The sequence below is a fragment of the Halomonas sp. C10-5 genome (assembly GCF_057169305.1).
Genome location: NZ_CP175665.1, coordinates 2,087,301 through 2,141,118, shown reverse-complemented (window position 1 = coordinate 2,141,118; position 53,818 = coordinate 2,087,301). Strand labels below are relative to the sequence as shown.

The 53,818-nt window shown below is 66.7% G+C and carries 55 protein-coding genes and 2 tRNA genes (2 of these 57 only partly in view); 36 read left to right on the top strand and 21 right to left on the bottom strand.

Annotated elements, in window-relative coordinates:
- From ACJ7IV_RS09990 to dcd, 5 genes are all read left to right on the top strand, one after another.
- On the top strand, positions 1-302 hold the end of the coding sequence (locus ACJ7IV_RS09990; RefSeq protein ID WP_483864257.1) for a spermine/spermidine synthase domain-containing protein. The gene continues 373 nt to the left of window position 1, outside the view; 302 of the gene's 675 nt are visible here — the last part of the coding sequence; its start codon lies beyond the left edge, outside the window; the stop codon is at positions 300-302.
- 75 nt (positions 303-377) lie between these two features.
- A complete protein-coding gene (locus tag ACJ7IV_RS09985; RefSeq protein ID WP_282040479.1) occupies positions 378-1,109 on the top strand; it encodes an RNA pseudouridine synthase in 732 nt (243 codons plus the stop codon).
- A 145-nt stretch (positions 1,110-1,254) separates the two neighbouring features.
- Positions 1,255-2,373 carry a coiled-coil domain-containing protein gene (locus ACJ7IV_RS09980; protein WP_483864256.1) on the top strand — a complete coding sequence of 373 codons (1,119 nt, stop codon included), beginning with the start codon at positions 1,255-1,257 and terminating at the stop codon, positions 2,371-2,373.
- 157 nt (positions 2,374-2,530) lie between these two features.
- The gene (gene apbC / locus ACJ7IV_RS09975) at positions 2,531-3,331 is read left to right on the top strand and encodes an iron-sulfur cluster carrier protein ApbC (RefSeq protein ID WP_483866573.1); all 801 of its coding nucleotides are present in this window, start codon (positions 2,531-2,533) and stop codon (positions 3,329-3,331) included.
- Between the two features lie 99 nt (positions 3,332-3,430).
- Positions 3,431-3,997, top strand: a complete 567-nt coding sequence (dcd, locus tag ACJ7IV_RS09970) for a dCTP deaminase (RefSeq protein WP_132042428.1) — start codon at positions 3,431-3,433, stop codon at positions 3,995-3,997.
- A 108-nt stretch (positions 3,998-4,105) separates the two neighbouring features.
- Here dcd and purN read toward each other — a convergent pair whose 3' ends face one another.
- Positions 4,106-4,843, bottom strand: a complete 738-nt coding sequence (gene purN / locus ACJ7IV_RS09965; RefSeq protein WP_483864255.1) for a phosphoribosylglycinamide formyltransferase — start codon at positions 4,841-4,843, stop codon at positions 4,106-4,108.
- The gene (gene purM, locus ACJ7IV_RS09960; protein WP_483864254.1) at positions 4,840-5,904 is read right to left on the bottom strand and encodes a phosphoribosylformylglycinamidine cyclo-ligase; all 1,065 of its coding nucleotides are present in this window, start codon (positions 5,902-5,904) and stop codon (positions 4,840-4,842) included. The genes purN and purM overlap by 4 nt, the downstream gene beginning before the upstream one ends.
- A 125-nt stretch (positions 5,905-6,029) precedes the next feature.
- On the opposite strand from purM, the gene ACJ7IV_RS09955 reads away from it, so the two are divergent.
- The gene (locus ACJ7IV_RS09955) at positions 6,030-7,106 is read left to right on the top strand and encodes an AI-2E family transporter (protein WP_483864253.1); all 1,077 of its coding nucleotides are present in this window, start codon (positions 6,030-6,032) and stop codon (positions 7,104-7,106) included.
- Positions 7,103-7,804 (top strand): DnaA regulatory inactivator Hda, encoded by a 702-nt coding sequence (gene hda / locus ACJ7IV_RS09950; protein WP_161432338.1) that lies wholly within the window; start codon positions 7,103-7,105, stop codon positions 7,802-7,804. Before ACJ7IV_RS09955 ends, hda begins: the two co-directional genes overlap by 4 nt.
- A 3-nt stretch (positions 7,805-7,807) precedes the next feature.
- Here the strand turns inward: hda and ehuB are convergent, their stop codons facing one another.
- From ehuB to ACJ7IV_RS09935, 3 genes are all read right to left on the bottom strand, one after another.
- On the bottom strand, positions 7,808-8,680 hold the full coding sequence (ehuB, locus tag ACJ7IV_RS09945; RefSeq protein WP_161432337.1) for an ectoine/hydroxyectoine ABC transporter substrate-binding protein EhuB: 873 nt from the start codon (positions 8,678-8,680) through the stop codon (positions 7,808-7,810).
- Positions 8,681-8,828: 148 nt separating this feature from the next.
- Positions 8,829-9,380: a carboxypeptidase-like regulatory domain-containing protein gene (locus ACJ7IV_RS09940; RefSeq protein WP_483864252.1), complete on the bottom strand. Its 552-nt coding sequence runs from the start codon at positions 9,378-9,380 to the stop codon at positions 8,829-8,831.
- 174 nt (positions 9,381-9,554) lie between these two features.
- Positions 9,555-9,932, bottom strand: a complete 378-nt coding sequence (locus ACJ7IV_RS09935) for a phasin family protein (protein WP_483866572.1) — start codon at positions 9,930-9,932, stop codon at positions 9,555-9,557.
- A gap of 204 nt (positions 9,933-10,136) precedes the next feature.
- On the opposite strand from ACJ7IV_RS09935, the gene ACJ7IV_RS09930 reads away from it, so the two are divergent.
- The gene (locus ACJ7IV_RS09930; RefSeq protein WP_483864251.1) at positions 10,137-11,516 is read left to right on the top strand and encodes a class II fumarate hydratase; all 1,380 of its coding nucleotides are present in this window, start codon (positions 10,137-10,139) and stop codon (positions 11,514-11,516) included.
- A gap of 3 nt (positions 11,517-11,519) precedes the next feature.
- Here ACJ7IV_RS09930 and ACJ7IV_RS09925 read toward each other — a convergent pair whose 3' ends face one another.
- From ACJ7IV_RS09925 to phnD, 5 genes are all read right to left on the bottom strand, one after another.
- Complete coding sequence (locus ACJ7IV_RS09925; protein WP_483864250.1) at positions 11,520-12,584, bottom strand: endonuclease/exonuclease/phosphatase family protein; 1,065 nt, start codon at positions 12,582-12,584, stop codon at positions 11,520-11,522.
- 76 nt (positions 12,585-12,660) lie between these two features.
- A complete protein-coding gene (phnE, locus tag ACJ7IV_RS09920) occupies positions 12,661-13,470 on the bottom strand; it encodes a phosphonate ABC transporter, permease protein PhnE (RefSeq protein WP_232910908.1) in 810 nt (269 codons plus the stop codon).
- The gene (gene phnE / locus ACJ7IV_RS09915; RefSeq protein ID WP_483864249.1) at positions 13,464-14,279 is read right to left on the bottom strand and encodes a phosphonate ABC transporter, permease protein PhnE; all 816 of its coding nucleotides are present in this window, start codon (positions 14,277-14,279) and stop codon (positions 13,464-13,466) included. The genes phnE (ACJ7IV_RS09920) and phnE (ACJ7IV_RS09915) overlap by 7 nt, the downstream gene beginning before the upstream one ends.
- Positions 14,266-15,081: a phosphonate ABC transporter ATP-binding protein gene (phnC, locus tag ACJ7IV_RS09910; protein WP_483864248.1), complete on the bottom strand. Its 816-nt coding sequence runs from the start codon at positions 15,079-15,081 to the stop codon at positions 14,266-14,268. Before phnC ends, phnE (ACJ7IV_RS09915) begins: the two co-directional genes overlap by 14 nt.
- 77 nt (positions 15,082-15,158) lie before the next feature.
- A complete protein-coding gene (gene phnD / locus ACJ7IV_RS09905) occupies positions 15,159-16,127 on the bottom strand; it encodes a phosphate/phosphite/phosphonate ABC transporter substrate-binding protein (protein ID WP_483864247.1) in 969 nt (322 codons plus the stop codon).
- 111 nt (positions 16,128-16,238) lie between these two features.
- Here phnD and ACJ7IV_RS09900 point away from each other — a divergent pair, with 111 nt between their 5' ends.
- Positions 16,239-16,835 (top strand): histidine phosphatase family protein, encoded by a 597-nt coding sequence (locus ACJ7IV_RS09900; protein ID WP_483864246.1) that lies wholly within the window; start codon positions 16,239-16,241, stop codon positions 16,833-16,835.
- Here ACJ7IV_RS09900 and glpD read toward each other — a convergent pair.
- On the bottom strand, positions 16,813-18,324 hold the full coding sequence (gene glpD / locus ACJ7IV_RS09895; RefSeq protein ID WP_483864245.1) for a glycerol-3-phosphate dehydrogenase: 1,512 nt from the start codon (positions 18,322-18,324) through the stop codon (positions 16,813-16,815). The two genes, ACJ7IV_RS09900 and glpD, sit on opposite strands and share 23 nt — an antisense overlap.
- A 148-nt stretch (positions 18,325-18,472) precedes the next feature.
- On the bottom strand, positions 18,473-19,231 hold the full coding sequence (locus tag ACJ7IV_RS09890; protein ID WP_483864244.1) for a DeoR/GlpR family transcriptional regulator: 759 nt from the start codon (positions 19,229-19,231) through the stop codon (positions 18,473-18,475).
- Positions 19,232-19,442: 211 nt separating this feature from the next.
- Between ACJ7IV_RS09890 and glpK the strand changes: the two genes are divergently transcribed.
- From glpK to ACJ7IV_RS09875, 3 genes are all read left to right on the top strand, one after another.
- Positions 19,443-20,927 (top strand): glycerol kinase GlpK, encoded by a 1,485-nt coding sequence (gene glpK / locus ACJ7IV_RS09885; protein WP_483864243.1) that lies wholly within the window; start codon positions 19,443-19,445, stop codon positions 20,925-20,927.
- Positions 20,928-21,051: 124 nt separating this feature from the next.
- A tRNA-Val gene (locus ACJ7IV_RS09880) sits at positions 21,052-21,128 on the top strand.
- A 25-nt stretch (positions 21,129-21,153) separates the two neighbouring features.
- Positions 21,154-21,230 (top strand) — tRNA-Val (locus ACJ7IV_RS09875).
- Between the two features lie 71 nt (positions 21,231-21,301).
- Here the strand turns inward: ACJ7IV_RS09875 and ACJ7IV_RS09870 are convergent.
- From ACJ7IV_RS09870 to ACJ7IV_RS09855, 4 genes are all read right to left on the bottom strand, one after another.
- Complete coding sequence (locus ACJ7IV_RS09870) at positions 21,302-21,760, bottom strand: GAF domain-containing protein (RefSeq protein WP_483864242.1); 459 nt, start codon at positions 21,758-21,760, stop codon at positions 21,302-21,304.
- Between the two features lie 203 nt (positions 21,761-21,963).
- Positions 21,964-22,752, bottom strand: coding sequence for a MetQ/NlpA family ABC transporter substrate-binding protein (locus ACJ7IV_RS09865; RefSeq protein WP_483864241.1), 789 nt, complete (start codon positions 22,750-22,752; stop codon positions 21,964-21,966).
- An 88-nt stretch (positions 22,753-22,840) separates the two neighbouring features.
- Positions 22,841-23,494 carry a methionine ABC transporter permease gene (locus ACJ7IV_RS09860; RefSeq protein WP_161432327.1) on the bottom strand — a complete coding sequence of 218 codons (654 nt, stop codon included), beginning with the start codon at positions 23,492-23,494 and terminating at the stop codon, positions 22,841-22,843.
- Positions 23,475-24,536, bottom strand: coding sequence for a methionine ABC transporter ATP-binding protein (locus ACJ7IV_RS09855; RefSeq protein ID WP_483864240.1), 1,062 nt, complete (start codon positions 24,534-24,536; stop codon positions 23,475-23,477). Before ACJ7IV_RS09855 ends, ACJ7IV_RS09860 begins: the two co-directional genes overlap by 20 nt.
- Positions 24,537-24,922: 386 nt before the next feature.
- On the opposite strand from ACJ7IV_RS09855, the gene ACJ7IV_RS09850 reads away from it, so the two are divergent.
- From ACJ7IV_RS09850 to ACJ7IV_RS09820, 7 genes are all read left to right on the top strand, one after another.
- Positions 24,923-25,552: a riboflavin synthase subunit alpha gene (locus tag ACJ7IV_RS09850; protein WP_483864239.1), complete on the top strand. Its 630-nt coding sequence runs from the start codon at positions 24,923-24,925 to the stop codon at positions 25,550-25,552.
- A 147-nt stretch (positions 25,553-25,699) separates the two neighbouring features.
- On the top strand, positions 25,700-27,004 hold the full coding sequence (locus ACJ7IV_RS09845) for an NCS2 family permease (RefSeq protein WP_161432324.1): 1,305 nt from the start codon (positions 25,700-25,702) through the stop codon (positions 27,002-27,004).
- Positions 27,005-27,026: 22 nt separating this feature from the next.
- Positions 27,027-27,572: an adenine phosphoribosyltransferase gene (locus tag ACJ7IV_RS09840; RefSeq protein WP_282042374.1), complete on the top strand. Its 546-nt coding sequence runs from the start codon at positions 27,027-27,029 to the stop codon at positions 27,570-27,572.
- Positions 27,573-27,576: 4 nt separating this feature from the next.
- Entirely contained in the window at positions 27,577-28,056 is a 480-nt protein-coding gene (gpt, locus tag ACJ7IV_RS09835; protein WP_232910894.1) for a xanthine phosphoribosyltransferase, read from the top strand.
- 16 nt (positions 28,057-28,072) lie between these two features.
- The gene (gene ung, locus ACJ7IV_RS09830; RefSeq protein ID WP_483864238.1) at positions 28,073-28,762 is read left to right on the top strand and encodes a uracil-DNA glycosylase; all 690 of its coding nucleotides are present in this window, start codon (positions 28,073-28,075) and stop codon (positions 28,760-28,762) included.
- A 107-nt stretch (positions 28,763-28,869) separates the two neighbouring features.
- Positions 28,870-29,499 (top strand): uracil phosphoribosyltransferase, encoded by a 630-nt coding sequence (gene upp / locus ACJ7IV_RS09825; RefSeq protein WP_483864237.1) that lies wholly within the window; start codon positions 28,870-28,872, stop codon positions 29,497-29,499.
- A 68-nt stretch (positions 29,500-29,567) separates the two neighbouring features.
- Positions 29,568-30,812, top strand: coding sequence for a uracil-xanthine permease family protein (locus ACJ7IV_RS09820; protein WP_483864236.1), 1,245 nt, complete (start codon positions 29,568-29,570; stop codon positions 30,810-30,812).
- Positions 30,813-30,969: 157 nt separating this feature from the next.
- On the opposite strand, the gene ACJ7IV_RS09815 is transcribed toward ACJ7IV_RS09820, so the two are convergent.
- Both ACJ7IV_RS09815 and ACJ7IV_RS09810 read right to left on the bottom strand, forming a co-directional pair.
- The gene (locus ACJ7IV_RS09815; RefSeq protein ID WP_483864235.1) at positions 30,970-31,869 is read right to left on the bottom strand and encodes a carbon-nitrogen hydrolase; all 900 of its coding nucleotides are present in this window, start codon (positions 31,867-31,869) and stop codon (positions 30,970-30,972) included.
- A gap of 244 nt (positions 31,870-32,113) precedes the next feature.
- Entirely contained in the window at positions 32,114-33,157 is a 1,044-nt protein-coding gene (locus ACJ7IV_RS09810) for an agmatine deiminase family protein (protein ID WP_483864234.1), read from the bottom strand.
- A 156-nt stretch (positions 33,158-33,313) separates the two neighbouring features.
- Here ACJ7IV_RS09810 and ACJ7IV_RS09805 point away from each other — a divergent pair, with 156 nt between their 5' ends.
- From ACJ7IV_RS09805 to ACJ7IV_RS09790, 4 genes are all read left to right on the top strand, one after another.
- The gene (locus tag ACJ7IV_RS09805; protein WP_483864233.1) at positions 33,314-34,138 is read left to right on the top strand and encodes a hypothetical protein; all 825 of its coding nucleotides are present in this window, start codon (positions 33,314-33,316) and stop codon (positions 34,136-34,138) included.
- Entirely contained in the window at positions 34,135-36,441 is a 2,307-nt protein-coding gene (locus ACJ7IV_RS09800; protein ID WP_483864232.1) for an EAL domain-containing protein, read from the top strand. The genes ACJ7IV_RS09805 and ACJ7IV_RS09800 overlap by 4 nt, the downstream gene beginning before the upstream one ends.
- 91 nt (positions 36,442-36,532) lie before the next feature.
- Positions 36,533-37,774 carry a lipoprotein-releasing ABC transporter permease subunit gene (locus tag ACJ7IV_RS09795; protein WP_483864231.1) on the top strand — a complete coding sequence of 414 codons (1,242 nt, stop codon included), beginning with the start codon at positions 36,533-36,535 and terminating at the stop codon, positions 37,772-37,774.
- A 37-nt stretch (positions 37,775-37,811) separates the two neighbouring features.
- A complete protein-coding gene (locus tag ACJ7IV_RS09790) occupies positions 37,812-38,525 on the top strand; it encodes an ABC transporter ATP-binding protein (RefSeq protein ID WP_483864230.1) in 714 nt (237 codons plus the stop codon).
- A 95-nt stretch (positions 38,526-38,620) separates the two neighbouring features.
- Here the strand turns inward: ACJ7IV_RS09790 and ACJ7IV_RS09785 are convergent, their stop codons facing one another.
- On the bottom strand, positions 38,621-39,160 hold the full coding sequence (locus tag ACJ7IV_RS09785; RefSeq protein WP_483864229.1) for a DUF2062 domain-containing protein: 540 nt from the start codon (positions 39,158-39,160) through the stop codon (positions 38,621-38,623).
- 111 nt (positions 39,161-39,271) lie between these two features.
- Between ACJ7IV_RS09785 and ACJ7IV_RS09780 the strand changes: the two genes are divergently transcribed.
- From ACJ7IV_RS09780 to murB, 9 genes are all read left to right on the top strand, one after another.
- The gene (locus ACJ7IV_RS09780; protein WP_483864228.1) at positions 39,272-39,505 is read left to right on the top strand and encodes a hypothetical protein; all 234 of its coding nucleotides are present in this window, start codon (positions 39,272-39,274) and stop codon (positions 39,503-39,505) included.
- Positions 39,506-39,634: 129 nt separating this feature from the next.
- Positions 39,635-40,333 (top strand): MotA/TolQ/ExbB proton channel family protein, encoded by a 699-nt coding sequence (locus ACJ7IV_RS09775; RefSeq protein WP_205743528.1) that lies wholly within the window; start codon positions 39,635-39,637, stop codon positions 40,331-40,333.
- Complete coding sequence (locus tag ACJ7IV_RS09770; protein ID WP_483864227.1) at positions 40,330-40,767, top strand: ExbD/TolR family protein; 438 nt, start codon at positions 40,330-40,332, stop codon at positions 40,765-40,767. The genes ACJ7IV_RS09775 and ACJ7IV_RS09770 overlap by 4 nt, the downstream gene beginning before the upstream one ends.
- Entirely contained in the window at positions 40,764-42,536 is a 1,773-nt protein-coding gene (gene msbA / locus ACJ7IV_RS09765) for a lipid A export permease/ATP-binding protein MsbA (RefSeq protein WP_483864226.1), read from the top strand. Before ACJ7IV_RS09770 ends, msbA begins: the two co-directional genes overlap by 4 nt.
- Positions 42,537-42,612: 76 nt before the next feature.
- Positions 42,613-43,680 (top strand): tetraacyldisaccharide 4'-kinase, encoded by a 1,068-nt coding sequence (gene lpxK / locus ACJ7IV_RS09760; protein WP_483864225.1) that lies wholly within the window; start codon positions 42,613-42,615, stop codon positions 43,678-43,680.
- Positions 43,681-43,690: 10 nt separating this feature from the next.
- Positions 43,691-43,900, top strand: coding sequence for a Trm112 family protein (locus ACJ7IV_RS09755; protein ID WP_213313321.1), 210 nt, complete (start codon positions 43,691-43,693; stop codon positions 43,898-43,900).
- Entirely contained in the window at positions 43,900-44,691 is a 792-nt protein-coding gene (kdsB, locus tag ACJ7IV_RS09750) for a 3-deoxy-manno-octulosonate cytidylyltransferase (protein WP_483864224.1), read from the top strand. The genes ACJ7IV_RS09755 and kdsB overlap by 1 nt, the downstream gene beginning before the upstream one ends.
- On the top strand, positions 44,691-45,167 hold the full coding sequence (locus ACJ7IV_RS09745) for a low molecular weight protein-tyrosine-phosphatase (RefSeq protein WP_483864223.1): 477 nt from the start codon (positions 44,691-44,693) through the stop codon (positions 45,165-45,167). The genes kdsB and ACJ7IV_RS09745 overlap by 1 nt, the downstream gene beginning before the upstream one ends.
- Positions 45,167-46,186 (top strand): UDP-N-acetylmuramate dehydrogenase, encoded by a 1,020-nt coding sequence (gene murB / locus ACJ7IV_RS09740; protein ID WP_483864222.1) that lies wholly within the window; start codon positions 45,167-45,169, stop codon positions 46,184-46,186. The genes ACJ7IV_RS09745 and murB overlap by 1 nt, the downstream gene beginning before the upstream one ends.
- Positions 46,187-46,291: 105 nt before the next feature.
- Here murB and rne read toward each other — a convergent pair whose 3' ends face one another.
- A complete protein-coding gene (gene rne / locus ACJ7IV_RS09735; protein ID WP_483864221.1) occupies positions 46,292-49,549 on the bottom strand; it encodes a ribonuclease E in 3,258 nt (1,085 codons plus the stop codon).
- 564 nt (positions 49,550-50,113) lie between these two features.
- Here rne and ACJ7IV_RS09730 point away from each other — a divergent pair.
- The 3 genes from ACJ7IV_RS09730 to sppA are packed head-to-tail and all read left to right on the top strand — an operon-like array spanning position 50,114 to position 52,825.
- The gene (locus tag ACJ7IV_RS09730; protein ID WP_232910876.1) at positions 50,114-51,061 is read left to right on the top strand and encodes an RluA family pseudouridine synthase; all 948 of its coding nucleotides are present in this window, start codon (positions 50,114-50,116) and stop codon (positions 51,059-51,061) included.
- A 9-nt stretch (positions 51,062-51,070) separates the two neighbouring features.
- Positions 51,071-51,724, top strand: a complete 654-nt coding sequence (locus ACJ7IV_RS09725; protein WP_483864220.1) for an HAD-IA family hydrolase — start codon at positions 51,071-51,073, stop codon at positions 51,722-51,724.
- A 3-nt stretch (positions 51,725-51,727) separates the two neighbouring features.
- Positions 51,728-52,825 (top strand): signal peptide peptidase SppA, encoded by a 1,098-nt coding sequence (gene sppA / locus ACJ7IV_RS09720; RefSeq protein WP_483864219.1) that lies wholly within the window; start codon positions 51,728-51,730, stop codon positions 52,823-52,825.
- 159 nt (positions 52,826-52,984) lie between these two features.
- Here sppA and ACJ7IV_RS09715 read toward each other — a convergent pair whose 3' ends face one another.
- The gene (locus ACJ7IV_RS09715; protein WP_483864218.1) at positions 52,985-53,575 is read right to left on the bottom strand and encodes a Maf family protein; all 591 of its coding nucleotides are present in this window, start codon (positions 53,573-53,575) and stop codon (positions 52,985-52,987) included.
- A gap of 101 nt (positions 53,576-53,676) precedes the next feature.
- Between ACJ7IV_RS09715 and ACJ7IV_RS09710 the strand changes: the two genes are divergently transcribed.
- Positions 53,677-53,818 carry the beginning of a YceD family protein gene (locus tag ACJ7IV_RS09710; protein ID WP_483864217.1) on the top strand. 386 nt of this gene lie beyond the right edge of the window, so the window shows 142 of its 528 coding nt (coding positions 1-142); its start codon is at positions 53,677-53,679; the stop codon falls past the right edge of the window.

The following is a 53,818-nucleotide window of genomic DNA, read 5'->3' as shown; positions in this document are numbered from 1 at the left end:
TGGGTGACGTGGGCGAGCTGCTGCGCCGAGAGCCCGGCGGCTTCGATGCGATCATGCTCGACGTGGACAACGGCCCCGAGGGGCTGACACGGCGCGAGAATGACTGGCTCTATTCGCCCGAGGGACTGGCCACTGCCCAGCAGGCACTGCGTCCCGACGGGGTGCTCGCCGTGTGGTCGGCGGGCCAGGATCCGGCCTTTACCGAGCGCCTGCGGCGGGTCGGCCTGCTGGTCGAGACGGTCACGGTGCGCGCCCAGCGTCCCGGCAAGGGGGCCAGGCACTGCATCTGGCTGGCCTACTGAGATGTCGGCAGCGGTAGCGGTGGGGCAGAGGCCCCAGAGCATGGTGGATCGGAACGCTTCGGCAGAGGAGCAGGAATGAGCAACAACGAAAGTGGCGAACGCCTCTCCAAGCGGCTGGCCCGCGAGCTGCCCTGTTCTCGCCGCGAGGCCGAGCTCTATATTGCCGGGGGCTGGGTGAGCGTCGACGGTCGGATAGTCGAGGAGCCCCAGTTCAAGGTCGTCGACCAGCGAATCGAGCTGATCCCTGGGGCCCGGCCGCTGGAGATTCCGCCGGCGACACTGCTGTTCAACTGCCCAGCCGATATCGGCGTCGCCGAGGGCGAGGACCTGGCCAGGCGCCTGATCCGCAAGGCCAACCACTGGACGGAGGATCCCGCCGGACAGCCGCCGCTCAAGGCACACTTCCGTGGACTGGTCACCCTGCTGCCGCTGGGCCCCGCCGAAGCGGGCCTGCTGGTATTCACCCAGGATCGTGGCGTGGTGCGACGCCTGGAGGAGAAGCGCTCGCGGCTGGAGGAGGAGTGGCTGGTGGAAGTGACCGGTACCCTTGACGAGCAGGGGCTTGCAGCACTGCGCGATGGTTCGGCGGTGCCGGGGCGCCGCCTGGCCCCGGGCAAGGTCAGCTGGCAGAGCGAGACCCGCCTGCGCTTCGCCATGAAGGGCATGGTGCCCGGCCAGCTCGAACCGATGTGCCGTGCCGTGGGGCTCACGGTGGTTGGCCTGCGCCGCCTGCGTGTCGGGGGCGTGTCACTGGGTTCGGTGCCGGCTGGAGAGTGGCGCTACCTGCGACGCGACGAGCGCTTCTGAGTCGCGAGGGGCGGTCCACCGCGTCCCTTTCCCCGCTGGGTATCGCTCTGTATGCTGAACTCGAGTGCCCCACTATTGCTCGGCCCCCGCCGACCGGTCCCGAATCCGGAACCGGCCCCCGGGCCGACTCAACGAGGATGCATCCATGTCGGAAACCCCGCAGACATCACCGTTCAAGGATAACCGCGTGCGCGGCCTCGCCGGCATCGCAGCCGTTGGCGTCGTCTGGGCGATCATCGCCCAGAGCAGTGCCGGTACCCACAAGGAGGCGCGCGAAGCCCTGGAGGCCGAGATGGCCGTGCTGGAGTCGCGTAATCAGACACTGGCCACCCAGCTGGAAGAGCACGACCAGGCCAGCCAGGAGATCGAGGCGCTCGAGTCGCAGATCGCCGAACTCGAGCAGCGCCGACAGACCCTGGAGGCCGACGTCGAGGCACGTGAGGCCGAGGCCAGCGAGCGCCTGGAGGCCATCCAGGCCGAGATCGGCTCTGCCGAGACGCGACTCGAGGAGCTGAAGGGGTCCCGGGAGGCCCTCGAGGCGAATATTGCCACGCTCGAAGAGGAGCAGTCGGGTCTCGAGGCAACCCTGGCGGAGCTGAAGGAGGAGCGCGACACCGTGGAGCAGGCGCTCAGCGATGCCGAGGAGGCGCGCGAATCCGCCGAGGCTGCCCGTCAGGAGGCCGAGGGCCAGCGCCAGAAGGCCGAAGAGGCCCGCCAGGCGGCGCTGGAGGAGCGCCAGGCCGCCGAGGAGGCGCGTCAGCAGGCAGAAGCGGACCTGGAGAACCTGCAGGGGGAGATCGATGCGGCGGGAGAGCGCCATGCGGCACTCCAGGAGGAGGTCGAGGCCAGCCAGGCCGAACGCGACCAGCTCGAGGAGCGCCTCGCGGCCCTGGGCGAGGAGCGCGATGCCCTGACTCAGGAACTCGAATCGCTGCGCGATGAGCGTGACCAGGCGCAGCAGGCAGTCCAGGAGGCACAGGGCCAGCTCGAGGACCTCAAGCTGGCCATCGGCATCGGCCGTGACGAGCAGGCCGCCGTGGAGAGCGAGGTCGAGCGTCGCGAGGCCCAGCTGCGTGGGCTGGAGTCGCAGCTGGCGACGTGGCGCAGCGAACTCGAGTCGCTCGAGGTTGGCAGCAGCCAGGATTCCAGCGGGGATTCTGAGTCGGCAGAGACCGAGACGAACCTCGGTGGTGATGCAGAGGCCGGCGAGGCGGCAGACAGCGAAGCCGAGCCGACGGCCGAAGAGGACGATGATCAGGGCTGAAAGCTTCGTGCCCTGACAGCATGACAGGACGGCGGGCCTCGGGGTCCGCCGTCTTGGTGTGGGAGGTTCGGTCGCCGTCAAGCAAGGCGTATACTGATTTCCAGTGTGCCGGTCTCGCGCCGGCGCGGTGATTCTACAAGCGAAGGAGCAGGACGTGATCGAAGGGGTCAAGCATATCGTCGCCGTGGCATCCGGCAAGGGCGGCGTCGGCAAGTCTACCGTCACCGTGAACCTGGCCCTGGCCATGGCTGCGGAAGGGTACCGGGTAGGCATCCTGGATGCCGACATCCACGGCCCCAGCCAGGCTCAGATGCTCGGTGTGGGGGAGGGCGTGCGTCCCGAGGCGGCCGGCGAGAATCGCATGCGCCCGCTCGAGGCCCATGGCATCCAGGCCATGTCCATGGCCTTCATGGTCGATATCCGCGAGCCCATGGTGTGGCGCGGACCGATGGTAGCCGGGGCCTTCCAGCAGCTGCTGACCCAGACCGTCTGGGATGACCTGGACTACCTGTTCATCGACATGCCGCCGGGCACCGGCGACATTCAGCTGACCCTGGCTCAGAAGGTGCCGGTAGATGGCGCGGTGATCGTCACCACGCCTCAGGACATTGCCCTGCTAGACGCCCGCAAGGGGATCGAGATGTTCCGCAAGGTCAACGTGCCGGTGCTCGGGGTGGTGGAGAACATGTCGCTGCATATCTGCTCGAACTGTGGTCATGCCGAGCCGATCTTCGGCGAGGGTGGCGGGGAGCGCATCGCCCAGGAGTATGAGACTCGGGTGCTGGGTCGCCTGCCGCTGACCCTCTCCATCCGCGAGCAGGTCGACGGTGGCCGGCCCACGGTGGTCGCCGACCCGGAGGGCGAGGTGACCGCCACCTTCCGCGACATGGCGCGCCAGGTTGCCGCGCAGGTGCAGGTCCAGGCCGACGAAGGCCCGAGCATCTCGTTCAGCGAGTGATTCTCAGTGTGTCCGCCGGCGTGACGCCCGGGCCCGGGGTCGCTATCATGGCGGCCCCGGGCCTAGGCCCCTGATTCCAACGCAGCAGGAAAAGGTTCCATGAGCATCAAGTCCGACAACTGGATTCGCCGCATGGCCGAGCAGGAGGGCATGATAGAGCCCTTCGAGGCCGATCAGGTTCGCTATGTGAACGAGCGTCGGGTGATCTCCTACGGGACCTCCAGCTACGGCTACGACGTGCGCTGTGCCGACGAGTTCAAGGTGTTCACCAACATCCACTCGGCGGTGGTGGACCCCAAGGCCTTCGATGACAAGAGCTTCGTCGACGTCAAGGGTGACGTCTGCGTGATTCCGCCCAACTCCTTTGCCCTGGCGCGTACCGTGGAGTACTTCCGCATCCCGCGCAGCGTGCTGACCATCTGCCTGGGCAAGTCCACCTATGCGCGCTGTGGCATCATCGTCAACGTGACGCCGCTGGAGCCGGAGTGGGAAGGGCACGTGACCCTGGAGTTCTCCAACACCACCAACCTGCCGGCCAAGATCTACGCCAACGAGGGCGTGGCCCAGATGCTGTTCCTGGAGTCCGACGAGGTGTGCGCGACCTCCTACAAGGACCGCGGTGGCAAGTACATGGGGCAGCGAGGCGTGACCCTGCCGCGCACCTGAGGGCCTTCGGCCAGGTTCAAGTGACAAGGTGCAAGTGACAAGAAAGCCCCGCCGGCGCTCAGCCTGCGGGGCTTTTCAGTGGCGCTGAACGCCTTGCTACTTGGCCGCTTATCCCTCGAGATCCTCGTCCAGCTCCTCGGCGGCGTCGGCGTGGGACATGCGCATTCCGTGCAGCGGCAGCGGGGTGCCGTCCAGGGTCGCGCCCTCGCCGGTGAACTGCAGGCGACCCTCCAGGCACCACTTCACGGCGATGGGGTAGATGAGGTGCTCGCGAGCATGCACCTTCTGCTTGAGGCTCTCCTCGGTCTCGTCCTCGGCGACCTCGACCACGGCCTGCATCAGGACCGGCCCTCCGTCGAGCTCCTCGGTGACGAAGTGCACGCTGCAGCCGTGCTCGGCGACACCGTCGGCCAGCGCCCGAGCGTGGGTGTTCAGGCCCTGGTAGTCGGGCAGCAGCGAGGGGTGAATATTGATCAGGCGACCCAGGAAGCGCTGCACAAAGCGCGGGGTGAGTATGCGCATGAAGCCGGCGAGTACCACCAGATCCGGCTCGTGGCGCTCGATCACCTTGATCAGGGCGCCGTCGTAGGCGTCGCGACTCTCGTACTCGCGGTGGGGCAGTACCACCGCGTCGATGCCCGCCTCCCTGGCGCGGGTTAGCCCGTAGGCGTCCGGCTCGTTGGAGACGACCGCGACGACCTCGCCGCCCAGGGCGTCGTGGCTCTGGGCGTCGATCAGCGCCTGCAGGTTGCTGCCGTTGCCGGAGATCAGCACCACCACCCGGCGGGCATCGGCAGCCTCGGGGGTGAAGTCCTGCAGGGTATCGCTCTCGTAGTGCTCGCTCATGCCGAAAGGTTCTCCAGGATCACCCGTTCGCCGCCATTCTCGCCGGCGACGATCTCGCCGATACGGTAGACCGCCTCACCCTGGGCCTGCAGGTGGGCGCGGGCCTGGTCGGCCTTCTCGGCCGGGACTACGATGACCATGCCGATGCCGCAATTCAGCACGCGGTACATCTCCTCCTCGGCGACGTTGCCCTGCTCACGCAGCCACTCGAAGACTGTTGGACGCTGCCAGGCGCTGATATCGACCCGGGCGGCGAGGCCCTCGGGCAGCACCCGGGGCAGGTTCTCGGTGAGACCACCGCCGGTGATATGTGAGAGGGCATGCACCGGCACGCCGCTCTCCCTGATCAGTGACAGCAGCGGCTTCACGTAGATGCGCGTCGGCGCCATCAGGGCGTCGCCCAGGGACTCGCCGTCGAGCTCGGTGTCCAGCGCGGCGCCGGAGACCTCGAGGATCTTGCGGATCAGAGAGTAGCCGTTGGAGTGGGGGCCGGAGGAGGCCATGCCCAGCAGTACGTCGCCCTCGGCCACCTTGTGGCCATCGAGTATCTCGGACTTCTCCACGACGCCGACGCAGAAGCCCGCCAGGTCGTAGTCGCTGCCCTCGTACATGCCGGGCATCTCGGCAGTCTCGCCGCCCACCAGGGCGCAGCCGGCCTTTTCGCAGCCGGCGCCGATGCCGTCGACCACGTCCGCGGCGATGTCCACATCGAGCTTGCCCGTGGCATAGTAGTCGAGGAAGAACAGCGGCTCGGCGCCGGCCACCACCAGGTCATTGACGCACATGGCCACCAGGTCGATACCGATGGTGTCGTGGCGACCCAAGTCCATGGCCAGGCGCAGCTTGGTGCCGACGCCATCGGTGCCCGAGACCAGCACCGGCTCTCGGTAGCCGGTGGGCAGTTCGCAGAGGGCGCCGAAGCCGCCCAGTCCGCCCATCACTTCCGGGCGAGTGGTACGCTTGGCGACCCCCTTGATGCGGTCGACCAGGGCATTGCCGGCGTCGATATCGACGCCGGCGTCCTTGTAGCTGAGCGAGGGGCGTGAGGAGGAGTCGGTCATCGGGAGTCCTGTCGGGTGGTCGGCGTGGCGGAGGCCGCCACGCGGTAGGCAAGTCTGGGGCGGAATTGTAGCATCACGGCGAACGGCTGGCAGCCCGTCGGCGGTCGCGGGACAAGGAGGTAGCAATGCGCAGACAGTGGTGGATCGCGGCCGGGGTGGCGGCACTGGCGCTGTGGTTCTTCATCAGCATCGAGCCGGTGCTGATGCCGTTCTTCGTCAGCATGGTGCTGGCCTATCTAGGTGACCCCCTGGCCGACCGCCTGGAGGCATTGGGCCTGTCGCGCCGACTCTCGGTGTCGCTGGTGTTCCTGCTGCTGACGCTGGTCATTGTGGTCTCGCTGCTGCTGGTGGTGCCGGTGTTGGGTCGCCAGCTCGCCCAGCTGGTGGAGTCGCTGCCGGCAGTGCTCGAGTGGGTACAGCAGACGGTGGTACCGAAGGTGCAGTCGTTGACCGGCATGGACCTTTCCACCGATATCGATGCCCTGCGCCAGACGGTGATGGACAACTGGAAGGAGACCGGCACCTTCGCCGCGACCCTGCTCTCCCAGGTGTCGCGCTCGGGCCTGGCTCTGGTCGGCTGGATCGGCAACCTGGCATTGATTCCGGTGGTCACCTTCTACCTGCTGCTCGACTGGGACATCATCGTCGCCAAGGTGCGCGACTGGCTGCCGCGGCGCTGGGAGGATACCGTGATCCGCCTGGCGGGCCAGTGCGACGAGGTGCTCTCGGCGTTCCTGCGCGGCCAGCTGATCGTGATGCTCTGCCTGGGGATCATCTACGCCATCGGCCTCACGCTGCTGGGGGTGCGCTTCGGCCTGCTGATCGGTTTGCTCTCGGGGCTGGCCAGCATCGTGCCCTACCTGGGCGTGATTGTCGGTATCAGCGTGGCCGGCCTGGTGGCCTTCTTCCAGGGGGGGGAGTGGTGGTTGCTGCTGGGGGTGGCGGGCGTGTTCGGCTTCGGTCAGGTGGTGGAGAGCGTGGTGCTGCAACCCAAACTGCTGGGCGACAAGATCGGCCTGCATCCGGTGGCGGTGATCTTCGCGGTACTGGCTGGTGGCAACCTGTTCGGCTTCACCGGGGTTCTGCTGGCGCTGCCGGCGGCGGCGGTGATCATGGTACTCTTGCGCGAGCTCAATACCCGCTACAAGAACAGTGCCTTGTATGACGAGACGCAACGAAGCCACGACGAGGAGTCGCCATGAGCCGTGCGCCCGCGCAGCTGCCACTGGGCGTCGGGCTGCGTGACGATGCCACCTTTGTCAACTTCCATCCTGGCCCTAACGCCACCCTGGTGGGGCGGCTGACTCACCAGCTCGAGCCCGAGGGCGAGCCCTTTCTCTATCTGTGGGGGGCGCCGGGAGTGGGGCGCAGCCACCTGCTTCAGGCCGCCTGCCATGCGGCCTCGGATCGCGACATGCGTGCCCTCTATCTGCCGCTGGAGGAACTCGGCCACTTCCCCCCGCTGATGCTCGAGGATATCGAGCGTCTGGATCTGGTGGCCATCGATGACCTGGATCGGGTGGTGGGACGACCGCGCTGGGAGGAGGCGCTTTTTCACGCCTTCAACCGCCTGCGCGATGCCGGCAAACGGCTGGTGGTAGCCGCCGAGGCGCCACCGCGCCAGCTACCCGTGAAGCTTCCCGACCTCGCCTCGCGCCTGACCTGGGGGGTGACCTTCCACGTTCAGGGCCTGGACGACAGCGGGCGCCTGGCCGCCCTGCAGCTGCGTGCCCGGGGGCGCGGCATGCAGCTCGGCGACGAGGTGGCGCGTTATATCCTGCACCGCGGGCCGCGGCGGCTCGACGAGCTGTTCCGCCTGCTGGAGCAGCTCGATCGTGCCTCGCTCTCCGCCCAGCGCAAGCTGACCATTCCCTTCGTCAAGCTGGCGCTGGGCTGGTAGCGATCACTGGCGGCTGCACAACCATTCAGTATCGAAGCGGAAGGCATTGAGGATGTCATCCTGGGTGAAGCCGTGGCCACTCAGGGTCTCTTCCCAGGCCCCGGTGTTGCGATAGTCGAGCAGCGCCTCGTTGAAGGCGTCGCGTAGCGACTCGGCGCCGGGGGAGAAGGCGAACCCGCCCCAACTGCGTACCAACTCCCCCTCCACTTCGGGGTCGACGAAGTTCTGGGCGACCTCCACCCGGGTATCCTGCTCGGCCAGTTGGCTGACCGTCAGGCCTGTACCGGCATAGGCATCGGCGCTACCGTCGAGAATCGTGTCGATGGCCTGGGCGTTGGTGTCGATCACGACCAGCCGATCCTCCGGTACGCCCATGGTGGCGAGGATGTCGACCTGGGTCGCTCCCGCGAGCACCGCGACACGGATGTCATCGCGTGCGACAAAATGGTCGTAGGCAGTGATCTCGTGGGGGTTGGCGGCCTGTACCAGCAGACCTTCGCCATAGGAGGTGTTGGGCTCCGAGAAGAGGACCCGGTTACAGCGCTCAGGGCGAATGGCCATCTCCGCCGCGGCCATGTCGAACTCTCCGTGCTCGAGCCCCGGGATCAGATCCTCGAAGTCGACGACCTGCCACTCGATCCGCTCGATGCCCAGCCGTTCGAGCAGCGGACGGGCTACATCGGGGCCAGCACCGCGTCCCTCGCCCTCGGCATCCAGATAGCCGTAGGGGACTTCGTCCGCTACCGCCACTCGTATATGGCCGCGTTCGCGTAGCTCCTCGAGGCTGGTGGCGGCGACGGCGCTGGGTAAGGTGAGCAAGCTGGCAAACAGGGCGATGCCCAGGCCGGCGGCGGTTGTGGGGGGTGTCCTCTCCATGTGGATCCTCCTGTGACAGCAAACGAGCCCCGTGGAGCGCACTAGCTGCTTCCAAGCCTAGGAGGCTGTCAGAGATAATGCTAACCGGGTCTGCGTCCGCGGCCTGCCGGTCCACTGCTTTGGGCGATCGCCATGCCGCGGCACACCGTCAGCGGCTGAGGTCGACCTCGAGCTGCTGGCTCTTGCTCAGGCTGACCTGTCGGATCACCACCCTGGGTTCGCCGGTCTGCGGGTCTGGGCCTGCACCCGAGACGTAGAACTCCCCTGCGGGCAGGTTGGAGACACGGAAGTAGCCGTTGCCGTCGGTGCGCGTGGTGTGGGTGTACTCCCGTGCCCTGGGGTCGGCGGGCTCCACGGCAACCCCTGCCAGCGCCTTCTCGGCCGCCTCGGCGGAGTAGCTGGTCACCGGCGCCACCGAGACGCCGGCATTGGGCACCGCACGTCCGCTCAGCGTCAGGCGCCCGCTGACTGCCGCACTGCCGTGTTTCTCGAGCTTGGCGTACTCGGCCTCGGGATAGGCGACCTCTCTCTTGGCGCGTGAGGCAGTGGTGTCGCGCTCCGCTTCACGAGCCTCCTGTTGGGCATCACGCTGGGTCTCACCCCGCTCGATGACCTCGATGCGCTCGGTGGGCGCGGGGGGAACGACTTCGCAGCCGGCGAGCACCAGTGCCGCGAAGACGAGGGGAAAGTAGCGCTTCATGATGACCTCCCTATCCGGTTCAATGTCTGCAGGCGCCCCGTGCCTCGGCCAAGGGTAGCGTAAAGCCAGGCCAAAGGGCATGCCGCTATCAACGAAAACCGCCGCCCTGCAAGGAGCGGCGGTTCGGGGGATCTCCCGGGGGAGCAGGGCGCCGGAGGCGCCCCGAGGTCAAGCTTACTGGGCGGCCTTGGTGGCGGTCGCCTGGGCTTGCTTGACGTTCTCCTCGGTCAGCTTCTGGCTCTGCTGGACGAAGTCCTGCTGCAGGGAGACGACCTTCTCGGCGTCGCCCTTTATGCGCTCGGCGAGGTCCTTGGCGACCTTCTGCTGACCTTCCATGTAGGAACGCAGGCCTTCGGCATCCTTGACGTTCATCAGGGTGCGCAGCTGGGCCAGGCCAGTGTCGGTGTAGGCCTTGGTAGCCTCGAGCTGGGCGTGGGCCAGCTTCTCGCTGTAGTCCACGGCCAAGTTGGCGTAGGCGCGGGCCGGAGCGAAGAACATGGACTCGACCTGCTTGGTGTCGAAAGCCTTTGTGTCGAAGTTGAAGGCGTTCATCATGGTGGAACCTCCTGATTTCACTGAGTGTAGGGGAGCGTCTTGTGCTCTGTTGCGATGCACAATAGCAGAGCGTCTTGTGCAGTGCAACATCGATATCGATCGGCATCTTTCCCAGGCTCGCTCGCGCTTGGTCTTGCCGAATGCCACTCGCGGCACCATGGTGTCGGTGAGAGATACACGGCCAACAAGAGGAGCCAGGCGATGAGTGCGACACGCAGCGAACGCGACAGCATGGGGGCGCTGGAGGTCCCGGCGGATGCCCTCTACGGGGCGCAGACCCAGCGCGCCGTCAACAACTTTCCGGTCTCGGGTCAGGCGATGCCGACGCCCTTCATTCACGCCATCGCTCGCATCAAGCTTGCCGCGGCGCGCGTCAATGCCGAGCTAGGGCTGCTCGACGACGAGCGCGCCGAGGCAATCGCCACCGCCGCCGAGGCGGTGATTCGTGGTGAGCATGATGACCACTTCCCGGTGGACGTTTTCCAGACCGGTTCCGGCACCTCCAGCAACATGAACGTCAACGAGGTGCTGGCGAACCTGGCCAGTCGGGACGGGCTGGAGGTGGGGCCCAATGATCACGTCAACATGGGGCAGTCCAGCAACGACGTGATTCCCACCGCCATCCATGTCGCCGCGGCGCTAGAGGTGACGAATCGCCTGCGCCCGGCCCTGGTGCACCTGCGCGAGACCATCGACAGCCGCGCCGCCGAACTCGACGGCGTGGTCAAGACCGGTCGCACCCATCTGATGGACGCCATGCCGCTGCGCATGAGTCAGGAACTGGGTGGCTGGTCGAGTCAGCTGGGACAGGCCATCGAGCGCCTGGATAGTGCTCTGGTCAGGCTCTGCCGCCTGGCCCAGGGGGGCACGGCGGTGGGTACCGGCATCAATGCCCACCCCGAGTTCGCCGAGCGCATGGCCGCCCGGCTCTCCGAGCAGAGCGGGCTCGCCTTCACTCCCAACGACAGCTTCTTTGCCAGCCTCGCCTCCCAGGATGCGGCGGTGGAGCTCTCAGGACAGCTGCGTGGCCTGGCGTGCGTGATCATGAAGATCGCCAACGACCTGCGCTGGATGAACTCTGGCCCCCTGGCCGGGCTCGGCGAGATCGAGCTGGAGGCCCTGCAACCGGGCAGCTCGATCATGCCGGGCAAGGTCAACCCGGTGATCCCCGAGTCGGCGGCCCAGGCCGCTGCCCAGGTGATCGGGCTCGATACGGCGGTCACGGTGGCCGGGCAGAGTGGCAACTTCCAGCTCAATGTCATGCTGCCGCTGATCGCCCACAATCTGCTGACCTCGATCACCCTGATGAGCAATACCGCCTGGCTGCTCAGCAACCGCGCCATCGCCACCTTCCGGGTGCGTGAGGAGAATCTCGCCGAGCCGTTGTCACGCAACCCCATCCTGGTGACGGCGCTGAACTCGGTGATTGGCTACAACGCCGCGGCGGCCATCGCCAAGCAGGCCTACCAGGCCGGCCGGCCGATCATCGAGGTGGCCGAGGAGCAGACCGAGCTCTCCCGTCAGGAGCTGGAGCGCCTGCTTGACCCGGCGGCGCTGACGCGGGGCGGAATACCGGAATAGCGCTCACTCCTGCTGCTCGCGCTCCTTGCCCTCGTGGACCGTGTTGTGGGCCTCGCGGTGCTCTTCGGCGTCCGCCTCTGGGGTGTCATGCTCGTCGGCTCGGGCGGGCCGGAAGCAGAGTGTGGTCAGGATCGGGAAGTGGTCGGAACCGATGTGTGGCAGGCTTCGCATGGCCTTGAGGGTGAAATGCTCGCTTGTGAAGACATGGTCCAGTGGCCAGCGCAGCAGCGGGTAACTGGCGTGGAAGGTGCTGAACATGCCACGTCCGCGACGCGGGTCGAGCATGCCACTGACACGGCAGAACAGTCGCGTGGTTCGCGACCAGGCCACGTCGTTGAGGTCGCCAGCCACCAGCGTCGGCACCGGGTCCTCGTGGATCGCCTTGCCCACCAGCAGCAGCTCGGCATCGCGCCACAGTGACTCTTCGCTCTCGCCGGGGGCCGGCGGGCGTGGGTGCAGGGCGTGGAGGCGGACCTCGTCGCCGCAAGGCAGGCGAACGCCGGTATGGATCGAGGGAATATCATCCTGGATCAGCCACTCCACCCGAGGCGATATCAGGGGCAGGCGCGAGTAGAGGTGCATGCCGTAGAGGTTGTCCAGCGGAATCCGCACCGCTTCGGGCCACTCCTGGTTCAGGGCGGCATCGAGCTGCTCCTGCCACCAGTCATCCGACTCCAGGGTGAGCACCAGATCGGGGCGGTGTTCGCGGATCTGCGTGATCAGCGCTCGGGCGTTACGGTTGGGGGTGAGGACATTGGCGACAAGCAGTGTCAGGCAGCGCTCATCGAGGCCGGGTCGGGCGGCTTTCACCTGCACCGGCCATAGCGGGGTCCAGGGGAGTATATAGGCGAGCTGGATCGCGATGACCAGCAGGCAGGCCCCCGAGCCGATCCACGACCAGGGGGCTTCGGCTAATACGCAGAGGGGCAGCAGCAGCAGGGCAGCGGTGGCCAGCTGTACTCGAGGGAATTCGGCAACACGAATCCACCACCAGGTAACGCGCAGCCTGGCGACGAGGGTGATGCCGAGCAGCAGCAAGGCAAGCAGGGCAGACGCAATGGAGACCACTAGGCATTTTTCCTTGCGGACGATGGTGCCAGCATACCCCGCTTCGACTCACCTGGCTCGCTCGGGGCGTCATCACCTACAGCGCACGGCGGCGCAGCAGGCCGGTGATCGCCTCGCCGATCAGCACTAGCACGATGATGGCGATCAGGATGGTGGCTACCGTCTGCCAGGCAAAGGTGTCGATGGAGCCCTGCAGGATCACGCCAATACCGCCGGCCCCGACCAGCCCCAGCACCGTTGACTCGCGGATGTTGATGTCCCAGCGCAGGATGACGATGGCGAAGAAGGCCGGCATCACCTGGGGCACGACGGCATAGGCGATGACCTTCGCCTTGGAGGCGCCGGTCGCTTCCATGGCCTCCACCGGGCGACGGTCGATCTCCTCAATGGCCTCGCCCATCAACTTGCCGATGAAGCCCACCGAACGGAACATGATGGCCAGTATCCCGGCCAGCACGCCTGGGCCGAAGATCGCTACGAACAGCAGCGCCCAGATGATGGTGTTCACCGAGCGGCTCGATACCAGGATGAAGCGTCCCAGCCACAGACAGGCGCGGTTAGGCGTGGTGTTCTGGGCGGCGATGTAGGAGACCGGCAGGGCGATGAAGATGGTCAGCATGGTGGCCAGGGTGGCGATATGCACGGTCTCGATCATGGCACTGACGATCTCGCCGAGGCGGCTCGGGTCCGGCGGCCACATGCGGGCGCCCAGGCTCGAGATCTGATTGGGGGCATCCCATACCCAGGGCCAGAAGATGTCGATGTCGCGCACAGCCCAGACGACCAGCATCAGCGTCAACAGCATCACGCCGTAACGGATGAGCTGCTCCCGGGGATTGTGGCGTCGCCAGATGCGATCGGCCAGCAGGTCGGCGTCCTCTACCATATCTTCTTCCTTACCCAGCCGCTCACGCCCTCGCTGACCAGGATCACCGCAATGATCACCAGCAGGATGGCGAATGCGAAGTCATAGTCGTATCGCCCGAACGCGTTCATCAGGGTGCTGCCGATCCCTCCTGCGCCGACGATCCCCACCACCGCGGAGGCGCGCAGGTTGCTGTCGAGCTGGTACATGGAGAGCCCCACTTGGCGCGGCAGGATCTGGGGAAAGACCGCATAGTGGAGGGTGGCCAGATAGCCGGCGCCCGTGGCACGCATGGCCTCGACCTGGCCCCAGTCGATCTCCTCTATCTCCTCGGCGAGCAGCTTGCCGACGAAGCCGATGGAGTAGAGCGTCAGCGTCAGGATGCCCGCCAAGGGACCAAAGCCGACGGCAGCGACGAACAGAATGGCGACGATCACTGGATGGAAGCTGCGCGAGATGATGATCACCGCGCGTCCCAGCAGGTAAATGGGCAGCGGTGCGATGTTGCGCGCAGCCATCACCGCGAACGGAATCGACAGCAGGACCCCGAGCAGGGTGGAGAGGACGGCGATCTGCAGGCTCTCCGTGAAGCCGGTCAGCAGCAGGTCGAAGCGCGAGAAGCTCGGCGGGAAGCCGCCGCCGAAGATCCGCGCGGCGCGTGGCAGCCCTTCGCTGATGCGCTCCCAGTTGAAGGGCAGGGTGCCAAGAGCCCAGACGAGATAGACAGCCACCACTGCCAGCACGCCATAGCGCAGGATGGGGTTGGCGATGAAGGGGGGCTTGCGCCAGGTTCGGGGTGTCGTTCCCCCGCTGGCTTCAGGGCGAGTCATGGCGAATCTCCCGTTCACGCTTTCCGGGGTCGGCCTGAGGGGTGATGGTCTCGTCCTCCGGCGACTCGATGCCGCCGTAGATGGCGTCCAGGGCCGCCTTGTCGAAGTCGACGGGGGCACCATCGAAGATCATGGTGCCGTGGCGCAGCCCAACGATGCGGTCGGTGTAGCTCCTGGCCTGGGCCACGTTGTGGATGTTGATCAGCACCGGCAGGGCCAGCTCGCTGGCCAGGCTCTGCAGCAGTACCATGATCTGCTCGGAGGTGCGCGGGTCCAGCGATGCCGTGGGTTCGTCGGCCAGCAGTACCTCCGGTTCCTGCATCAGGGCGCGCACCACGCCGACCCGCTGGCGTTCGCCACCGGAGAGCTCGTCGGCGCGCTTGTTGGCGTAGTGGGCGATGCCTACCCGCTCCATCAGGGTAAAGGCTCGCTCGATATCCTCCTGGGGATAGCGGCGACTCACCGCCTGGAACAGGCTGACATAGCCAAGCCGGCCGGCCAGCACGTTCTCCATAACGGTGAGGCGATCGATGAGGTTGAAGCCTTGGAACACCATGCCGATCTTGCGCCGGGCGCGGCGAAGCTCTCGGTTGTGCAGGTTGACCAGTTCGGTACCGTTGAGCTTGATCGAGCCCGAGGTGGGCTCCACCAGGCGGTTGATACAGCGCAGCATGGTGCTCTTGCCGGCGCCCGAGGCACCGACGATAGCCACCACGCTGTTGCCGTCGACAGCCAGGTCGAGCCCCTTGAGCACGGGCTCATCCTGACCGTAGCGCTTGACCAGGTTGGAGATCTCTAGCATCGCGGCTTCTCGTTGGACGCGGCGTCGCGACGCCCATACCGGCCACGAGGGCGGCATGGGCGGTCGAGCGGGCGTGGTTACTGAAGGTTGTCGGGAGTGTACTCGACGCCGTTGGCGCTCTGGATGGTGCGGATGACCTTCCAGTGCTCCGCGTAGTTGATGGGGATGAACTTCTCGACGCCCTCGAACTCCTCGCCCAGCTCGGTGCCTTCGAACTCGAAGCTGAAGAAGGCATCCTCGATCTTTTCGACCAGCTCCGGGTGGAGGTTGTGGGCATAGTTGTAAGAGGTGGTCGGGAAGCTGTCGGACTCGTAGAGGAGACGGACGTCGTCGGGGTCGTAGAGGCCGCGCGCCGCCATGCGCTCCACCACTTCGGAGGCTACCGGGGCAGCGTCGTAATCCCGGGCGACCACGCCGAGCATGGACTGGTCATGGCTGCCGGAATAGACCACCTCGTAATCCTCATCCGGCACGATACCGAGCTCGGGGAAGAGGGCGCGCGGTGCCTGGTTGCCGGAGTTGGAGGTGGGCGAGGTGTGGGCGACCCGCTTGCCCTTTAGGTCCGTCACCTCCTCGATGCCGGAGTCGACGTGGGTATAGAGCTGCAGGGTGTATCCGAAGCGGCCGTCGTCCGATCCCATCAAGGCGAAGGGCACGGCCCCGGCCAGGTTGACGGCGAAGGGTGTCGGGCCGGTGGAGAAACCGGCGATATGTAGGCGGCCGCTGCGCATCGCCTCGACCTGGGCCGAATTGGACTGTACGGCGAAGAAACGCACGTCTCGTTCGGTCACCTCTTCGAGGTGGTCGATGAAGGGCTGCCAGATGTCGGAGTAGATGGCCGGGTCTTCCACCGGGGTATAGGCGAAGATCAGGGTGTCGGGGTCGGCCCACTCGGCTTCATCCGCCGGGCGGTCGGCCACCATATCGCCGTTCTCGTCGCAGTAGATGGCGTCCAGGGCGCCGCGTTCACACTCCTGTGCCTGGGCCGTACCGATCATCAGCAGGGCCAGGGGCAGCAGGGCGAAGAGGGTGTGGGGACTGGGCATGGCGTACCTCGCGTTTGTTGTTGTCCTTGGGTATGTTCGGTTATCGACACGCAACGTGCATCGATGATTATTTCCGAATCGCCTCATCAATTTAGGGTTGGTGACAATATCATGTCAAACGGCTTCTCCCTCGCCTCTCAGTCCCTGAAAAACCACTACCTGCTGATGCGTCACGGGCACAGCGAGGCCAACCTAGCGGGCAGGATCGTCAGTACGCCAGCGCGCGGGGTAGGAGGCTGCGGCCTCTCGGCGCGGGGGCGCGACCAGTTGGTCGAGGTGCTGGCAGGGTGGCGCTGGGCGAGGCCGCAGCGCGTGGTGCACTCGGACTTCCTGCGCACCACCGAGACTGCCGAGCGTATCGCTCGCCACTTCGGGCTGGGGCTCGAGGCCGACACGCGCCTGCGGGAACGCCACTTCGGCGACCTGGAGGGGGAGAGGGATGCGCGCTATGCCGAGGTCTGGGCACGGGATTCCCGCGACTCCGCCCACCGCTACGCCGGCGTCGAGTCGGTGGTCGAGGTGGCCGCGCGGATGATGGCGGTGATCGAGGAACTGGAGCGAGCCCATGCCGGCGAGACCCTGCTGCTGGTCAGTCACGGCGACCCGCTGCAGATCCTGCTCACCGCCCTGGAGGGCCGCGACCTGGCCCGGCACCGTGAGCGGGAGCCGCTGGCGCCGGCGAGCATCACGCCACTGAGGAGGCCCTGAGGCCGGTCCGCTCGGCGAGGTAGTCGGCCAAGCGCCGCCGCTCGGCGGCGGTGACGCGTACGTCGAGCTTGGTGCGCCGCCACAGGATGTCCTCGGGAGTGCGCGCCCACTCCCGCGCCACCAGGTAGTCGACCTCGGCGGCGGTGAGGCCGGCGCCCAAGGCCTCGCCAAGGTCCTCCTCCCGGCGCGCGCCTTCGAGGAACTCACGGCACAGGCTGCCGTAGGTGCGCGCGAAGCGCGCCGTCCGTTCCTCGCCCAGCCAAGGGTAGGCGTCCAGCAGTTCGGCGCTCAGGGCGGCCTGGCTCTCGATGTCGCCCCCCGGCAACGGAGTGTGTTCGGTCCAGGCCTGACCCCTGGCGGGGAGGTGTGGAGCGAGACGTGTCAGCGTCGCCTCGGCGAGCTTGCGGTAGGTGGTGATCTTGCCGCCATATACCGAGAGCAGCGGCGCCCCCGAGGTGTCGAGGTCGAGGGTATAGTCCCGCGTCATGGCCGAGGGGTCGGCCGATTCGTCATCGCACAGCGGACGCACGCCGGAGAAGGTGCGGATCACGGCGTCCCGGGAGAGCTGGGTGCGGAAGTGAGCATTGACCACCGACAGCAGGTAGTCGATCTCCTCCGCAGTTGCCTCGACGCGTGACGGGTCGCCCTGATAGCGCCGGTCGGTGGTGCCGATCAGGCTGAAGTCTTCCTCGTAGGGCAGCACGAAGACGATGCGCCGGTCGGTGTTCTGCAGGATATAGGCGCGCTCGTCATGGTTCAGGCGGGGCACGATCAGGTGGCTGCCCTGGATCATGCGCACGGCATAGCGCGAGGGTCGCCGTAACTGCTCACGCACCACGCCCTCGACCCAAGGGCCCGCGGCGTTGACCAGGGTGCATGCCCGGCGTGTGAAGCGTTTGCCGTCACCTTGCCGCTCCAGGGTGAGCTCCCACAGGCCCGCCACCTCCCGGGCGGCGACGCAGCGGGTGCCGACCAGAATCTCGGCACCGGCGTCGTGGGCCTGGCGTGCATTGAGCACCACCAGGCGGGCGTCGTCGACCCAGCAGTCCGAGTATTCGAAGCCTCGGTGGATGTCGTCCAGCAGCGGGGAGCCGGCATCGAAGCGCAGTCCCCGGGAGGCCGGGAGGGCCCGCCGGCCGCCTAGGTGGTCGTAGAGGAAGAGTCCGGTGCGCAGCATCCAGGCCGGACGCAGGTGGGGGCGGTAGGGGAGGATGAAGCGCAGCGGCCAGATGATGTGCGGGGCCTTGGCAAGCAGCACCTCGCGCTCTCGCAGCGCCTCGCGCACCAGTCGGAATTCGTGGTGTTCCAGGTAGCGCAGGCCGCCGTGGATCAGCTTGCTGCTGGCCGAGGAGGTGGCGCCGGCGAGGTCTCCCTGTTCGCACAGGCCCACTGAAAGGCCGCGCCCTGCGGCATCATTGGCAATTCCGGTACCATTTATGCCGCCGCCAATCACGAAGAGGTCGAGTACCTCGTCCGACTTGTCGCTCATGGAATCTCCCGTCCGGAACTAGCTGGACCTCGATGTTATGTTTGAATTCGAAAATATGTGAAATCAAAACGAACATCAAGGAGCGTCGGTGGTTCGTCTGGCGTGCTCCCGAGGGCGCTTGGAGGTAATGAAGAGGAGTCGCGCGGCTTCACGCGATGTGCAAGGTCACATCGTGCTGCTTGAGCAGGCGCAGGATGGCCTCGGGTGGGGCGCAGTCGGTAAACAGGGCGTCAAGCTGGGCCAGGTTGCCTTGGCGGACCGCCGGGTTGCGCTGAAACTTGGAGTGGTCGGTGGCCAGGAAGATCTTGCGGGAATTGCGGATGATAGCCTGGGCGACTCGCACTTCCTGATAATCAAACTCCAGCAGGGAGCCATCCTCGTCGATACCGCTGATGCCGATGATCCCGTAGTCGACCTTGAACTGGTTGATGAAGTCGATGGTCGCCTCGCCGATGATCCCGCCGTCCCGGGAGCGGACCTGGCCGCCGGCGATGATCACGTTGAAGTCTTCCTTGTGCTGGAGAATCGCCGCTACATTGAGGTTGTTGGTGATCACTTCCAGCCCCTGGTGGTCGAGCAGTGCTTTGGCAATCACCTCGTTACTGGTCCCGATATTGATGAACAGTGACGAGTGGTCGGGGATGTGCCGGGCGAGGAGGGCAGCGATGCGCTGCTTGGCCTCGAGGTTGAGGGTCTTGCGGGTCGAGTAGGCGGTGTTGACGGTGCTCGACTCCAGGCCCGCGCCGCCATGGACCCGGCGGATACGCCCCTCGGCGGAGAGGGTGTTGAGGTCGCGGCGAATGGTCTGTGGGGTGACCGTGAAATGCTCTGTGAGCTGCTCGATGCTGGCGTAGCCCTGGCGGCGCACCAGTTCGATGATGGCGTCCTGGCGTTGCTGCTGGTTCATGGGATCTCCTAGGTTCGCCGGATTCTACGACATCGTCACGGTCGCTGCAGGGACTGCTGCGCACCTGAGTCTTCATCCAAAGTCTCAGTGTCTCAGGTGTCTGGGGGTTTGAGCAGTGCGATTGGCTGGAGTAGTCTGGATGATCATAAACGAACATTAGCGTTTGGCTGCGAAACTTGCATGCCGCTAGAGCCACAACAGGATGCTTGCCATGGCTTCATACCTCCTGGCCATCGATCAGGGCACCACCAGTTCCCGCGCCATCCTCTTCGATCGTGATGGTCAGGCTGTGGCCACGGCGCAGCGCGAATTCTCTCAGCACTTTCCCCACGATGGCTGGATCGAGCATGATCCGGAGGATATCTGGGAGTCCGTGCTCGCCACCTGCCGCGAAGTGCTCGCCGATACGGGCATCGCTCCGGAGGCGATCGCCGGGGTCGGCATCACCAATCAGCGCGAGACCACCGTGCTGTGGGACCGGGCGACCGGCGAGCCGCTCTACAACGCCATCGTCTGGCAGGATCGCCGCACTGACGAGGCTTGCCGGCAGTTGCGTGAGGCGGGCCACCTGGAGGATGTCCAGTCACGCACGGGGCTGCTGATCGACCCCTACTTCTCGGCGACCAAGCTCGGCTGGCTGCTCGATGAGGTCCCGGGTGCGCGGGAGCGGGCCGAGCGGGGAGAGCTGGCCTTCGGCACCGTGGACAGCTTCCTGATCTGGCGGCTGACGGGCGGTCGGGTGCATGCCACCGATGCCACCAATGCCTCGCGCACCGCCCTGTTCAATATCCATGAGCAGCGCTGGGACGAGGCGCTGCTGGCCTTGTTCGACATCCCGGAAAACCTGCTGCCCGAGGTCAAGGACTCCAGCGACGACTTCGGCCATGTCGATGCCCGCTGGCTGGGAGAGGAGTTGCCCATCGCCGGGGTGGCCGGTGACCAGCAGGCCGCGCTGGTCGGCCAGGCCTGCTTCACGCCCGGCATGGGCAAGAGCACCTACGGCACCGGCTGCTTCATGATCGTCAACACCGGCGAGGTCGCCGAGACCTCGCGCAACCGCTTGCTGACCACGGTGGCCTATCGGCTCAACGGCAAGCCCACCTACGCCATGGAGGGCAGCATCTTCGTTGCCGGAGCTACGGTGCAGTGGCTGCGCGACGGTCTGCAGCTGTTTGCCGACGCCGCGGAGACCGAGGCCCTGGCGCGCCAGACGCGCAGCGGCCATAGCGTCTATCTGGTGCCGGCCTTCACCGGCCTGGGCGCACCGCACTGGGACCCCAAGGCGCGCGGGGCGATCTTCGGCCTGACCCGCGATACCGGTATCGCCGAGATCGTCGCCGCCGGCCTCCAGGCCGTCTGCTACCAGAGCCGCGACCTGCAGGTCTGCATGGACGATGACATGTCCGCCACGCCGGGCATCCTCAGGGTCGATGGTGGCATGGTGGCCAACAACTGGGTGATGCAGTTCCTCGCCGACATGCTGGGCGTTCCGGTGGACCGCCCCACGGTGCTGGAGACGACGGCTCTGGGTGCTGCCTATCTCGCCGGGCTTCGGCTCGGCTGGTATCGTGACCTCGACGAGGTCGCCGCGCTGTGGCGCTGTGAACGTCGCTTTTCGCCGCAGATGGACGAGGCAGAACGCGAGCGCCTCTATGGAGGCTGGAAGGAGGCCATCGAACGGGTGCGTACCGAGTAGCGTGAAACCGTTCAAGGTGCTGATTCGCCGACATTGGCGGGTGACATCAGGGCTTGCATTCCCGGGCCGGATGGGTAGAATACGCATCCGTTGCCGCGACGAAGTCTTGTCGCAGCGGAGATTCAGGACCATAGCTCAGTTGGTTAGAGCGCCACGTTGACATCGTGGAGGTCGGCGGTTCAAATCCGCCTGGTCCTACCAAATCTCGCCCGGTGACACCTGCTTCAGGACCATAGCTCAGTTGGTTAGAGCGCCACGTTGACATCGTGGAGGTCGGCGGTTCAAATCCGCCTGGTCCTACCAGATACAGAATCGCCCCCGCAGCCCTGCTGCGGGGGCGATTTGTTTTGTACCTCCTGCCTGGCTGCCGAGGCTCAGGCGAGGTCGGTGCGTTCGATGAAGGTGGCCATCAGGGCCTCGATGCCCGCCTGGTCCTCGTCGGTGAAACGCCCCTGGCGTGGGCTGTCCAGGTCCAGCACGCCCCACAGTCGATCCGCAACCACGACCGGCACCACCAGTTCGGCGCTGGAGTCGGCGTCGCAGGCGATATGGTCGGCCACGCTGTGGACGTCATCCACGCGCTGGGTGGTGCGTGTGCGTGCGGCTGCCCCGCACACTCCCTTGGCGAAGGGGATTGGGTGGCAAGCCGGTTTGCCCTGGAAGGGGCCCAGGGAGAGCAGCTCCGGCTGGCGCTGCAGATAGAACCCGACCCAGTTGAGATCGGGGACCTGCTGCATGATGAAGGCACAGGTCTGGGCGCTGTTGGTCAGCCAGTCGCGGGTGTCGAGAAGGGCTGCCAGCTGGCGGTTGAGCAGGGAATAGTCGGGCGTCATCTTGGCTCCTTGAAACAGCAGGGCCGGCCTTGCGGCCGGCCCTCTGGCATTGTCGGTGCTGATCCGGCGGCAAGCCCCGGAGCGCCGGACCGCCGAGGAGGCGCTGTGAACCCCTCCCTGGGCGCTACCGACGCCATCCCTGGCGTAGGACCTCCTCTCCGGCTTGCCCCCGGCACACCTTGCCGCCAGGCAATCGAGTTACCTTACTTCCAGCCGGGCACCGCCTGGGCACCGAACAGCTCCTCGGCCTTGGCCTCGACCTCTTCGGTCTGGTAGGACTTGACCAGCTGCTGGATCGCTTCGCGCTCCTCGTCACCGCCGCGTACCGCGATCAGGTTGACGTAGGGTGACTCCGGACCCTCCTTGATCAGGGCGTCCTCCAGGGTCAAGCCGGCGGGCTGGGCGAAGGTGTTGTTGATGAAGGCCATATCGACGTCGGGCAGCACGCGCGGGAGCTGGGCGGCCTCGATCTCGCGGAACTCGAAGTCGCGCGGGTTGGCGGCGATATCCAGCGGCGTGGCTTCCAGGTTCTCGGGGTCGGTCAGCTCCAGCATGCCGAGGTTGTGCATCAGGATGAGCGCGCGTCCCTCGTTGGAGGGGTCGTTGGGCAGGGCGATGGTGGCACCGTCCGGCAGCGCCTCGATGCTGTCATATTTCTCGGAGTAGGCGCCGATGGGGTAGACGAAGGTGTAGCCGGCGATGGCGAAGTCGTAGCCGCGGTCCTCGACCATGGAGCGCATGTAGGGCTCGTGCTGGTAGGCGTTGGCGTCGAGGCTGCCGTCGGCCAGTGCCGCGTTGGGTGTCACGTAGTCGGTGAACTCGATGATCTCCACCTCGAGGCCGTACTCGCGCTCGGCGATCTCGGCGGCGACTTCCATCACCTGGGTCTCGGGGCCGGCGACGGTGCCGACCTTGATGGCGTGATCATCGGCCAGGGCGCTGCCGACGGGCAGGGTGGAGGCCAGCAGGGTGGCGAGCAGTGTCTTGCGCATGGAATCGCTCCTTCTGTTGTGTCGGTACGATACTAAAGGAATAAGCCTGATATTTTAAATATCAATATGTTATTTAACGGTGTCTTCCTTACTTGTGGTCGCTCTTCCTTACCAGGTAGTCCCCCAGGCTCTGGAAGCCCTGCACCATGACCACCAGGATCGCCACGGTGATCAACATGATGGTGGGGTTGAATCGATTGTAGCCGTAGCGGATGCCGAGGTCGCCCAGGCCGCCGCCGCCCACGGCGCCGGCCATGGCCGAGTAGCTCACCAGGGTCACGATGGTGACGGTAAGGGCGGTGAAGATGCCACCCCGTGCCTCGGGCAGCAGCACCTTGAGGATGATCTGCCAGGGTGTGGCGCCCATGGACTGGGCGGCCTCGACCAGGCCCGGGTTGATCTCGTTGAGTGCGCCCTCCACCAGGCGGGCGATGAACGGAATGGCGGCGATGGTCAGCGGCACGGCGGCGGCGTTGGTGCCGATGGAGGTGCCCACCAGCATGCGTGTGAAGGGGATGATCGCCACCATCAGGATGATGAACGGGATCGAGCGGCCGATATTGGTGATGATTCCCAGCGCGCCGTTGAGTGCCGGTTGGGCCAGCACCTGACCGGGGCGGGTGACATAGAGCAGTACCCCCAGTGGGATGCCCACCAGGGCCGAGATCACCCCGGAGATGGCTACCATATAGAGGGTGTCGAGGGTCGCCTCGAGGATCAGTTCAAGCATTGCGCTGGACATGGCCAAGCACCTCCACCTGCAGGTCGTGGGATTCGAGATAGTCGAGGGCCTCGCGGGTCTTCTCGGAGGGCCCCATCAGTTCGGCGATCATCAGGCCCAGGGTGCGCTCCTGGATCGACTCCACCTTGGCCTGCAGGATGCTGACATCGACGCCACACTCCCGGGCCAGGCGCGACACCAGAGGCGAGGCCACGGCGTCGCCGCGGAAGGCCAGGCGTACCACCGGGTGGGTGTTGTGGCCCGGGGACGCCTCGAGTCGCTCGATCAGTGCCCGCGGCGGTTCCAGCTTGAGGAAGTCGTTGAGGAACTCGCGGCCCAGTCGCGTCTGCGGGGCGGTGAAGAAGTCGCCCACGTCGGCCTCCTCGACCAGCTCGCCGTCGGAGATCAGGCTCACCCGATGGCAGATCGACTTGACCACTTCCATCTCGTGGGTGATCAGCAGGATGGTCAGGCCGAGCTTCTGGTTGATGTCGCGCAGCAGGGCCAGGATCGACCCGGTGGTCTGGGGATCGAGCGCCGAGGTGGCCTCGTCGCACAGCAGCACCTTGGGACGGCTGGCGAGTGCCCGGGCGATGGCCACGCGCTGCTTCTGGCCGCCGGAGAGCTGGGCCGGATACTGGCTGGCCTTGTCGGCGAGTCCCACCAGTTCCAGCAGCGGGGTGACCCGCTCGCTGATCTCGGCACGCGGCATGCCCATCAGCTCCAGGGGCAGGGCCACATTGGCGAAGACCGTGCGGTTGGTCAGCAGGTTGAAATGCTGAAAGATCATGCCCATGCCGTGGCGCGCCTGGTTGAGCGCCTGGCGGGACAAGCCGGTGAGTTCGCGGCCGTCAACGGTGACGGTGCCGGTGGTCGGGCGTTCGAGAAGGTTGACGCAGCGGATCAGTGTCGACTTGCCGGCCCCGGAGAGGCCGATCACGCCGTGGATGCGGCCCGCGGGCACGTGGAAGTCGACGTGCTTGAGCGCCGGCACGGTCCTGGCGATGCCGCCGTGTCGGCCCTTGAGCACATAGGTCTTGGAAACGTTGTCGAGTCGGATCATGGATGCCACCGCTGTGGGCGCCGAGGCGGGCGGTGCAGGACGGGGGCAAAAAAAAGGCCACCCTGACGGGTGGCCATCAACGCTGGACACACCCTTTTAGCTGCACTTCACGCCATGACCGAGTCATGCCGCGGGCGCCCGCAAGCCGGGTTCAAATCGGCGCCATTCAATGTAGCCGGCAAGGATAGGGGTAGGCTATGGGCCTGTCAATCTCGCCGAGAGCCCGTCTGACCAGGCGGCCTTGATCCCGAAATATCCTTTGTTCATTTTGTATTTTATGGTGGATCTTGTGGTTCATGGCGGAAATGGACGGGAAGGGAGGGAATTCCCTACACTCGTGCTTCTTCCTGCTCCCTGTGTGGGGCACCCGTAGTCAAGGAGACGCCATGTTCACTGGCATCGTGCAGGGCACCGCCGAGGTGGTGGCCATTCAGGAGGCCGAAGCCTTCCGTACCCATGTCGTCGTGCTGCCCGAGAATCTGGGGGAGGGGCTGGAGATCGGTGCCTCGGTGGCGCATAACGGCGTCTGTCTGACGGTGACCGCCATCGATGGCGAGCGCGTCAGCTTCGATCTGATGCGCGAGACGCTGCGCGTCACCAATCTCGGTGAGCTGGCGGTGGGCGACCGCGTCAACATCGAGCGGGCTGCGCGCTTCGGTGACGAGATCGGCGGGCACGCCATGTCGGGACACGTCATGGCCCAGGCCGAACTGGTCGAGCTCGACGAGGCGCCCAACAATCGGCGGCTGTGGTTCGAACTGCCCCATGCCCTGGGTCGTTTCCTGTTCGACAAGGGCTATATCGGCGTCGACGGGGCGAGCCTGACCATCGGCGAGGTGCGTCGCGCCACGGCCGAGCATGGCCCGCGCTTCTGCGTCGACCTGATACCCGAGACCCTGCACCGCACCATCCTGGGCGAGCGCGTGCCCGGCGATCGGGTCAACATCGAGATCGACCCCCAGACCCAGGCCATCGTCGAGACGGTTGAGCGTGTGCTGGAGACCCGCGGCATCTAGCGTTGGCGGCGGCGGCTGACGCCGCTACCGTCAGCTGCTTAACTTGGCAGACACCGCTGCCTCGCATCGCCGCGAGGCTTTGGGTACCATGTGCGGCTTTTCCGCACCCAGGATCGCAGCACCGTCCATGCGCCCAGGAACGACACCATGCTGAATCGCCTGATCGAACGTCAATTCAAGCTCTCCGAGCACAAGACTTCCGTCAAGACGGAGGTCATCGCGGGGTTCACCACCTTCCTGACGATGGCCTACATCATCTTCGTCAACCCCAGCATCCTCTCCGAGGCGGGCATGGACTACGGTGCGGTGTTCGTCGCCACCTGCCTGGCCGCGGCACTGGGCTGTCTGGTGATGGGGTTATGGGCCAACTATCCCATCGCCCAGGCCCCGGGCATGGGGCTCAACGCCTTCTTTACCTACGGCGTGGTGCTGGGCATGGGCTACACCTGGGAGGCGGCGCTGGGTGCGGTATTCTTCTCGGGTCTGACCTTCTTCCTGCTCAGCATCTTCCGCGTCCGCGAGTGGATCATCAACTCGATCCCGCTCTCCCTGCGCCTTGGTATCGCCGCCGGTATCGGACTGTTCCTGGCCATGATCGCCATGAAGAACGCCGGCATCGTGGTCGCCAACCCGGCCACCTACGTCGCGGTGGGTGACCTCTCCGAACCGTCGGCGCTGTATGCGCTGCTGGGCTTCTTCGTGATCACCGCGCTCTCCTACATGCGGGTCACCGGTGCGGTGATGATCGGCATCCTTGGCATCACCGTGCTGGCCATGGTGCTGGGCCATAACGAGTATGGCGGCCTGATGTCCATGCCGCCATCCATGGCCCCCACCTTCATGGCTCTGGATCTGGCCGGCGCACTCGATGTGGCGATGCTCAGCGTGATCTTCGCCTTCCTGTTTGTCGACCTCTTCGATACCTCCGGCACGCTGATCGGCGTGGCCCACAAGGGGGGGCTGCTCGACAAGGAGGGCAAGTTGCCCCGCATCGGCCGTGCGATGATGGCCGACAGTACCGCTTCCATGGCCGGCGCCGTGCTGGGCACCTCCACCACTACCAGCTACGTGGAATCCACCGCCGGCATTGCCTCGGGCGGGCGCACCGGCCTGACCGCCGTGGTGGTGGCCGTGCTGTTTCTGATCAGCCTGTTCTTCGCGCCGCTGGCGGGCTCCATTCCGGCCTATGCCACCGCCGGTGCGCTGCTCTATGTGGCGGTGCTGATGGCCGGCAGCCTGGCCCATGCCAACTGGGAAGACCCCACTGATGCCGCACCGGTGCTGATCGCCGCCCTGGCCATGCCGCTGACCTTCTCCATCGCCGAGGGGATCGCCTTGGGCTTCATCAGCTTCGTGGCCATCAAGGCGCTCTCCGGCCGCTTCCGTGACCTTAATCCCGCGGTGGTCGTGCTGGCGTTGCTGTTTGCCGCCAAGTTCCTGTTCCTCGACTGATCATTCACTACCGAGACCCGCCATGAGCATCTACGGCGACTACATCAAGTCCGTCATCCGCACTGTCCCCGACTGGCCCCAGCCGGGGGTCAACTTCCGCGATATTACGCCGCTGCTGCAGAACAGTGCCGCCTTCCGCAAGCTGGTCGACAGCTTCGTGCACCGCTATCAGGAGATGGATATCGACGCCGTGGCGGCCATCGACGCCCGCGGGTTCATCGTCGGCGCGCCGCTGGCCTACGAGCTGGGCTGCAGCTTCGTGCCGGTGCGCAAGAAGGGCAAGCTGCCGTTTCGCACCATCAGCGAGACCTACACCCTGGAGTACGGCGAGGCCGAGGTGGAGCTGCACTCCGACGCCTTCAAGGCGGGCGACCGCATCCTGATCGTCGACGACCTGATCGCCACCGGCGGCACCATGCTGGCCGCCGCCAAGCTGATCAGCCGCAGCGGCGGTCAGGTGGTGGAGACCGCCACCATCGTCGACCTGCCGGACCTCGGCGGCTCGGCGCGCATCCGCGAGGCCGGCTACGGCGTCTTTGCCGTCTGTTCCTTCACCGAGGACGAATGATTCCATGAGCAGCAACCGCTACCACCAGCATTTCACCGTCTCCTGGGATCAGCTGCACCGCGACGTGCGCGAGCTCTGCCACCGCCTGGTGGAACGTGACTTCAAGGGCATCGTCGCCATCACCCGTGGCGGCCTGATCCCCGCGGCACTGATCGCCCGGGAGCTCAACGTGCGCCTGATCGATACGGTGTGCATCAAGAGCTACGACCACATGGATCAGGGCGGGCTGGACGTCATGAAGGGCGTCGACCATGACGGCGAGGGCTGGCTGCTGGTCGATGATCTGGTGGACACCGGCAAGACCGCCCGCAAGGTTCGCGAGATGCTGCCCAAGGCGCACTTCGTCACCGTCTATGCCAAGCCCGAGGGCAAGCCGCTGGTCGACCAATACCTCACCGAGGTGGCCCAGGACTGCTGGATCCAGTTCCCTTGGGACATGGGCGTGGCCTACGTCGAGCCGCTGGCCGACCAGGTCAAGCGCTGAGGCGAGGAGGGCAGGGATGGCAGCACCGCTACCCGCCAGCTGGCAGCAGTGGCTCGACGCCGAGTTCGAGGCGCCCTACATGCAGTCGCTGCGTGACTTCCTGGCCGCCGAGAAGGCCGCCAGGAAGGTGATCTACCCCCACTCCTCGGAGTGGTTTCGCGCCTTCGAACTCACCCCCCTGGAAAAGGTCAAGGTGGTGATCCTCGGCCAGGATCCCTACCACGGACCGGGCCAGGCCCACGGGCTGTGCTTCTCGGTGCGTCCAGGTGTGCGCATCCCACCGTCGCTGGTCAATATCTACAAGGAATTGCAGGCGGACGTGGGTTTCAGGCCGGTGGATCACGGCAATCTCGAATCCTGGGCGCGCCAGGGGGTGCTGCTGCTCAACACCTCGCTGACGGTGGAGCAGGGCAATGCCGGCTCGCACCGTGGCCGCGGCTGGGAGACCTTCACCGACCACGCCATCGCCACGGTGAGCGAGCATGCCGAGCCCTCGGTGTTCCTGCTGTGGGGCAGCCCGGCCCGCAAGAAGAAGGCACTGATCGATACCTCGCGCCATCTGGTGCTGGAGTCCCCTCACCCCTCGCCACTCTCCGCCCACCGCGGCTTCTTCGGCAACCATCACTTCTCCCGGGCCAACGCCTTTCTGGTCGAGCACGGCCGCGAGCCCATTGACTGGCAGCTGCCCGATCGTCCCGATGAGTGAGCGCCTTAACGTCAACGCGGGATGCGGTTAGAATGGCCGGCAATTTGTCGTTGCTGTCCATCCCACGATAGTCGCCACGTACTCTCCGCCGTCCAAGAGGTCTCCCCATGAGCGTCCACGCCATCCAGCACCCCCTGGTCCAGCACAAGCTGGGCTTGATGCGCGAAGCCGGCATCAGCACCAAGAGCTTCCGCGAACTGGCCGGTGAGCTGGCCAAGCTGCTCACCTACGAGGCGACCCAGGACCTTGAGCTCCAGGAGCAGGAGATCGACGGCTGGAGCGGCAACAAGATCCCGGTACAGCTGCTCAAGGGCAAGAAGGTCACCATCGTGCCTATCCTGCGCGCCGGCCTGGGCATGCTCGACGGCGTCACCGACCTGATCCCCAGTGCGCGGATCAGTGTGGTGGGTCTCTATCGCGACGAGGAGACCCTCGAGCCGGTGCCGTACTTCGCCAAGTTCGCTAATGACCTGGACGAGCGCATGGCCATCGTCATCGACCCCATGCTGGCCACCGGCGGGACCATGGTGGCGACCCTGGACATGCTGCGCGAACGTGGCTGCAAACATATGAAGGTGATCGTCCTGGTGGCGGCACCCGAGGGGATCAAGCGGGTGCAGGATGCCTACCCCGACATCGAGATCTATACCGCCGGGGTGGATGAGCGACTCGACGAGAATGGCTATATCGTCCCCGGCCTGGGTGATGCCGGTGACAAGATCTTCGGCACGCGCTGACCCTTTTCGACCCTGTCATCACGCCCCTGAGACATTGCTCCAGGGGCGTTTTTATGGAGACCTATCATATGAGTGACTCTTCAGCGGCCGTCAAGCGACCCGCCGACTCCCTGCCACGCACGCTGCTGACCGGCGTGCAGATGCTGTTCGTCGCCTTCGGCGCCCTGGTTCTGGTGCCACTGCTCACCGGCCTCGATCCCAGTGTGGCCCTGTTTACCGCGGGTATCGGCACGCTGCTGTTCCACGGAGTGACGAAGCTGACGGTGCCGGTATTCCTGGCCTCGTCGTTCGCCTTTATCGCGCCGATCCAGGGCTCCATCGCCAACTTCGGTGTGTCGGCCACCATGGGCGGGCTGATGGCCGCCGGCCTGGTCTACGTGGCGATCTCCCAGACCGTGCGCCTCAAGGGCACCGCCTGGTTGCATCGCCTGTTGCCGCCGGTGGTGGTGGGACCGGTGATCATGGTGATCGGCCTGGCTCTGGCGCCGGTGGCGGTGAGCATGGCGACCGGTGAGACCAGCGACCATATCGATTACGGCCCGGCACTGTTCCTGTCCATGACGAGCCTGCTGGTGACTCTGGTGCTGGCGGTCTTCGGGCGTGGCATTGTGCGCCTGGTCCCGATCATGGGGGGCATCGTCACTGGCTATGTGCTGGCGCTGATGATGGGGCTGGTGGACTTCTCGCCGGTGCGCGAGGCTGCCTGGTTGGCCATCCCCGAGTTCACTGCGCCTAGCTTCCACTGGGCGGCGATCCTGTTCATGATCCCGGTGGCCATCGCCCCGGCGGTGGAGCATATCGGCGACATGGTGGCGATCGGTTCGGTGACGCGCCAGAACTACCTGCAGAAGCCGGGCCTGCATCGCACCCTGCTCGGTGATGGCCTGGCCACCACCGCCGCGGCGCTGTTCGGCGGACCGCCCAACACTACCTATTCCGAGGTGACCGGGGCGGTGACCCTGACCCGCGCCTTCGACCCGCGCATCATGCTGGTGGCCGCCTGCACCGCCATCGCCCTGGCCTTCATCGCCAAGCTAGGAGCGCTGCTGCAGACCATCCCCGGGCCCGTGATGGGGGGCATCATGACCTTGCTATTCGGCTCCATTGCCGTGGTGGGCATGAACACCCTGGTGCGTGCCGGCCACTCGCTGACCGCCCCGCGCAACCTGGTGGTGATCTCGCTGATTCTGGTGTTCGGCATCGGTGGCATGCAGGTGGGTGGCGGCCAGTTCACCCTGCAGGGGGTGAGCCTGGCCGCCCTGGTAGGTATCGTGCTCAACTGGGTGCTGCCCGGCGCCGAGGAGGACGAGTAAACAGCAGCCAAACAGGCTCGTCGCCGGGCTTCACCGGCGGCAGGCCTGCCAGGAGGCGCTGTGAATACGTCCCTGTACGCTACCTCGGCCATCCCTGGTCCTCGGACCTCCTCCTCGGCCTGCCCCCGGTGCCCTCGGCTTGCCCGCTGTTCCGGTCTCAGTCGCGGTAGCGGCGGGTCAGGTCGCCGTAGGCGTCGACGCGGCGATCCCTGAGGTAGGGCCAGATCCGCCGTACGTCCTCGCCGCGGTCCATGTCCAGGGTCACCAGCAGGCGCTCGGCCTGGGTGCCGGCGTGGGCCAGCAGCTCCCCCTGGGGGCCGGCGATGAAGCTGCCGCCCCAGAAGTCGACGCCGCGGCCGACCCCGGAGTGGTCGGGCTCGTGGTCGACGCGGTTGGCCACAACCACCGGCACCCCGTTGGCCACCGCGTGGCTGCGCTGGATCAGGGTCCAGGCATCCTTCTGACGCGCCTTCTCGTCATCGTCATCGGCGGGGTCCCAGCCGATGGCGGTGGGGTAGAGCAGTAGCTCCGCTCCGGCCAAGGCCATCAGGCGCGCCGCTTCCGGGTACCACTGGTCCCAGCACACCAACACGCCGAGCCGGCCTACCGAGGTGTCGATGGGGGCGAAGCCCTGGCCGGTGCCATCGGCGTCCCCCGGCGTGAAGTAGAACTTCTCGTAAAAGCCCGGATCGTCGGGGATATGCATCTTGCGGTAGTGGCCCACGGCACCCAGCTTGCGGTCATAGACCACTGCGGTGTTGTGGTAGAGGCCGGCGGCGCGGCGCTCGAAGAGCGAGCCGACCAGCACGATATCGAGCTCGGCGGCCAGTGCCGCGAGGCGGGTCCCGGTGGGGCCATCCAGCGGCTCGGCCAGGTCGAAGAGTTCGGTGTCCTCGTACTGGCAGAAGTAGTGGGTGGCGTGCAGTTCCTGGAGCATGACCAGCTCGGCGCCGGCAGCGGCCAGCTCGCGGATGCCGGCCTCACTCTCGGCGAGGCTTCTGGCCTTGTCGGGCCAGGCGGGCTGCTGGACCAGGCCGACCTTCAGATGACGGGACATGTTGAGTTCTCCTCGTTATGTTTTGCTCGAGGCTTATCCGGGGATAGGTTTCCGAGGGGGCGCTGTGAATACTTCCCTGTACGCTACCGACGCCCTGCGGCGCTCTCGCATCCTGCGCCGCTTGCAGGGCCGGTGCTGACCATCCATGGTCAGCCCGTTCGGAGCTTCGCTCCTCACCCCTGGCGTAGGACCTCCTCTTCGGCTTGTCCCCAGCGCCCCTGCTAGTGTGGCTATAAGACAGTTTTCAGGCCTGTTTGCTTAGGCTGCCGCGGGGCAGCTGCATGGTCAGGCAGTGCAGGCTGCCGTGCTGGCGGATCACGCTGCGACAGTCGATGGGCAGGATATCCCGCTCCGGAAAGGCCTCGTCCAGGGCATTCAATGCCCGGGTGTCGGCGGCGTCGCCGTAGGTGGGCACCAACACGGCGCCGTTGATGATCAGGAAGTTGGCATAGGTGGCCGGCAGGCGGTGGCCGTCCTCGGGATCCAGGCAGGCTTTGGGCCAGGGCAGGGGCACCAGACGGTAGGGCTGGCCGTCGGCGCGGCGCAGCGCCTTGAGCTCCGCCTCCATGGCGGCAAGCGCCGGGTAGTGGGGATCCTGCTCGTCGTCGCAATGCACGTAGGCGATGGTGGCCGGGTCGCAGAAGCGGGCCAGGGTATCCACGTGGCTGTCGGTGTCGTCGCCCACCAGGTGCCCGTGGGACAGCCAAAGCACCCGCGTCACGCCGAAGTCCGCGTGGAGCCACTCCTCCACGGCGCGGCGGTCGAGCCCGGGGTTGCGATTGGGGTTGAGTAGGCAGGCCTCGGTGGTGAGCAGGGTACCCTCGCCGTCGCTCTCGATGGCGCCGCCCTCCAGTACCAGGCCACGCTCGCTGACCGGGCAGGCGTAGGCGCCGGCTGCGGCGAGGCGGCGGGTCAGGGTGTTGTCCCTGGCGGCGGGAAACTTCCCGCCCCAGCCGGTGAATACATAGTCGTTAAGTACCAGCTTGCCGTCGCACTCCACGGCCAGGGGGCCATGGTCGCGGGCCCAGGTGTCGTCCGCCTCGGCGACCACCAGCGTCAGCCGCTCGGCAGGGACACCCAGCAGGGAGAAGCGTCGCGCGAGGTGGGTGCGGACAAGCGTGGTGGGCACGCTGATCAGCAAACTCTCGTAGCGGGCGATGGCCACCACCATCGACTCCAGGGTCGCCTCGATGCGCTCCAGCATCGGTGCCCAGTCGCTCTCCGGGCCGGGCCAGGTCAGTTGGACGGCATCCTGAGGATGCCACTCGGGGAGCAGGCGTATGGCCATCGGGTCGGTCCAGATCGTGAGGTGTCAGGCGGCGAATGTAGGCGGCCCGGTCGCGCTATGCAAGCGCACAGGACGGCACAGCCCTTGCTGGTCTTCGCCCCGGGCGGTGGTATCCTGATGGCAACGTCGACCGTTCCGGGGTCGCTAAGGAGTCGCATGCGCGCCAGTACCCTGCTTTCCGTGATCACCGTGCTGGGCCTGACGCTCGGTGGCTGTACCGCGCTTCCCGACCGTGAAACGGTGGCCAGCACTTCGAACGAGTGGCTGACCCGTTCCGGAGAGGTCATCAGTGCCCAGGGCCAGCGCCTGGCCGGTCTCTTCGGGGGGGATGATGCCGAACAGGTGGCGTTGGCCGGCGAACTTCGCGAGGAGCGCCAGGCGCTCTTCGAGCAGCCCTATATCGATCCGCTGACCCGTTATCTCGAGGAGCACGCCGAGGATCCACGCTACGCCGAGGTGCTGACCGACATCTCACGAGAGCGTGATCGTCGCTGTGCGGCCATCGCCGACGAGTATGCCGAGCGTCCTGCCAACCGCGAGACCCTGGCCCGCTATCGGCGTGGTTACCTCTACTCCTGCCCCGCCGAGGTCAATGCCTTCTATACGCGGGTGCGACAGCAGGAGGCGCGGAGGGCCACTGCCGTAACCGCACCCGACGCGGGCGATACGCTGGTTGAGCCCCTGGCGGAGCGCGACGAGCGCGTCGAGGAGGCGGTGGATCGGCGCCAGGCCAACGACTGCTACCTGCTGTTCACCATTCGCAACCTGGGCAAGGCTCGCGAGGCCTGTCGGGTTCCCGCCGAACAGGACGATCCCCGTGCCCAGCGACACATGGGCAGCATGGCCGAGCTGGCAGGCGAGCGCGAGGAGGCGTTGCGCTGGTACCGGCGTGCCGTGAGCAACGGCGATAACCAGGCCAGGGAGCGGCTCGAGGCACTCACCGCCTCCCCTGATGGTGCGGGCGCCGAGGGCACCCGGTGAGACGCCAGCGCCCTGTCCTCGGGCGTCGCCCCCTGATCATGCTGCTGCTGGCGCTGCTGGTGGCGCTGTTCTTCGGTGGCATGTGGCTGCTCTCGACCCTCAATCTGCGCTATGCGGAGGGTGCGCTCGCGGAGCTGCGTGAGCGGCAGATCGTCGATACTTTCCACGCCAACCTTGACCGCATCGATGCCCACCATCGGCGCATGGAGCAGAACAGCCTTGGGCTGGCCCGGGCGGGAGTGCTGCTTGCCGAGATGGAGGCGGACGAGGCCAGGGTATCCGAGGCCCTGGAGCAGGCCCTGGCCGAGTTTCCCGACGCCCGGGGAGCTACCCTGTGGCTGACCCGGTCGGCGCGACCCGTCGCGATGTTCGCGCGTCGCGAGGAGCAGCGTGTGGTGGTCGAGCCACTGGAGTCCGGCTGGGCTCAGGCGGAGTGGCTGCAGGCCCGCCTCGCTGACTGGGGCGAGGGCAATCCCCAGCCTCACTGGACCGCCACCTACTTCAAGCCGCGCATCGATGATGCGGTGATCAGCGTCAGTGCGCCGATCCGTGATGCGGCGGGTCGCGTGCTGGGCATGGCCGCCAGCGACTGGGTGGCCGACGACATCATCGGCCTGGTCAGCGATGTGCAGGTCACACCGAGCACCTTCGCGTTCCTTGTCGATCGCGAGAATCGCAACCTTTCCAGCCTGGCCCGTGCCGCGGACATGCAGCGTGCCCAGCGTCTCATCGAGGAGGTGTCGGCGCTTGAGCTGCACCACCAGGCCGGTGAACTGGCCGCCATGGATGGCATGGCGCAGCGCGATCTCACCCTCGCGGGGCAGCCCTGGTCGCTCTATCATGACGCCACCCGCGCCGGCATGGTGTTCGGCATCGCCGTGCCCCAGGCCGAGATCGATGCCGTGCTGGCTCCCATGCGCGGGGTCAACCTGCAACTGCTGATCGGTATCGGTCTGGTCCTGCTGTTGCTGGCCGGGGTAGTCCTGTTCCTGGTGGCGGGGCTGCTTCGCCAGCTGCGTACCCTCTACACCGACCCACTGACCCGGCTGCCCAACCGCGCGCGACTGCTGGCCGATCTCGAAGCTGGCCGCGCGGGCTCGCTGATGCTGGTCAATGTCGATGGCTTCAAGCAGTTCAACGACCTCTTCGGCCACCACTGCGGCGACCGGGTCATCCAGCGCGTTGCGGAGCGTCTCGAGGAGCTGCTGAAGGAGAGCGGCTGGCGCGACTGTCGGCTCTATCGCATGCCCGGAGACGAACAGGCGGTGTGGTTTCCCGGCGCCGTGGCAGATGACACCCTGCATGCCACGGTCGATTCCCTCTACCACTCCCTGAACGGCCTGCGGCTCGACTGGCGGGGGCAGGAACTGCCGCTGCAGATGACCCTGGGCGTGGCCTCGAGCTGGCAGCTGGTGAATGGCGGCGATGGTGACGAGGCGCTGCTCTCATCGGCCAACATCGCCCTCAAGCAGGCCCGCGTGGCGCAGCGGCCCTACGCCTTCTATGACCCGGCGACCCGGGTGCGACGCGACTACGAGCGAAACCTGGCCTGGGCGAATCGGCTGGCCGAGGCCCTCGATGATGGTCGAGTAGTGGCCTATTTCCAGCCGATTCTCGAGGTAGCGAGCGGGCGGGTCGGCAAGTTTGAATGCCTGGTGCGGATGCTGGATGAAGAGGGCAGCCCGGTAAGTCCCGGCGTCTTCCTCGAGGTGGCCCGGCGCAGCCGGCTCTACCGCCGGTTGACGCTGACCATGATCGATCGCTGCCTGGCGGCGTTGGCCGAGAGTCCCCACGAATTCTCCCTGAATCTGTCCGGCGAGGATATCGTCGATGCCGAGATCAGCGAAGCGCTGGTGGCGCGGGTGGCCGAGAGAGGCGTCGGTGACAGGCTGATTTTCGAGATCCTCGAATCCGAGGGGATCGACAACTATGCCGCGGTCAGCGCCTTCATCGCCAGGGCCAAGGCGCTTGGGGTGCGCATCGCCATCGATGATTTCGGCAGCGGCTACTCGAACTTCGAGCATCTGCTGCGTCTCGACGTGGACCTGCTCAAGATCGATGGCAGCCTGGTACGTCAGCTCGACAGCGACGCCGGTGCCGAGACGCTGGTTCGAGGCATCGTGGGATTTGCCCGCGAGATGGGCATCGCCACGGTGGCGGAGTTCGTGCACAGTGCCGCAGTACTGGAGAAGGTGCAGGCCCTGGGCGTTGACTTCGCCCAGGGCGCCTGCATCGGCATGCCCGAGCCGCATCCCGAGTTCGAGGCCGTCGTCGGCGAGAGCCGTGCAAATCGCGTGGATTAGCCTTCCCCGGCGATGCAGCGTCACGGCAAAAGCCTTACCATGGGCGCCCGCTGCCTTGCTACAGGGCGCCCGCTGACAAGGAACGCCATCAATGCTGGATAGACTGCCTTTCCTGATCGGATTGCGCTATGTGCGCGCCAAGCGCCGCAACCACTTCATCTCCTTCATCTCGTTGACCTCCATGCTGGGCCTGATGCTCGGCGTGGCCGTGCTGATCTTGGTGCTTTCGGTGATGAACGGCTTCGATCACGAGCTACGTACCCGAATCCTCGGCATGGTGCCCCACACCAAGATCGAGTCGCGTACCGGCATGGTGGAGTGGGAGGCGCTGGCCGAACGCCTGATGGAGCGCGAGCGGGTGATCGGCGCCGCCCCCTACGTGGAACAGCAGGGCATGTTCTCGGTGGGCGGCAGCAACGAAGGCGCCATGGTCAATGGTATCCATCCCGAGTGGGAGGACAGGGTATCGATCATCGGCGAGAACATGCAGCAGGGCAGCCTCGCCGACCTCGAGCCCGGCGAGTGGAATATCGTGCTCGGCTCGATCCTGGCGCGGCGTCTGGGGGTGGGGGTCGGCGACCGGGTCACCCTGCTGGTGCCCGAGGCCTCGATCACCCCGGCCGGAGTCTTTCCGCGGCTCAAGCGCTTCAACGTCAGCGGTATCTTCAGCGTCGGAGCCGATCTCGACGCTGCCCTGGCCTATGCCCATATCGATGACATGCAGACCCTGGCGCGCCTGGGTGACGCCGTGGGTGGCCTGCGCCTGGAGCTCGATGACCTGTTCGCGGCGAGCGCCGAGACCCGGGCGATCGTCAACGAGCTGGGGCCGGGCTACCGTGGCTACGACTGGACCTTCTCCCATGGCAACCTCTTCCAGGCGATCCAGATGGAGAAGCGTATGATCGCGCTGCTGCTTACGGTGATCATCGCCGTGGCGGCCTTCAACATCGTCTCGACCCTGGTGATGGTGGTGACCGACAAGCACGCCGATATCGCCATCCTGCGCACCATCGGTGCCACGCCGCGCTCGATCATGGGCATCTTCGTGGTTCAGGGCCTGGCCATCGGCGTGATCGGCATCCTGGTGGGCGTGGGGCTCGGGGTGCTGCTGGCACTGACCATCTCCGACATCATCGACTGGGTCGAGGCGGTGTTCGGCATCCAGTTCCTCGATGCCGGCGTCTACTTCATCAGCAACCTTCCCTCGCGGCTGCACTGGGAGGATGTCGGCAACATCGTCGCCGCGGCCCTGGTCCTGACCTTCCTCTCCACCCTCTATCCGGCCTGGCGCGCCGCCCGCGTGCAGCCGGCGGAGGTGCTGCGCTATGAGTGATGCCCGCCACGCCTCTAGCCCCCACCAGGAGACAGCCATGCAACGCACCGCCGGGCAGATCATGCTGGAGTGCCACGACCTGACCCGTGTATATCGCGAGGGCCCCCAGGACATTACCGTGCTCGATGGGCTCTCCCTCACAGTCAATGCCGGTGAGCGGGTGGCTATCGTCGGCAGCTCCGGCTCCGGTAAGACCACGCTGCTCAACCTGCTGGGCGGGCTCGACCGGCCCAGTCGTGGTGAGGTGCGTATCGCCGGCGAGTCGCTGCTCAACCTCGGCGAGGCCGCCCTGGGGCGCTTCCGCAACCGCCATATCGGCTTCGTCTACCAGTTCCACCATCTGTTGGCCGAGTTCACCGCGGTGGAGAACGCGGCCCTGCCGCTGATCGTGCGGGGTCAGCGCAAGAAGGTTGCCGTGGCCAGTGCCCTGAAGCTGCTGGAGAAGGTCGGCATGGCATCGCGCGCCGACCACAAGCCCGGCGAGCTCTCCGGCGGTGAGCGCCAGCGGGTGGCCATCGCCCGGGCGCTGGTCACCGACCCCAGCCTGGTGCTGATGGACGAGCCCACCGGTAATCTGGACCAGCACACCGCGGCCGGCATCCTGGCGCTGATGGATGAGCTGGCCCGTACTGCCGCCTGTGCCTTCGTCATCGTTACCCACGACCCGGCCCTCGCCGCCCATCAGGATCGCGTCATGCGCCTCGACGAGGGGCGGCTGAGCGAACAGCCGGGGGCCTCGACCGCGAGCTGAGCCCGTCCCGTTCGCTGTGCCTGCGGCCGCCTCTCGAGGCGGCCGCCTGCATTGTGGGGCTGCAGGTGGGGCAGGATGGCGTCGCGCGTGGAGGACTACAGGGCGTCGTCGCAGCCGGCTTTGCGCCGCCGGCGATGGCGGGCCTTCCAGCTGCGCGACACTTGCCAGCGCCACAGCAGTCGCACCGCCAGGTTGCCGGCAAGCGCCAGTGCCAGCGCCGTGACCAGCGAACCCAGCGCCAGGGCGGGGAGGATGTCGCCCAGCCGTTCGGCAATCCATTGGGGGGAGAGGCGCTCGGGGGCATCGCTTGCCGGCATATCCATCACCCAGGCCCCGAGGCGGTAGTTGGCATAGAAGATCAGCGGCATGGTCAGCGGATTGGTGACCCAGACCAGGCCCACTGCAAGCGGCAGGTTGCAGCGCGCCACCCAGGCGCCGCAGGCCGCCACGGCCATCTGCAGGGGGATCGGCAGCATGGCGCTGAACAGGCCCACCGAAAAGGCGTTGGCCACGCTGCGACGACTCAACACCCACAACGCAGGATTACCGATCAGGCCGTCCATGAAGCGCAGCGAGCGCTGTCGCCTCAGGGCATCGGGGTGTGGCATGTAGCGCTGTAGCAGGCGGCGCGGCATGGCAATGGCTCGCGGCATCGTGACCTGGCCTATTATCCATACAAGGTCGCGTGACCGCACCCGCGGCCTTCCACGCCGCGGGGTATTGGCCCCTGTTGTCGGAGCCAGGCCATGCCGAGAGGATGGGCGCTTCTCCTGGCCCTCGCCGTGCTGTCGGGCATCGGGCTGGGTGGCAGTCCGCCGCCGGGCCTCGTCGAGGGGCTGTGCCTGGTGCTGTTGGCCGGCCTGGCGCTGCGCTGCCGGACGATGGCGGTGGATGTGCTGATTCTAGTGCGCCTGTGGGTGGACAGCGGGCGGTATGCGCCGGGGCCTGCCAGTGGAGCACTGGCCTGGACGGCGCGCTGACCTTCCGGCTCGTCGGTGAGAAGTTGCCGATTCCCGAGACGGCTCGGCCCGGTGTCGATTGCGGGCACCTTGCGTTAGAATCGCCGTAAACGCGGCGGGACTCCCGCGGCCACCGGAGAGGATGTGCGCATGGACATGATGGAGGCCCTGATCGCCGGGGGCTGGCTGATGCTTCCGCTGCTCGGCTGCTCGCTGCTGGCCACGGTGATCATCATCGAGCGCCTGTGGACCCTGCGCGCAGGGCGCATCGCCCCGCGCGGGCTGGGCCAGGAGGTGTGCACCCTGATCACCCGCGGCCAGGTCAATCTCTACTGGCTGGAGAGTCACTCGCCGCTGGGCGGGGTGCTGGCCGCCGGGCTGCGCAATGCCCGGCTCGGCCACGAGCAGGTCAGGGCGCGTCTGACCGAGGCCGCCACCGCGGTGATCCACGACATGGAGCGCTTCCTCAGCCCGCTGGGCACCATCGCCGCCATCGCCCCGTTGATCGGCCTGCTGGGCACCGTGGTGGGCATGATCGAGGTATTCGCGGTGATCGTGTCGGCGGAAGGGGCGAGCCGTGCGGGTGAGCTGGCCGGTGGCATCTCCCAGGCCCTGGTGACCACCGCGGCCGGCCTCACCGTGGCGATCCCCGCGCTGATGTTCCACCGCTACTTCCAGCGGCGTGTCGAGGATATCACCGTACGCATGGAGGAGCAGGCCGGTCAGGTGGTGGAGTTCCTGGCCCACTATGGCGACGATCTCACGCTGGCCGAGCGCCAGGAGCCGGCCCGGGACGCCGAGCGCGTCGAGGCCGATGGCCGGCTCGCTCCCGAGGTGAAACGCCCGTGAGGTTCCCCCGGCGCCGCCGTGACCCGGTGGAGGTGAATCTCACCCCGCTGATCGATGTGGTGTTCCTGCTGCTGATCTTCTTCATGGTCTCCACCACCTTCGAGACTCGGCAGGCGCTCGAACTCACCCTGCCGGAGTCGGTCAGTGGCGTCGCCGCCGAGCCGTCGCCGGTGACCCTGGTGGTCACCGCCGAGGGCGTCTATCGGCTGGCAGGGCGTGAACTGGCCCCCGAGTCGCTGGGTGTGGCGCTGGCCGCCGAAGCGGAACAGGCCCGCGAGCATGGTCTGGTGGTGGAGGCCGATGCGCAAGCCCGCCATGCGGATGTGGTGCGTGCCCTCGATCTAGCCGGACAGCAGGGTATCCAGCGCGTGCGGCTAGCGACTACCGAGAGTTCGTCGAGCGATTCCTTTCCCAGATCAGCGGAGACGCCGTGACCCCCATCGGGACTTCCCAACACGCTTCCCAGCAGTCGGGCGTGACGCTCTATCGCCGTCTGCTGGGCTATGTACGCCCCTACTGGCGCTCCTTCGCCCTGGCCATCTTCGGCTATGCCATCTATGCCGCCTCCAGCACCGCCCTGGCGGAGATGATGAAGCGCTTGATCGACGGCATCCAGGAGCCCGACGCCGCCTTTCGGCTGTTCCTGCCGCTGTTCGTGGTGGGGATGTTCGCCGCCCGGGGGCTGGGTACCTTTCTCGGCACCTACTACATGAGCAACGTGGCGCGTAACGTGGTCCACGCGCTGCGCTGCGATGTCTTCAACCATATGCTGCACCTGCCGGGGCGCTTCTTCGACAGCCACTCCAGCGGCCACCTGATCTCGCGGGTCACCTACCACGTGGAGCAGGTCACCGGGGCTGCCACCAAGGCACTGACCATCCTGCTGCGCGAGGGGCTCTTCGTGATCGGCCTGGTCAGCTACCTGCTGTGGACCAACTGGATGCTGACGCTGCTGTTCCTGGCGGTCACCCCGCTGATCGGCGGGGTAGTGAGCTATACCAGCAAGCGCTTCCGGCGCATCTCGGGGCGTATCCAGGCCTCCATGGGAGAGGTCACCCACGTCGCCTCCGAGGCGCTCTCCGGCTACCGGGTGGTGCGCACCCACGGCGCCGAGGAGTTCGAGAAGGCCCGCTTCGCGGCGGCCAGCGACTACAACCGCCAGCAGAGCCTGAAGGAGGCGCTGACCAAGGCAATCAGCACCCCGGTGATCCAGCTGCTGGTGGCCCTGGCCCTGGCGGTACTGGTGTGGCTGGCCATGTCGCCGGCGCTGATGGCCGACATGACCGCCGGCGAGTTCGTGGCCTTCATCACCGCCGCCTCGTTGATGGCCAAGCCGGTGCGTCAGCTGACCGAGATCAACAGCGAGATCCAGAAGGGCCTGGCCGCCTCGTCGGAGCTGTTCGGGCTGCTCGAGCAGCCTCCCGAGCGCGACGAGGGTACCTACGAGCCCTCGCGACTTGCCGGTCGCGTGACCCTGGAGGGGGTCGCCTTCCGCTATGCCGATGGCCAGCCGGAGGTGCTCAAGGGCATTGACCTTGAGGTGGCCGAGGGTGAGATGGTGGCGATCGTCGGGCGCTCGGGCAGCGGCAAGTCGACGCTGGTCGGCCTGCTGCCGCGCTTCTATCGTCCGAGTGCCGGGCGCGTGCTGATCGACGATGTGCCGCTGGATGACTATCGACTGGCACCGCTACGCCGCCAGATCGCTCTGGTCTCCCAGCAGGTGACCCTGTTCAACTCGAGCATTGCCGACAATATCGCCTACGGCGTGGACGACGCCGACCCGGCGGCCATCGAGGCGGCGGCACGCTCCGCCCATGCCCATGAGTTCATCGAGCGACTGCCCCAGGGCTATGCAACGCTGGTCGGTGACAACGGCGTGATGCTCTCCGGCGGGCAGCGTCAGCGCCTGGCCATCGCCCGGGCGATCTTCAAGGATGCGCCGCTGCTGATCCTCGACGAGGCCACCTCGGCGCTGGATACCGAGTCCGAACGTCATATCCAGGCGGCACTGGAAGAAGTTTGCAAGGGGCGCACCACCCTGGTGATCGCCCACCGCCTCTCCACCATCGAGCGCGCCGATCGCATCCTGGTCATGGAGCAGGGCGAGATCATCGAACAGGGCAGCCATGCCGAACTGCTGGCCCGTGATGGTGCCTATGCAGCGCTGCATCGCCTGCAGTTCCAGGAGGCCGACCCGGGATGAAGCGTAGGCAGGATGGCGGAACGGCGACCCTGGCCGCAGCGCAGCATTGCCTGCGCTGTCGGAAGTCCAGGCCGGCATGAGCGGGCTGGGCGAGCGCTGGCTGACCGCTGCCTACCGGGGGGATGCCTGGCTGGGGCTGCTGCGCCCGCTGGAGGCGCTCTACCGCTGGGTGGTGCGGCGTCGCGCCGCTGCCTATGCCAGCGGGCGCCGCCAGGCATGGCGGGCGCCGGTGCCGGTGATCGTGGTCGGTAACCTGACCCTGGGTGGCACCGGCAAGTCGCCGCTGGTGGCCTGGCTGGTGGAGCACCTGGCCGAGCGTGGCTGGCGGCCGGGTATCCTGTCGCGGGGTTATGGCGGCAAGTGCGCCGACTATCCGCTGCTGGTGGAGCCTTCGACGCCGGCCGCGGCTTGCGGGGATGAGCCGCGCATGCTGGCTGACCAGAGCGGGGTACCGGTGGTGGTGGATCCCGACCGTCCGCGCGGCGCTCGCCGGCTGCTGGAGGCCGGCTGCGATATCCTGGTCAGCGACGATGGCCTGCAGCACCTGGCACTGGCACGAGACCTGGAGCTGGTGGTGGTGGATGGTGCGCGGGGCTTCGGTAATGGCCGCTGCCTGCCGGCGGGGCCACTGCGCGAACCCCTGTCGCGCCTGGAGAGCGTGGATGCCATCCTGGTCAACGGTGAAGCGCAGCGCACGTTGCCCGTTGCCGCCCGGCGCATGACGCTGGTGCCATCCGCCTGGCGTCGCCTCGGCGATGGCCGGCGCTACCCCATCGCGGCGCCACCCTTCGCGGGGCCGGTGCATGCGGTGGCCGGCATCGGCCGACCGGAACGCTTCTTCGAGACCCTCGAGGGGCTCGGCATCGAAGTGATGGCCCACCCCTTCGGTGACCATCATGCTTTCCGTGCCGACGAGCTACGCTTCGCCGATCATCGGCCGCTGGTGATGACCGCCAAGGATGCCGTCAAGTGCCGTGACCTGGCCCCCGGGGAGAGCTGGGTGCTGGAAGTGGAGGCCGCCCCCGAGCCTGCCTTCGTCGCCTGGCTCGACGAGCGGCTGTCGGCGCTGAGGGTCCGCTGGGTGCCCGGGAACTATGACACGAATTCGCGAGCCGGCGAGATGTCGGCTCATCCCCCGAAGTGAGGTGAATACGATGGACAAGGAACTGCTGGCCATGCTGGTCTGCCCGCTGTGCAAGGGCAAGCTCAAGTACCACCGCGAGGCCGATGAACTGCACTGCCTCTTCGATGGCCTGGCCTATCCGGTCCGCGATGGCATTCCGGTGATGCTGGCCGAGGAGGCGCGACAGCTCTCCGTCGACGAGAAGCTGCATGACTCGCCCGGACGCACGGGAGAGGCCTGATGGCGGGCGACAGGGAGTTCATCGCGGTCATCCCGGCACGCTTCGCCTCGTCACGGCTGCCTGGCAAGCCACTGGCCGAGATCGCCGGTGAGCCGATGCTGGCCCACGTCTGGCGACGTGCCAGGGAGAGCGGGGCGACTCGGGTGGTGGTGGCCACCGACGATCCGCGTATCGAGCAGGCCATGGCGCCGCTGGGAGCGGAGGTGGTGATGACCCGCGCGGACCACCCCTCCGGTACCGACCGGCTGGCCGAGGTCGCCGAGCGCCTGGGGCTCGATGACGATGCCGTACTGGTCAACGTCCAGGGCGACGAGCCGCTGATCCCCCCGGCGCTGATAGATCAGGTCGCCGAGCGACTGTTCGATGATCCCGGGGCTTCCATCGCTACCCTGGCCGAGCCGATCAGCGAGGTGGAGTCACTGTTCAACCCCAACGTGGTCAAGGTGGTGCGAGCCCTGGATGGCCGCGCGCTCTACTTCTCGCGGGCACCCATCCCATGGGATCGCGATGCCTTCGCCACGCGGCCCGAGTTGCTCGAGACTGATGCCTGGCTGCGCCATATCGGCATCTATGCCTACCGCGCTGGCTTTCTCGCCGAGTACCGCGATTGGTTGCCGTCGCCCCTGGAGCGCCTGGAGCAGCTCGAACAGTTACGTGCGCTGCACCATGGCCACGCCATCCAGGTAGCGCTGGCCCGGGAGCCCCATCCCGCGGGGGTGGACACCGCCGAGGACCTGGCCCGTGTGCGGGCCCTGCTGACAACCGACGATGCTGAATCGGGAGGCCATTGATGCGTGTGCTGTTCGTCTGTCTGGGTAATATCTGCCGCTCGCCCACCGCCGAAGGGGTCTTTCGCCGCAAGCTGGAAGAGCGTGGCCTGGCCCACCGGGTCGCGGTCGACTCCTGTGGCATCGGCCCCTGGCATGTCGGCAAGGCGCCGGATCAGCGCGCCCGGGAGGCGGCCTCCCGGCGCGGTATTGACCTCTCGGCGCTGCGCGCCCGACAGCTGAGCGCCGCCGACTTCCACGCCTTCGATTATCTGCTGGCCATGGACCACGATAACCTGCAGGCCATGCACGAACGGGCGCCCGACGGTCTCGACGTCCATATGGGACTGTTCCTCGAGTTCGCCGATCTGCCGGACACCGCCGTCCCCGACCCCTACTATGGCGGCGAGGATGGCTTCGAGGAGGTCCTCGACCTGGTCGAGCGTGCCGCCGACGGCTTGCTGGAGGAGATCGCCGCGCGCCTGGAGACGCCGCGCTGATGGCGTCGATCCAGCGCGACCACGAGCTGAACCAGGCCAATACCCTGGGCCTTCCATGTGTGGCCGAACGCTTTATCGCACCGGGCAGCCTCGCGCAGCTCGGAGAGGTGCTGGCCGAGGCGCGCGCGCATGACTGGCCGCTGACCCTGCTGGGCGGCGGCAGCAACCTGATCCTGCCAGCGCGCCTGCCGGGCCTGGTGATTCAGCCGGCCATGGCCGACTGGTGGCAGGAGGAGGGCGAGCAGGGCGCGGTGCTGGTACATGCCGAGGCCGGGGTGAACTGGCACGAGCTGGTCATGGCGCTGGCCGCCGCTGGCCTTTGGGGTACCGAGAACCTGGCGTTGATTCCCGGCCATTGCGGCGCCGCACCGATCCAGAATATCGGCGCCTACGGCGTGGAACTGAGCGATGTCATCGAGGCGGTGCACCTGATCCATCTCGACGATGGGCGTGAGGCGGTGCTCTCGCCGGCGGAGTGTGCCTTCGGTTATCGCGACAGCGTCTTCAAGGGGGCGCTGGCGGGACGCGTGGTGATTACCCGGCTGGTGTTGCGTGTCTCTCGTCTGGCGCAGCCGCGTCTCGGCTATGGTGATCTCGCGAGCCGCACGGGGGCCTCGCCCACTGCCCTGGAGGTGGCCGAGGCGGTGTGTGCCATCCGCCGGGAGAAGCTACCCGACCCCGCACTGCTGGGCAATGCCGGCAGCTTCTTCAAGAACCCGCTGGTAGCGGTCGAACTGGCCGAGCGCCTGCTGGCCGAATTTCCGGAGATGCCGCACTTCCCCCAGCCGGACGGCCGCGTCAAGCTGGCCGCCGGCTGGCTGATCGACCGCTGTGGCCTGAAGGGCTGGCGAGAGGGCCATTTCGGCGTGCACGAGCGACAAGCGCTGGTGCTGGTCCACTTCGGTGGCGGCAGTGCCGAGGAGCTGCTGGGGTTTGCCGGGCGTGTCGCCGATAGCGTGCGCGAGCGCTTCGGTGTGTTACTGGAGCGCGAGCCACGGCTGGCCAGCGAGAGCCCCTGAGAGCTCCCTGGCCGAGAGCAATAAACGACAGCGCCCGCAGCCAAGGCTGCGGGCGCTGTCGTTGGTGGGGCGGAAAGCAGAGCCTCGGCTCCGCCTTCCACCCGCCTAGCGCTGCTGATTGTCCTGGGCCTTGGCCTCCTGCTCACGACGGCGGATCTCCCGCGGGTCGTTGTGGGCACGGCGGCGACGGCGGCTGGCACGGCTCTCGGCCTTGGGCTCTTCGGCCTTGGATGCCTCGGGCTTGGACTCTGCCTTCGGGGCTTCGGCCTTGGATGCTTCGGGCTGGGGCTCTGCCTTCGGGGCTTCGGCCTTGGGCGCCTCGGGCTTGGACTCTGCCTTCGGTGCTTCGGCCTTGGGCGCCTCGGGCTTGGACTCTGCCTTCGGTGCTTCGGCCTTGGGCGCCTCGGGCTTGGACTCTGCCTTCGGTGCTTCGGCCTTGGGTGCCTCGGGCTTGGCTTCTGCCTTGGGAGCTTCGGCCTTGGGTGCCTCGGACTTGGACTCTGCCTTCGGGGCTTCGGCCTTGGGCGCCTCCGGCTTGGCTTCTGCCTTGGGGGCTTCGGCCTTGGGCGCCTCGGGCTTGGCTTCTGCCTTGGGGGCTTCGGCCTTGGGCGCCTCGGGCTTGGCTTCTGCCTTCGGTGCTTCGGCCTTGGGTGCCTCGGGCTTGGCTTCTGCCTTGGGAGCTTCGGCCTTGGGTGCCTCGGACTTGGAGGACTCTGCCTTGGGAGCTTCGGCCTTGGTTGCCTCGGGCTTGGCTTCTGCTTCCGGAGCCTCTGCCTTCGGGGCTTCAGCCTTGGGCGCCTCGGGCTTGGCTTCTGCCTTCGGAGCTTCGGCCTTGGTTGCCTCGGGCTTGGCTTCTGCCTTCGGGGCTTCGGCCTTGGGCGCATCGGACTTGGGCTCTGCCTTCGGGGCTTCGGCCTTGGGCGTCTCGGGCTTGGGCTCTGCCTTCTGAGCTTCTGCCTTGGGTGTCTCGGACTTGGCCTTAGCCTTCACGGGCTCGGCCTGGCTGGCGTCGCCCTGGTCAGCGGCCTTGGCGGCTTCCGCCTGCAATCGCTGCTGCTCTTCGAGCACCTTGGGGCTGATGGCGTGCTGACGGCTGCGGTTGCGCGGGTTGTTGCGCGTCCGCTTGGGCTTGCCGTCATCGACCGGTGCATCGCTCCTGGCGTCGGCCGGCTTGCTGGTGTCATCCTGCTTCTGGGATTCGGCCGGCTTCTGGGTGGCACGCGGGTCGCGCTTCTCACCACCGTTCTGGCGGCGGTTGTCGTCGCGTCCCTTCGTGGCGTCCTGCTGTCGCGGCTGGCGGCTCTCTTCCTGGCGATTGCTGTCCTGACGGGCACGGTTACGGCCGCCGCGGCTACCGCGGTTGTCACGGTTGTCGTTGCCTTCCGCCTTGCCGTCAGTGCGCTCGTTGTCCTGGCGCGGCGCGCCACGCCGCTCCTCGCTGCGCGGGCGGCGCTGACGGGTGTTGCGTCCTCCGCGCTCCTCCTCACGGGGGGCGGACTTGCGCTCACTCTTGTCGCTGCCTGTGGGAGCCGCAGCGGGAGTCGACTTCCTGGCGGTGTCGCCCGATGGCGCCTCATCGCCACCTAACAGCTTGGAAAGCCCCTTGACCAGACGCCCGAGGACGCCACCCTGGGACTCCACGGCCACCGGTGGGGCACTGCGCCGGGGCGCGGCGGCCTTGGTGGGGGCGGCCGGCGCTTCCTTCTGCGCCGGAACTTCCTTCTGCGCCGGAGCTTCCTGCAGCAGGGAGGCAGGTGCCGGTTCGTGGTGAATCACGGTCTTCACCGCGGCTTCGGCGCGCTGCACCGGCTTTCCGAAGGAGGCCTCGGGCTCCTTGCCTACCTCGGTGTCGAGGGGGAGCTCGAAGCTGGATTTCTGGCTGCCGTCCTCCTCGACGTGGTCGTCACGCAGGCGCTGAACGTCGTAGTGGGGGGTGTCCATATCGGGGTTGGGCAGCAGCACGACCCGGACATCCTGGCGACGCTCGATATCGGCCAGCACCTTGCGCTTCTCGTTGAGCAGGTAGGTCGCCACCGGCACCGGCAGGATGGCGCGGATCTGGGCGCTGCGCTCCTTCATCGCCTCTTCTTCGATGAGGCGCATGATGGAGAGCGAGATGGAGCGCACGTCGCGGATGGTGCCCTGGCCGTTACAGCGCGGGCAGACCACGCCACTGGTCTCGCCCAGCGAGGGGCGCAGACGTTGGCGTGACATCTCCATAAGACCGAACCGCGAGATGCGGCCGATCTGCACTCGAGCCCGGTCGAGCTTGAGGGCGTCGCGCATGCGGTTCTCGACCTCGCGCTGGTTGCGCGCTGGGCTCATGTCGATGAAGTCGATCACCACCAGGCCGCCGATATCACGCAGGCGCAACTGGCGAGCGGTCTCGTCGGCCGCCTCCAGGTTGGTCTGCAGGGCCGTCTCCTCGATGTCGCTGCCACGGGTGGCGCGCGCCGAGTTGATATCGATGGAGACCAACGCCTCGGTATGATCGATGACGATGGAGCCCCCGGAAGGCAGCTTCACCTCGCGCTCGTAGGCGGTCTCGATCTGCGACTCGATCTGGAAGCGCGAGAAGAGCGGCACCTCGTCGACGTAGAGCTTGATCTTCTGCTGGTAGGAGGGCATCACCTGGCGGATAAAGGCCAGCGCCTCCTCGTGTACCGCGGGGCTGTCGATCAGCACCTCGCCGATATCCTGGCGCAGGTAGTCACGCATGGCGCGGATGATGACGTTGGATTCGCGGTAGATCAGGAAGGGGGCAGGGCGCTTGCCGGCCTCGGCGGTGATCGACTCCCACACCTGAACCAGGTAGTCGAGGTCCCACTGCAACTCCTCGGGGCTGCGGCCGATGCCCGCGGTGCGCACGATCAGACCCATGCGGTCCGGTACGCTGAGCTGGTTCATGGCCTCCTTGAGCTGGCTGCGCTCCTCGCCCTCGATGCGCCGCGAGATGCCGCCGGCCTTGGGGTTGTTGGGCATCAGCACCAGGAAGCGGCCAGCCAGGGAGATGAAGGTGGTCAGGGCAGCGCCCTTGTTGCCACGCTCTTCCTTGTCGACCTGAACGATCACCTCCTGGCCCTCTTTCAGCACCTCCTTGATGCTGGGGCGACCATCGGGATCCTTGACGAAGTACTCGCGGGAGATCTCCTTGAGGGGCAGGAAACCGTGACGGTCGGCGCCGAAGTCGACGAAGGCGGCTTCGAGGGAAGGCTCTATGCGGGTGATCTTGCCCCGATAGATATTGGCTTTCTTCTGTTCCCGGGCACCGGATTCGATGTCCAGATCGTAGAGGCGTTGTCCATCGACCAGCGCGACGCGCAGCTCTTCGGGCTGGGTCGCATTGATGAGCATCCGTTTCATGTTGACTCGCACTATATGGCGCCGGCGAGCGCGACGTGGCGAACCGCTGTGTGCTGCGTGCCTGTGCTCAGCGCATGTCACGGATGCGCAGCTGCGTCCGACCGCGTCGCTCCCGGTGGGGCAGCGCCGCGGCATGAGCCTGTTGAGTACGGGGCGGGGGCAGGACATGTCTCGGCGGGCGTCACCCATCCGGCCCTGCGGTCACCGCCAACACCTGGCATTCATCGATTCGCCTACGCCGGCCTCCGGCACGCTGTTGAACGTGTCCCGTGGCCTGCCGTCGCTCCGTGACTGGGGTAGCGGCGGGGGGATCCGGGCGTGGCGCGTTTATCGCTGTATCGCTTGTCTCTTGCAACGGGCGGCGGGACGTCTTGGCGTCGTCGCGGCCTGATCTTTTCGCTCCGGCCTGCGTGTCTGTCGGGCAGGCGCCTTGCGGGTGCAATGATGCCCATTGGAGCGACTTGGCAATATAACAGCAAGCACGGTTACCAGCAATTGGCGCGGCGGGGCGAACACTGCGTTAGAATGCGCCCTTTCGCAGGTTCTGAGCAGTGGAGTCTCGGCATGGCCGAAGGGCGCGACGTACAGTGGATAGAGGTCACGGAAGGACAGGACGGCCAGCGGGTCGACAACTTCCTGATGACGCGCATCAAGGGAGCGCCGCGAGCGCTGATCTATCGCATCGTGCGCAAGGGCGAGGTGCGTGTGAACAAGAAACGCGTCAAGCCCGATACCCGCCTCGCCACGGGGGACCTGGTGCGTATCCCGCCGCTGAAGCTGTCGCCGCGTGAGGCGGTGCGCGAGGTGAGCGATAACCTGCGCAACCTGCTGGCCGGCAGTGTGCTGGTGGAGGGGCGTGACTGGCTGGTGATCAACAAGCCCTCGGGGCTGGCCGTGCACGGCGGCAGCGGGGTCAAGATCGGCCTGATCGAGGCGTTGCGCCAGGTGCGCGAGGATCTCGATTTCCTGGAGCTGGTGCACCGGCTGGATCGCGATACCTCGGGCTGCCTGCTGCTGGCCAAGTCACGGCCCGCCCTGCTGGCGCTCAACACCTCGCTCAAGCAGCAGCAGATGGACAAGCGCTACCTGGCGCTGGTGGCGGGGCGCTGGCCCGCACGCCGTGACTTCGTGGCGGCTCGCCTGGATCGCTACACCCTGGCCAACGGCGAGCGCCGCGTGCGCGTCGATGCCGAAGGCAAGGTGGCCCGCACTCGTTTCGCGGTGCGTGAGGCCTTTCCGAAGGTGAGCCTGCTGGAGGCAGAGCCGGTCACCGGTCGTACCCATCAGATCCGCGTTCATGCGGCCCACGCCGGACACCCGCTGCTCGGCGACGACAAGTATGGTACCCGGGAGAGCCAGCAGCTTGCCGCGCGGCTCGGCCTCTCGCGACTGTTCCTGCATGCCGAGTCGCTGGCCTTTCCCGAACCGACCAGCGGTCGTGAAGTGCGTATCCGCGCGCCGCTGCCCGACGATCTCGAGTCGGTGTTGACCCGCGCCCGCGAGGCCCTCTGAGGAGACGACATGCGCTATCGACTGGTGATCTTCGATTGGGACGGGACCCTGATGGATTCCGCGGCGCGGATCGTCGCCTGCATGCAGGCGGCCTCGCGGGACGCCGGCTGGGGTGAGCTCGCGCCGGAGAGCATCCGCAATATCATCGGCCTGGGGCTTCCCGAGGCCATCGCTTCCCTGTGTCCGGGCATCGATGCGGAGCGCGCCGAACTGCTGCGCAGCCGTTATGCCTGGCATTTCGTGGAAGGCAACGACACGCCCATGTCCTTCTTCCCCGAGGTGGAGGGTGGGCTGGCGGAACTTCATATGCGGCCCGGGCAACGCCTGGCGGTGGCCACCGGCAAGAGCCGCCGCGGCCTCGATCGCGTGTTCCGGGAGAGTCGCAGCGGGCACTGGTTTCACGCCAGTCGGACCGCCGACGAGACCCGCTCCAAACCCCACCCGCTGATGCTCGAGCAGTTGCTTTCCGAGCTCGAGGTGCCGCTGGCGGAGGCCGTCATGGTGGGTGATACCGAGTATGACCTGGAGATGGCGCGCACCATCGGCATGGATCGCGTGGCGGTTACCTGGGGTGTGCATGCGCCCGAGCGCCTGTCGGCGAGCCTGCCGACCTTCACCGCTGAAGCAGTGCCGGAACTGTTCGACTGGCTACAGGGGAGATAGACGATGTCCGATGACCGCAACGAGCATGAGGAAGGGCGCGACCCCTGGACCCAGGGGCCCGAGCTGAGTCGCGACGAGGCCCGGGAACGGCGCCGGGCGAGCGATGCGAAAGAGCTGCCTGCCGCCGAGGATGCCGAGGCACTGCGCGAGCGTCAGCGTCTCGAGCAGACGGCGATGATGGGGCGCTGGATCGACGGTGTGCTCGCCGAACAGCGTCGTTCACGCCGCTGGAAGCTGTTCTTCCGCTTCCTGTTCGCGGCGCTGATCGCGGCCTCACTATCGGTGACCCTCTACGGCCTGCTGGCCGGGCCATCCGCGGTGGGTGGGGCGGAGGGTCCGCACCTGGGCGTGGTTAAGGTGGAGGGAGTGATCGATGCCGACGGTACCGCCAGTGCGCAGCGCATCAATGCCGGGCTTAAGCGCGCCTGGGAAGCCGAGCAGAGCCAGGCGGTGGTGCTGCATATCAACAGCCCCGGGGGTAGCCCGGTGCAGTCCCAGCGCATCTTCGACGAGGTCATGCGGCTGCGCGGCGAGGGCGACAAGCCGATCATCGCGGTGATCGAGGATATTGGCGCCAGCGGTGCCTACTATATTGCTGCCGGTGCCGATGAGATCATTGCCGCCCCGGCCAGCCTGGTGGGTTCCATCGGGGTGATCTACTCGAGCTTCGGGTTCCAGGAGGCCATCGACCGGTTGGGCGTCGAGCGTCGGGTCTACACCGCTGGAGACAACAAGGCCTTCCTGGACCCCTTCTCGGAAGTGGCTCCGGAGCAGCGTGAGTTCTGGCAGTCGGTGCTGGAGAGCACCCATGACCAGTTTATCGCCGCGGTACGCGAGGGGCGAGGAGAGCGGTTGAGTGATGACGATGCGCTGTTCAGCGGCCTCGTCTGGAGTGGTGAGCAGGCCCTGGAATTCGGCCTGGTGGACGCCCTGGGTAGTCTTGATACCCTGGCGCGAGAACGGCTTTCCGAGCCCAGGCTGCGCGACTACACCCCGCGCCTGGATCCCTTCGAGCGCCTGTCGCGCCAGTTTGGCCGGGTGGCCATGGAGTGGCTGGGGCTGCCGCGGGCCGAGTCGCCGGTGCGTTACCAGCTACCTTAGGGCGCTGAGCTTCAAGCGCCGAGCAGGCTGGCAGCACCGATCCGAGCGGCGCCGGGGACAAGTCGTAGAGGGGGGGCTATGCCATGGATGGCATCGGTAGCGCCCAGGGAGGGGTTCGCAGCGCCCCCTCAGAGACTTGTCGCCGGAAAAGCCGCGGCTTCAGGCTGCGGGTCCCAGCGGGTCCAGGCCCGCCTCACGGAGCAGGGCGCAGAGTCGGATCAGTGGCAGGCCGATCAAGGTGTTGGGGTCGTCGCCCTCAAGGCGTTCGAAGAGGGTGATCCCGAGCCCCTCCATACGGAAGCTGCCGGCGCACTCCAGCGGCTTCTCCCGTTCCACATAGTTCGCGATCTCCTTTTCGCTGAGCGCGCGAAACGCCACGTCATAGGTCTCGTGGCAGACTCGATGACGGCCGTGGCGGGTATCCACCAGCGCCAGGCCGGTCACGAAACGCACCCGGTTGCCGGAAAAACGTGCCAGCTGGGCGCGAGCGGCGGCAAGGTCGGCGGGCTTGCCGAGGACCTCGCCTGCGAACAGCGCAATCTGGTCGGAGCCGATGATCAGGTGCTGCGGCCACTCGTCTGCCAGGTGCTGTGCCTTGGTCAGAGCCAGGCGGTGTACCAGGCCGCTGGGAGATTCGCCGGGACGCGGGGTCTCGTCGATGTCGGGGCTCTGCCAGGCATAGGGCAGGCCGAGGCGGTCGAGAAGCTGGCGTCGCCAGCGCGAACCGGAGGCGAGGACGAGGCGTGGCATGCAGGGGTCTCCAGGGTGTCGATAGCGCCGCAGGTTAGCATGAAGCCAAGTGCCACGGCGGCTTTGACAGGGGCGGGGGGAGTGCCTATCATTGCGCGCCTATGTTGACCACACGACTCCCTGGCAGGGTCGAGCCCTACAAGCTCGCCGCCCGCGCCGAGCACCTGGAAGGGCTGATGGCCCTGGACGCCTTTGCGCGATTGGCCGAAGCGGTCGGTCAGCAGCATGGCGACGTCGAGGTGT

What these genes read in the sequence shown, in the direction of transcription:
- ACJ7IV_RS09820 (WP_483864236.1), top strand. Translation starts at nt 29,568, where the DNA reads ATGAGTGACTCTTCAGCGGCCGTCAAGCGACCCGCCGACTCCCTGCCA.
- purM (WP_483864254.1), bottom strand. Translation starts at nt 5,904, where the DNA reads ATGACCGACTCCTCCTCACGCCCCTCGCTCAGCTACAAGGACGCCGGC.
- ACJ7IV_RS09805 (WP_483864233.1), top strand. Translation starts at nt 33,314, where the DNA reads ATGCGCGCCAGTACCCTGCTTTCCGTGATCACCGTGCTGGGCCTGACG.
- ACJ7IV_RS09935 (WP_483866572.1), bottom strand. Translation starts at nt 9,932, where the DNA reads ATGAACGCCTTCAACTTCGACACAAAGGCTTTCGACACCAAGCAGGTC.
- ACJ7IV_RS09780 (WP_483864228.1), top strand. Translation starts at nt 39,272, where the DNA reads ATGCCGAGAGGATGGGCGCTTCTCCTGGCCCTCGCCGTGCTGTCGGGC.
- ACJ7IV_RS09940 (WP_483864252.1), bottom strand. Translation starts at nt 9,380, where the DNA reads ATGAAGCGCTACTTTCCCCTCGTCTTCGCGGCACTGGTGCTCGCCGGC.
- ACJ7IV_RS09955 (WP_483864253.1), top strand. Translation starts at nt 6,030, where the DNA reads ATGCGCAGACAGTGGTGGATCGCGGCCGGGGTGGCGGCACTGGCGCTG.
- ACJ7IV_RS09785 (WP_483864229.1), bottom strand. Translation starts at nt 39,160, where the DNA reads ATGCCGCGCCGCCTGCTACAGCGCTACATGCCACACCCCGATGCCCTG.
- kdsB (WP_483864224.1), top strand. Translation starts at nt 43,900, where the DNA reads ATGGCGGGCGACAGGGAGTTCATCGCGGTCATCCCGGCACGCTTCGCC.
- rne (WP_483864221.1), bottom strand. Translation starts at nt 49,549, where the DNA reads ATGAAACGGATGCTCATCAATGCGACCCAGCCCGAAGAGCTGCGCGTC.
- ACJ7IV_RS09930 (WP_483864251.1), top strand. Translation starts at nt 10,137, where the DNA reads ATGAGTGCGACACGCAGCGAACGCGACAGCATGGGGGCGCTGGAGGTC.
- glpK (WP_483864243.1), top strand. Translation starts at nt 19,443, where the DNA reads ATGGCTTCATACCTCCTGGCCATCGATCAGGGCACCACCAGTTCCCGC.
- ACJ7IV_RS09860 (WP_161432327.1), bottom strand. Translation starts at nt 23,494, where the DNA reads ATGTCCAGCGCAATGCTTGAACTGATCCTCGAGGCGACCCTCGACACC.
- ACJ7IV_RS09730 (WP_232910876.1), top strand. Translation starts at nt 50,114, where the DNA reads ATGGCCGAAGGGCGCGACGTACAGTGGATAGAGGTCACGGAAGGACAG.
- ACJ7IV_RS09725 (WP_483864220.1), top strand. Translation starts at nt 51,071, where the DNA reads ATGCGCTATCGACTGGTGATCTTCGATTGGGACGGGACCCTGATGGAT.
- ACJ7IV_RS09775 (WP_205743528.1), top strand. Translation starts at nt 39,635, where the DNA reads ATGGACATGATGGAGGCCCTGATCGCCGGGGGCTGGCTGATGCTTCCG.
- phnE (WP_483864249.1), bottom strand. Translation starts at nt 14,279, where the DNA reads ATGACTCGCCCTGAAGCCAGCGGGGGAACGACACCCCGAACCTGGCGC.
- ACJ7IV_RS09870 (WP_483864242.1), bottom strand. Translation starts at nt 21,760, where the DNA reads ATGACGCCCGACTATTCCCTGCTCAACCGCCAGCTGGCAGCCCTTCTC.
- ung (WP_483864238.1), top strand. Translation starts at nt 28,073, where the DNA reads ATGGCAGCACCGCTACCCGCCAGCTGGCAGCAGTGGCTCGACGCCGAG.
- ACJ7IV_RS09850 (WP_483864239.1), top strand. Translation starts at nt 24,923, where the DNA reads ATGTTCACTGGCATCGTGCAGGGCACCGCCGAGGTGGTGGCCATTCAG.
- ACJ7IV_RS09840 (WP_282042374.1), top strand. Translation starts at nt 27,027, where the DNA reads ATGAGCATCTACGGCGACTACATCAAGTCCGTCATCCGCACTGTCCCC.
- lpxK (WP_483864225.1), top strand. Translation starts at nt 42,613, where the DNA reads ATGAGCGGGCTGGGCGAGCGCTGGCTGACCGCTGCCTACCGGGGGGAT.
- phnE (WP_232910908.1), bottom strand. Translation starts at nt 13,470, where the DNA reads ATGGTAGAGGACGCCGACCTGCTGGCCGATCGCATCTGGCGACGCCAC.
- phnC (WP_483864248.1), bottom strand. Translation starts at nt 15,081, where the DNA reads ATGCTAGAGATCTCCAACCTGGTCAAGCGCTACGGTCAGGATGAGCCC.
- ACJ7IV_RS09845 (WP_161432324.1), top strand. Translation starts at nt 25,700, where the DNA reads ATGCTGAATCGCCTGATCGAACGTCAATTCAAGCTCTCCGAGCACAAG.
- hda (WP_161432338.1), top strand. Translation starts at nt 7,103, where the DNA reads ATGAGCCGTGCGCCCGCGCAGCTGCCACTGGGCGTCGGGCTGCGTGAC.
- ACJ7IV_RS09890 (WP_483864244.1), bottom strand. Translation starts at nt 19,231, where the DNA reads ATGAACCAGCAGCAACGCCAGGACGCCATCATCGAACTGGTGCGCCGC.
- murB (WP_483864222.1), top strand. Translation starts at nt 45,167, where the DNA reads ATGGCGTCGATCCAGCGCGACCACGAGCTGAACCAGGCCAATACCCTG.
- phnD (WP_483864247.1), bottom strand. Translation starts at nt 16,127, where the DNA reads ATGCCCAGTCCCCACACCCTCTTCGCCCTGCTGCCCCTGGCCCTGCTG.
- ACJ7IV_RS09985 (WP_282040479.1), top strand. Translation starts at nt 378, where the DNA reads ATGAGCAACAACGAAAGTGGCGAACGCCTCTCCAAGCGGCTGGCCCGC.
- ACJ7IV_RS09810 (WP_483864234.1), bottom strand. Translation starts at nt 33,157, where the DNA reads ATGGCCATACGCCTGCTCCCCGAGTGGCATCCTCAGGATGCCGTCCAA.
- ACJ7IV_RS09865 (WP_483864241.1), bottom strand. Translation starts at nt 22,752, where the DNA reads ATGCGCAAGACACTGCTCGCCACCCTGCTGGCCTCCACCCTGCCCGTC.
- ACJ7IV_RS09795 (WP_483864231.1), top strand. Translation starts at nt 36,533, where the DNA reads ATGCTGGATAGACTGCCTTTCCTGATCGGATTGCGCTATGTGCGCGCC.
- glpD (WP_483864245.1), bottom strand. Translation starts at nt 18,324, where the DNA reads ATGAGCGACAAGTCGGACGAGGTACTCGACCTCTTCGTGATTGGCGGC.
- upp (WP_483864237.1), top strand. Translation starts at nt 28,870, where the DNA reads ATGAGCGTCCACGCCATCCAGCACCCCCTGGTCCAGCACAAGCTGGGC.
- ACJ7IV_RS09980 (WP_483864256.1), top strand. Translation starts at nt 1,255, where the DNA reads ATGTCGGAAACCCCGCAGACATCACCGTTCAAGGATAACCGCGTGCGC.
- ACJ7IV_RS09815 (WP_483864235.1), bottom strand. Translation starts at nt 31,869, where the DNA reads ATGTCCCGTCATCTGAAGGTCGGCCTGGTCCAGCAGCCCGCCTGGCCC.
- ehuB (WP_161432337.1), bottom strand. Translation starts at nt 8,680, where the DNA reads ATGGAGAGGACACCCCCCACAACCGCCGCCGGCCTGGGCATCGCCCTG.
- ACJ7IV_RS09855 (WP_483864240.1), bottom strand. Translation starts at nt 24,536, where the DNA reads ATGATCCGACTCGACAACGTTTCCAAGACCTATGTGCTCAAGGGCCGA.
- sppA (WP_483864219.1), top strand. Translation starts at nt 51,728, where the DNA reads ATGTCCGATGACCGCAACGAGCATGAGGAAGGGCGCGACCCCTGGACC.
- ACJ7IV_RS09745 (WP_483864223.1), top strand. Translation starts at nt 44,691, where the DNA reads ATGCGTGTGCTGTTCGTCTGTCTGGGTAATATCTGCCGCTCGCCCACC.
- purN (WP_483864255.1), bottom strand. Translation starts at nt 4,843, where the DNA reads ATGAGCGAGCACTACGAGAGCGATACCCTGCAGGACTTCACCCCCGAG.
- ACJ7IV_RS09900 (WP_483864246.1), top strand. Translation starts at nt 16,239, where the DNA reads ATGTCAAACGGCTTCTCCCTCGCCTCTCAGTCCCTGAAAAACCACTAC.
- gpt (WP_232910894.1), top strand. Translation starts at nt 27,577, where the DNA reads ATGAGCAGCAACCGCTACCACCAGCATTTCACCGTCTCCTGGGATCAG.
- dcd (WP_132042428.1), top strand. Translation starts at nt 3,431, where the DNA reads ATGAGCATCAAGTCCGACAACTGGATTCGCCGCATGGCCGAGCAGGAG.
- ACJ7IV_RS09790 (WP_483864230.1), top strand. Translation starts at nt 37,812, where the DNA reads ATGCAACGCACCGCCGGGCAGATCATGCTGGAGTGCCACGACCTGACC.
- ACJ7IV_RS09755 (WP_213313321.1), top strand. Translation starts at nt 43,691, where the DNA reads ATGGACAAGGAACTGCTGGCCATGCTGGTCTGCCCGCTGTGCAAGGGC.
- ACJ7IV_RS09715 (WP_483864218.1), bottom strand. Translation starts at nt 53,575, where the DNA reads ATGCCACGCCTCGTCCTCGCCTCCGGTTCGCGCTGGCGACGCCAGCTT.